The following is a 57,153-nucleotide window of genomic DNA, read 5'->3' as shown; positions in this document are numbered from 1 at the left end:
GCCTTCGCCTTCTATCTGGCGCTCTACGCGTTCCACATGCCGGCGTTCGCCATCATCTCGGGCTACTTCTCCAAGTCGGGCTCCCCCACCCGGACGCAGATGGCCCGCGTCATCACCGACATCATCCTCCCCTACGTCATCTTCGAGGCGCTCTGGACGCTCACGAAGTGGCTCGTGGAGGGGGAGACCACCCCGAACCCGACGCAGCCCAGCTGGACGCTCTGGTTCCTGCTCGCGCTCGGGATCTTCCGTCTCGTCCTCCCGTACCTCGCGCTCCTGCGCTGGCCGCTGCTGTGGACGATCGTGATCTCCATCGGCGCCGGCTATCTGCCGAACGTCGACAGCACGTTCTCACTCTCCCGGACCCTGGGCCTGCTGCCGTTCTTCACCCTGGGCTGGTGGCTCCGGGAGAAGAACGTCGTCGACCGCCTCCGCCTCCTCGACGTCCGCCCGTGGTGGAGCCGCGTCCTCGCGCTCGTCGTCCTCGGCACGGCCGGATGGGCGGCGTGGAACTGGCTGCCGCTGTGGCAGGCGGTCGACCTGCGGCACTGGCTGTTCTACGAGGACTCCTACGTCGACCTCGTCGGCGACCAGTGGTGGGCCGGCGGCATCCGCATCCTGCTCATGCTGCTCGCGGTCGTGCTGTGCGCCGCCTTCTTCGCCCTCATCCCCCGCGGCGCGTACTGGTGGACCACGTTCGGTCAGTACACGATGTACGTCTACCTCCTGCACTCCTTCGTGCTCTACCCGTTCCGCGAGAGCGGCGTGCTGCGCGACCTCGAGCCGACCTGGTTCTGGCTCCCTGCGGTCACCGCACTCTCGGTGGTCCTCGCCCTGCTGCTCGCGACCAAGCCCGTGCGGCGGGTGTTCCGTCCGCTCGTGGAGCCGCGGCCGCGGTGGCTGTTCGCCGATCCCGAGCTCGCGTCGCGGGAAGGTCGCCGCAACGATCCGACCGGCTCCCGGCGTCCGCGATGACAGCCGCCCGCCCCGCGTCCGAGGTCCGGGACCGGCTCGTCGCCATCGCCGACTCCCAGGGGTTCGCCGCGCACGGGCTCCACGTGCGCATCGGCGACGACACCGCGGATCACCGCTGGACGCCCGACGTCCGTGAGGACGTGCACTCGATCGCGAAGGGCGTCTGCGTGCTTGCGGCCGCCCTCGCCGCCGACGACGGACTGATCGGCCTGGACGACACCGTCGCCACCCTCCTGCCGGAGCACGAACTCGGCGAGGGCGTCGCTCACGTCACCCTGCGTCATCTGCTGTCGATGTCGAGCGGCATCGACCTGCCGTGGTCCGAGACGCTGATGACGGACTGGCCGGATCTGGCCCGCGAGTTCCTGCGACGGCCGTCGCGCGGGCGTGTGTTCCAGTACTCCAACGCGAGCACCTATACCGCGATGACCGCCCTCGCGACCCGCGTGGGCGACGTCGGCGACTACCTCTCGACGCGCCTCTTCGCCCCGCTCGGCATCGACGACGTGACGTGGTCCCGCTGCCCGAACGGACGCATCGAGGCGGGTGGCGGCCTGCCGCTCCGCACCGAGGAGGTCGCGCGCCTGGGGCTGCTCATCCGTGATCGCGGCTCCTGGCAGGGACGTCGACTCGTCGCCCCGGAGTGGATCGACGCCATGCACGAGGACGGCGTCGTCGCGGGCGTCAACCCTGGCTATGACCGCTATGCGCTCGCGGGCTGGCAGGGTCCGGGGCGGGCGTGGCGGCTGCACGGAGCCCACGGCCAGCTGCTGCTGTTCTTCGGCGACGCGGTGGTGACGGTGACCGCTCACGATCACGCCGGAGCGGATGCGTTCGCCGCGGACGCCGTCGCCGTCCTCGAAGACGTCGTCGCCGGCTGAGTCTGCTCAGGCGAACAGCTCCGCCCCCACGTACGAACCCGGTCGCGCTCCCGGCGGGATGGCCCAGATGCCCGAGCCCACGTGACGGATGTACTCGTTGAGTCGGTCGGTCGACAGGCGGCGCTGCAGGCTGATGAACTGGGCGGGATCACGCTGGTAGGACAGGAAGAACAGCCCGGCGTCGAGTCGTCCCAGGGCGTTGTTGCCGTCGACGTAGTTGTACCCGCGGCGCAGGATGCGGATGCCGTCGTTCTGCTCCGGATGCGCGAGCCGGACGTGACTGTTCTCATCGATCTCCGTGTCGCGGAAGTCGGGGGCCGTGAACTCGTCGCCTCCGGAGAGCGGTGCCCCGACCCCCTTGTCCCGTCCGATGATCGTGTCCTGCTCGGCCAGGCGCACCCGGTCCCAGGTCTCGATGAGCATGGCGATCTTCCGGGCGACCAGATACGAACCGCCGGCCATCCAGGACGACTCGTCACCCTCGGCGACCCAGACGTGCTCGGCGAGCGCCGCGGTGTCGTCGGCGAGGATGTTGGCCGTGCCGTCCTTGAAGCCGAAGAGGTTCCGGGGCGTGGCCTGACTTGCCGTCGTGCGCGAGGTCTTGCCGAATCCGAGCTGCGACCAGCGCAGGCGGGCCGCCCGAACGCGATGCGGCTGAGGTTGCGGATCGCGTGCACAGCGACCTGGGGGTCGTCGGCGCAGGCCTGGATGCACAGGTCGCCGTGCGACGCCGCCGGATCGAGGTCGTCCCCGAGGAAGGCGGGGAGCCGTTCGAGGCCGGACGGACGCCGAGCGGCGAGACCGTAGCGATCGCCGTCCTCGTTCTCGAACAGCCCCGGACCGAACCCGAACGTGAGGGTCAGGCCCGCGGCGGGGAGCCCCAGCGCCTCCCCCGTGTCATCCGGGGGCGCTTCGGCGGGACCGTTCACCGCGCCGCTCGCACTCACCTCCAGCCCCTGCGTCATCCGTGCCGCGGCGTACGACCAGTCCTGCAACAGGGAGATGAGGTCGTCCCGATCGGTGCGGGGCATCATGTCGAAGCTCGCGAAGTGCAGGTGGTCCTGCACCGGCGTCGTGATGCCGGCCTGGTGCGCGCCGAAGAACTCGTACCGCGACTCGGCGTCCTCGGCGGCACGCGCACGCCCGAGCGCCATGCCTCCGGCCGTCCCGGCCCCCAGCCCGACGGCCAGGCCGGCGACACCACCGCCGACGGCCAGCCCGAGCAGCCCGCGGCGGCTGAGACCGCCGCCGGAGGGCTCCGACGGCAGGGCCGCCGGCGCCTCCCGGGCGACGGATTCCGACTCGTTCACGTCCGTGCTCCTCCGTGTGCCGCCGTCAGTCGAGCACCGTGCCGGTGAGCTGCGAGAGCGGCTCGGCGAGCGCGTTGATGAGGTCGGTGAACTCGCGCTTGTCGGCTTCGGTCAGCTCGCCGTACCCCACGAAGCCCTCGGCGAGCGAGCCGTGCGCGGCGAGGGACTCCTCGAGGGCGGTGTATCCGGTCTCGATCTCGGAGACGAGGGCCTCGCCGTCGTCGCCCTGCGCCGCGGCGAAGTCCTGCACCAGCGAGAAGGCCATCTTGGAGCCCTCGACGTTCGCGGCGAAGTCGAAGAGATCCGTGCCGGACCACCAGTCCTCCTCGCCGGAGATCTTGCCGGTGGCCACCTCGTCGAGCAGCGCGATCGCGCCGTTCGAGATGCCGCCGATCCCCTGGTCGTCCAGCGCGGTGGTGAAGTCGTCCGAGTGCACGTAGTCGTACAGCTCCTGCACGTCGGCCAGGAGCAGGTCGCCGTAATCGGCGCGCTCCGCGGGCGTGGACGGCGCCCAGTCCTGCCATGCCGGGGTCTCTCCGTCGGCGTTCAGCGCGTCCTTCGCCGGCACCCAGAGGTCCTTCTCGATGCGGTGGAAGCCGGTCCAGTCCAGGCCCTCCGCCACCGCATCGACCTCTCGGTAGTCGATCCGCGGGTCGAGGTCTCCGAGCGCCTCGGCGACGGGCTCGATGCGCTCGTAGAACGCCCTCGTCTGCGGGAAGAGCGTGCGGGCGGTCTCGTCGTCGCCGGACTCGTAGGCGGCCACGAGGTCTTCCACGGCCGGCACGAGCTGCCCGACCTGATCCTTCACGAACGCCCCGTAGAGATCGACGGCCTTCTGCTTCTGCTCGGCGTCGGGGCCGTCCACCGCCACGCGGTCTCCGGTCACCGTGAACGACGCCCGGCCGACACCGTCGCCGACCATGCCCGGCTTGCAGAGCGTGAAGTACTCGCCCGGCTGGGCGACCACCGTGAGGGTGCGGGACGCGGCCGGGGCGATGTTCTCGACCTCGCCGACGATCCGCAGTCCGTCCTCGGCCAGCAGGTAGAACTCGGAGACCTGGTCGGTGTCGTTCGTCACATCGAACGTCAGCGTCCCGCTCTTCGCGGTGGACGCGGAGACGGCGCAGTCCGTGGCGGTGGATGAGACGTCGAACGCCGCCGTCGCCTGGGCATCGCTCTTCGCGACGCAGCCGCTGAGGAGGAGGACGGCGGTACCCGCGGCGGCTGCCGCGGCGAGGACCCGGTGCGAGGTGATCATGCTGCTCCTTGCTGTGTGAGGGAGGACGTCGGGGTGGCGGCGGAGGCGCCGCGCGTCGAAGGGCGTGCCGAGCGCAGGCCGCGGAGGTAGAGCCCGCCCACGACGAGGATGTAGAGACCCCAGGCGAGCACCTGCAGCCAGGTCATGGCGGGCATGAAGCCGACCGTGGCCTGCAGGACGGAGGCCAGCGCGCCGCCGGGAGCGATCGCCGCCGACACGTCGAACGCCCAGCCGAACGGGAAGCCGGCCGCGCCCACGGCGACGGCGCCGGTGACCGGGTCGAGCGGAGCGGCGGCGGTGAACGGGCCAGGAAGGGCGCCCGCCTCCTGCAGATCCATCAGCGCGTAGGCGAGGACGCCGGCCGCGACGATCACGAGGAAGCCGCCCGTCCAGGCGAAGAAGCGGCGCAGGTCCAGGCGCAGCGCCCCGCGGGAGATGAGCCAGCCGAGCACGACGGCCACGGAGAGTCCCAGGAGCGCGCCGACGAGGGCCGAGGGGGCGTCGCCGAAGGACTGCACCATCGACCACAGCAGCAGCGTGGTCTCGATCCCCTCGCGGGCGACGGAGACGAAGCCGATCGCGATGAGCGCCCAGAGACCACCCACCGTCAGCGCGCGATCGATGCCGCCCTCCAGAGTCGCCTTCATGGTGCGGCCGGCGCGCTGCATCCAGAAGATCATCCACGTCACCATCGCCACCGCGACGAGGGACAACCCGCCGCCGATCAGCTCCTGCGCCTGGAAGGTCAGTTCGTAGGCCCCGAAGGTCAGGATCGCGCCGATGCCCAGAGCGAGGGCGATCGCGAGACCGACCCCGGCCCACATCTTCGGCAGCGCGTCCCGGCGACCGAGACGGCGGAGGTAGGCGACGAGGATGCCGACGACGAGCGCGGCTTCGAGACCCTCGCGGAGTCCGATGAGGAAGGTGGCGAGCACGGGAGACACTCTCTGACTGACGACTGAGGTAAGGCATCCCTTACCACCGAGACTCTAGCACCGCGACCGGCGCCGCCCCGACACCACCGCCGGAGGTAATGGAGTGCAACAGAGCGTCCTCCGGCCACATCCCCGACATAGCCTCGGTCCATGGCTGAACTCTCGCTCCCCATCCTCGACCTGTCCCAGCTCGACGACGGCCCCGAGGCCGCGGCGCGCTTCCGCGACGACCTCCGCGCGGCCACTCACGACGTCGGCTTCTTCTATCTCACCGGCACCGGGATCTCACCGGAACTCGAGGCGCGGCTGCACCAGGCGGCCCTCGACTTCTTCGCCCTGCCGGAGGAGGACAAGCTCGCGATCGAGAACGTCAACAGCCCGCACTTCCGCGGCTACACCCGGATCGGCGGGGAACGGACGCAGGGCAAGGTCGACTGGCGCGAGCAGATCGACATCGGCCCCGAGCGCGAGCCGGTGGACGGCGGCCCCGCCTTCAACCGCCTCATCGGCCCCAACCTCTGGCCGGCCGCCCAGCCCGAGCTGAAGCAGGTCGTCACCGAGTGGCACGACGCCCTGACGGAGATCGCCCGCAAGCTCCTGCGCGCCTGGGCCCTCACTCTCGGGGCCGAGGAGACCTACTTCGACGAGACGTTCCGCGATCCGTCCACCCTGATCAAGATCGTGCGGTACCCGGGCACGAACGAGCCGGAACCGCAGCAGGGCGTCGGCGCGCACAAGGACTCCGGGGTGCTGACGCTGCTCTGGGTCGAGCCCGGCAAGGGCGGGCTCCAGGTCGAGCGTGACGGCGAGTGGGTGTCGGCTCCCCCGGTTCCCGGCGCCTTCGTCGTCAACATCGGCGAGCTGCTCGAGTACGCCACCGGCGGCTACCTCAAGGCGACGAACCACCGGGTGATCTCGCCGCGGGCGCCCGAGGAGCGCATCTCGATCCCGTTCTTCTTCAACCCCGCCCTCGACCAGCAACTGCCGTTGCTCGAGCTCCCCGCCGACCTCGCCGCCGAGGCCACCGGAGTCACCGAGGACCCGAGCAATCCGATCCACGCGACCTACGGCGAGAACGCCATGAAGTCCCGCCTGCGGGCGCACCCCGACGTGGCGGCCATCCACCACCCAGACCTGGTGCAGGCGACCGCCTGAGCGGATCCACACCGTCCGGACATGACGAAGGCCGCCCCACACCGTGGGGCGGCCTTCTCAAGAATGTTCTGCGCGATTGAACGCTGGGTCCGTGGTGCCTTATCGGCGAAGACCAAGGCGTGCGATCAGCGAGCGGTACCGCTCGATGTCGACGCTCTGGAGGTAGCCGAGCAGACGACGGCGCTGACCCACGAGCAGGAACAGACCACGACGCGAGTGGTGGTCGTGCTTGTGCTCCTTCAGGTGCTCGGTGAGGTCCTTGATGCGCTGCGTCAGCATCGCGGCCTGCACCTCGGGGGATCCGGTGTCACCGGGGTGCGTCGCGTACTCTTCGATGATCGCCTTCTTGACGTCTGCTTCCAGTGCCATAGATTCGATCCCCTCTCTGCTTGTTGCGCGGCGCCCGACGCCTGATGCGTGAGCTCTCTTTATCCGCGGCCGATCGAACGGCAACCTGACGAGTCTACCAGCCCGAACGACCACGGCGGGACACGGGGTCCGGAGCGAAGCGCACCGGTCAACTAGGCTCGGGATGTGCAGAAGAAGATCGCCCTGTGAGCTCCCGACGCGGCCATCTGATCGACCTCACCCCGCTGAAGGCGAGCCCGGCCTTCGCCCGGATGTGGATCGGCTCGACGCTCGCCGGCATCGGCGGTCAGCTCACCATCGTGACCGTGATGCTGCACGTGTTCGAACTGACCGAGAGCACGTTCGCCGTCTCGATGATCGCCGTCGCCGGTCTCCTCCCGATGATCCTCGCCGGTCTGTACGGCGGCATGCTCGCCGACGCGTTCGACCGCCGGCGGGTCGCGCTGATCGCGGCCACCGTGACGTTCGCCTCCACCGCGCTCCTCGCCGCGCTCACGTGGACGGGGACGGAGACGATCTGGTGGCTGTACGCGCTGAGCATCGTGAACTCGGCGGCGAACTCGGTCGGCATGGCCACCCGGACGGCGATCGTCCCCCGACTCATCCCCCGCCGCATGCTCGCCGCCGCGTCCGCGCTCAACGGCGTCGCCTTCGGGCTCACGGTCATGGCCGGCCCCGCGCTGGCCGGACTCCTCGTGGCCCTCACCGGGTACGGCTGGACGTACACGATCGACGTCGTGCTCATGCTGTCGATGTTCCTCGGACTGTGGACCCTCCCCGCCCTGCGCCCCGAAGGCGACACCGTGCGCCCCGGTCTCGCCTCACTCGTCGAGGGCTGGCGCTTCCTCCGCCGGGCGGGCAACATCCGGATGCAGTACGTCATGGACATCATCGCGATGACCTTCGGGCAGCCGCTCGTGCTCTTCCCGGCGCTGGGCACCGTGATCCTCGGCGGCGGGGCGTTCACGACCGGCATCCTCACGGCGGCGGTCGCCGTCGGCACCTTCTCCTCGAGCCTGTTCTCCGGCCGCGTGGTGCAGTACCGGTGGCACGGTCGTGGGATCGCCCGTGCCATCGAGGCCTACGGTGCCGCGATCGCTCTTTTCGGCGTCGTCCTCCTGATCGGCGCCTTCTCCGCGACGCCCGCCGGTGAGGGCCGGCCGCACGTCCTGCTCATCGTCGCCGCCTGCGTGGCGCTCGCGCTCTCCGGCGCCTCGGACAACATCAGCTCGATCTATCGGAACACCATGATGCAGGCCGCGGTACCCGACGCCATGCGCGGACGCCTGCAGGGGCTCTTCGTCGTCGTGGTGACCGGCGGCCCCCGCGTCGGCGCCCTCTACGCCGGGACCCTCGCGACGCTGACGTCGCTGTGGTTCCCCCCGCTGCTCGGCGGCATCCTCGTGATCGTGCTCGTCGCCCTCCTCGCCCGTCGGCACCCGCGGTTCCGCGCCTACGATGCAGAGAACCCCGAGCCCTGACGGGCCCGGGGTTCTCAGCGGTCTGCGCGCGTCAGTCCTGCTGCAGCGCACCCTGGAGGTCGAGCGTGATCGTGACGTCCTTGCCGACGAGCACGCCGCCGGTCTCCAGCGCGGCGTTCCAGGTGAGGCCGAAGTCCTCGCGGTTGATGACCGTCTTGGCCGAGGCGCCGGCCTTGTAGTTGCCCCACGGGTCGCTGCCGAAGCCGCCGAAGTCGAGCTCGAACGTGACGGGCTTGGTGATGCCGCGGATGGTGAGGTCGCCGTCCACGAGGAAGTCGCCGCCCTCGACGCGCGCGCCGGTCGAGACGAAGTCCATGGTCGGGAATTTCTCGGTGTCGAAGAAGTCGGCGGAGCGGAGGTGCTGGTCGCGACCCTCGTCCTTCGTGTCGACGGAGGTCACGTCGACCGATGCCTCGACCTTGGCGTCGAGCGGGTTCTCCGGAGCCACGAGCGTCGCGCTCTTCACACCGAAGGTGCCGCGCACCTTCGAGATCATCATGTGGCGGACGCTGAAGGTCACCTCGCTGTGGGACGGGTCCAGGACCCAGGTGCCGGGGCGGTAACCGGGGATGTCGATGCTGCTCATGATTGCTCCTCAGGAGACGTCGGCCGCGGCGGCGGCGAAGGGATGGCACCGCGATCGTCCGCGGCACCCTTCCGACAACATACATTCACTCGCATGTATTCCCGTGTCGAGCAGAAAGTCCGGAGACATCGAAAGCGCCCCGCACCACAGGGTGCGGGGCGCTTCCGGACGAGGATGTCAGCCGACGGCGACGAGATCGATGATGAAGATCAGCGTCTTGCCGGAGAGGAAGTGCCCTCCCCCGGCCGGGCCATAGGCGAGGTGCGGCGGGATGATCAGCTCGCGGCGGCCGCCGACCTTCATGCCGGGGATGCCGTCCTGCCACCCCTGGATCAGGCCACGGAGCGGGAACTGGATGGTCTCCCCGCGGCCCCACGACGAGTCGAACTCCTCGCCGGACTCGAACTCCACGCCGGCGTAGTGGACGGTCACGGTGTCGCCGGGCTTGGCCTCGGCACCGTCACCCTCGATGATGTCGCGGATGACCAGTTCTGCGGGGGCAGGGCCGGTCGGGGCGTCGAACTCGGGCTTTGTGCGATCAGTCATGGCTCCATCCAACCCGACCGTCGCGCGCGCGGTCAACGCGACCGCACCTGCTCACAGCGAACACCTCGTCGAGCCGCCGTTGCCGCCCTTCGCGGAGACCCTTGACACATCCCCGGGGCCGGGTGCACCCTGGTGGCAGATCAACTCAGCGCCCGGGAGACATGCAGGCATCGCCGCAGCACCGGGCGCTGAGTCTGTCCGGAGCGGTCCCTCAGTAGGCCAGCAGCGCGGCGCGTGCCGCCCTCGTGCGGATCAGCAGGGCACGCTCGTCCTCGACCGCGAGCGGGTCGCGACCGGTGATCGCCCGCTGGCGGACCGCCGCCAGAGCCGTCGCGTCCTTGATGAACTCACGCATCAGCGGCCGGCGGTCGCCGCGCAGCTGCGCCGCCCACGCCAGCCCGACCTTGCGCCCGGCGGGCGTGGCGAGCATCGTGACCTCCTCCGGCGTGAACCAGCCGGCGGCCGCGTACTCGGCCAGGCGCGCCCGCGTGAGCCGCGCCTCCTCTCGCCGCAGCGCGACGATCCCGAGGATGAAGCCGATGAACAGCGGCACCTGCAGGGTGAAGTAGAGCCCGAAGAAGTCGGCGAAGGTGGCCGAGCCGTTCCACAGGCCGTGCAGGAGGATCGCCCCGACCATGCCGAGCAGGCCCGCGCCGGCGGCCGCTCCCGCGGAGGCGTGCCGTCGAGCCACGAGGCCGATCGCGAACCCCGTCAGCGAGGTGAACATCGCGTGAGCGAACGGCGAGAGCACCGCCCGCACGATGAAGGTGACGCCGAGCTGCTCGCCGCCGCCTTCGATCAGGCTGATCGCGAAGTACTGGATGTTCTCGGTGAACGCGAAGCCCGCGCCGACGAGCGCCCCGTAGACGACGCCGTCCACCGGACCGTCGAAGGAGCGCCGCGCGAGCAGGAAGATGAGGAAGACCCCGAGGCCCTTCCAGAACTCCTCGACGATGGGCGCCTGGACCACCGCGGAGAACTCCTCGGAGCGGATGTCGAACAGCATCGTGAGGCCGATGTCGACGAGGAGCGTGAGGCCGACCGCGGCCACGGCACCCCAGGCGATGGCGAACGCCACGAGACGCTTGGGCTCCGGCTCCCACCGGTCGATCATGCGCACCCCGAGGAAGACGATCGTGAGCGGGATCAACGCCAGGACGAGCCCGATCACCGAGGCGGTCGGTCCGAGCGCCCAGCCGAAGTAGCCGATGAGCGCCAGGAGGAGGAACCCGAGGAAGCCGAACAGCCACAGCGAGATCGTCCGGCCCTTCTCGTTCGGCACCGGGAGAGCCGGCAGCGACTCGGCGGGCGACGGCGCGACGGGAGCCGGTGGCGTGTAGGGCGTCGGCTGCGCGAGGGCCGACGCATAGCCCGGCTGCTGTCCGAACGACGGCGGCAGATGCGGCGACTGTGCGTACTGCGCGGCGGAGTACGCACTCGGCTGCGCGGGCGGCGCGGACGGCGGCGTGTACCGGGCGGGCTGCTGGGGGTCGGACGGTCCTCCGAAGGTCATGCTCAAAGCTTATGGGGCACAAGCATCCGCGCCGGGCTCTGGGGGCTTCCTCCACCCGACCGGCCGCACGCACCCGGTAGCGTAGAACCATGCGGTTCGCTCACCTGCGCCGTCCAGACTCCTCCCAGGCGGTTCTCGCCGTGGTGGAGGGCTCGGACGCCATCCTCGTCTCCGATCTCCTGTCCGACGCGCCTGCCACCCTGCAGCAGCTGATCGAGCGAGGAGACGCCGGACTCGACGAGCTCCGCGCCGCCCTGCGCGACAGCACGGCCCCGCGCCACCCGCTGACCGGCTGGGGGTTCGCCTCCGCCGTGATCGCGCCGCCGGCCGTGCTCGCCGTCGGTCTCAACTACGCCGCGCACTCCAGCGAGCTCGGACTCAAGACCGACGCCGCGCCGACCGTGTTCACGCTGTGGCCGAACTCGCTGACCGGTCACGACCAGACCACGTCCTGGCCCCGGAGCCTCAGCGAGGCCGTCGACTACGAGGCCGAGCTGGGCGTGCTCATCGGCACCCCCGCGAAGGACGTGCCGGAGGCGGACGCCCTGACGCACGTGTGGGGCTACACGGTGGTCAACGACATCACCGCACGGAACATCCAGTTCTCCGAGGCGCAGTGGTCCCGCTGCAAGTCGTTCGACGGCTTCACCCCGACCGGCCCGTTCGCGGTGACCGCCGACGAGATCGCCGACCCGCAGGACCTCCACATCTGGACCGTGGTGGACGGACACACCGTGCAGGACGCCAGCACCGATCAGATGGTGCGCTCGGTGGCGAAGCTCATCGCCCACCTCTCCCAGTCGCTCACCCTGCTCCCCGGCACCCTGATCTCCACGGGCAGCCCCGGCGGCGCCGGCTACTCGCGCGACCCGCAGATCTTCCTCCGCGACCGCTCGACCGTCACGGTCGGCATCGACGGGATCGGCGAGCTCACGACGCACTGCCGCATCCTCGACTGACCCGGACGCGACGAAGGGGACGGGAGCTGCGAGCTCCCGTCCCCTTCGCGTATCCGGTCGACGCTCAGATCTGGATGAGGTCGTCGGGGGTGACGATCGGGATGGCCGCCGTGACCGCCTCCAGGCCCGACAGACGGGCGGGAGACAGCTGCTTGGTGACCTCGTCGCGGGACATGAGTCCGGCCTCGACCACCAGGTCGGCGACGTTGCGGTTGGTCAGCAGGGCCGTCTTGGCCAGGGCGGCGGCCGCCGCGTAGCCGATGAAGGGCGTGAGCGCCGTGATGACGCCGACCGACGCGCCGACCATCGCGCCCAGACGGTCGCGGTTGGCGGTGATGCCCTCGACGCAGTTCACGCGCAGCGTCCACATGGCCTGACGCATCCAGGTGATCGACTGGAAGATCGAGTGCGCGATGACGGGCTCGAAGGCGTTGAGCTGGAGCTGACCGCCCTCGACGGCCATGGTCACGGTCATGTCGGCGCCGACGACCGCGAACGCCACCTGGTTCACGACCTCCGGGATCACCGGGTTGACCTTGCCCGGCATGATGCTGGAGCCGGCCTGCCGTGCGGGCAGGTTGATCTCGCCGAGGCCCGCCTGCGGACCCGACGACAGCAGGCGCAGGTCGTTGCAGATCTTCGAGAGCTTGATGGCGTTCCGCTTGAGCGATGAGGAGAACGACATGAAGGCGCCCGTGTCGCTCGTGGACTCGACGAGGTCGGTGGCCGTCTCCAGGTCGAGTCCGGTGATCTCGCGCAGGTGCTTCAGCACGGCGGGCGCGTAGTCGGGGTGGGTCGTGATGCCGGTGCCGATCGCGGTCGCGCCCATGTTGATCTCGAACATGAGGGAGGCGTTCTCGGTGAGGCGGCTGTGGTCCTCGCCCAGGGTCGTGGCGAAGCCGTGGAACTCCTGGCCGAGCGTCATGGGCACGGCGTCCTGGAGCTGGGTGCGGCCGACCTTGAGGATGTCGTGGAACTCCCCCGCCTTGCCGAGGAAGGCCACGCGCAGGGCGTCCAGCTCGTCGAGCAGCGAGCGCAGCGTCAGCGAGAGGCCGATCTTGACCGCGGTCGGGTACACGTCGTTGGTGGACTGGCTGCGGTTCGTGTGGTCGATCGGAGAGAGGAAGGCGTAGTCGCCCTTCTCGCGTCCGGCCATCTCCAGCGCGATGTTGGTGATGACCTCGTTCGCGTTCATGTTCGTCGACGTGCCGGCGCCGCCCTGGATGACGCCGACCGTGAACTGGTCGTGGAACTCGCCGTCGATGACGCGCTGTGCCGCGCGGTCGATGAGGTCGGCCCGCTCGGCGTCGAGGACGCCGATCTCCTTGTTGGCCCTGGCGCTGGCCTGCTTCACCATCGCGAGGGCGATCACCAGTTCGGGATAGACCGAGATGGGGCGCTTCGTGATCGGGAAGTTCGCATCGGCGCGGGCGGTGTGGATCCCCCAGTACGCGTCGGCGGGAATCTCCATGCTCCCCAGCGAATCGGTCTCGGTGCGGGTATGGGCGGGCGCGGCAGAAGCCATGTCACATCCTCGTGGGTCGTGGCGAACGGAAAAGTGGGGGATGCGACCAGTCTACGCCGGTCCCTGCGCGGTTTTCCGGGAGAACGCCTCCAGGCGCTCCTCCGGGGTCAGCGCCGCCATCCGCGCGATCCACTCCTCCGAGAAGTAGTCGTCGGTCGGCGCGTCGACCACGGGGACGACCGTGTGCGTGAGGGTCTCCGGCCGCACGTGCACGAGCTGGAACGCCTGGGCGGCGTCCATGCCGTTCACCTCCGCCGCCGGACGGGCGACGTTCATGGTGTAGCAGGTCGCGGACGCGACGCTCACCGGGACGCCGGCGAACAGACCGTGTGAGGAGTAGTGCAGGTGGCCGGCGAGGATGCCGCGGACGTCGGTGCCGCGGATGACGGCGGCGAGCTCGTCCTGATGACGGAGCTCGAGGATGTCGAACAGCGGCAGGTGGCTGGGCAGCGGCGGATGGTGCATCGCCAGGATCGTCCCGTGCGGCGCGGGCTCCGCGAGGACGTCGGCCAACCACGCGAGCTGCGCCGGGTCGAGGTCGCCGTGGTGCCATCCCGGGACGCTCGTGTCGAGGGCCACGAGCCGCAGCCCGTCGAGATCCCACACCCCGGTGACCGGCTCTTCGGTGGGCTCGCCGTCCAGGAGCGCCTCGCGGAGCGCCGGGCGCTCGTCATGGTTGCCCGCGACCCAGACCACGGGAGCGCCCAGTTCGACGGCGACCGGCTCGATCGCCGCACGCAGCCGGCGGTACGCATCCGGCTCGCCGAGGTCGGCGAGGTCCCCGGTGATCACGATGGCGGCGGGAGCGGGATGCACGGCGCGGATCGCCTCGAGCGTCCGCGCGAACGTGTGCTCGACGTCGTACCGTCCCCCCAGCGCGGCGCCTCCGGCCAGGAAGTGCGGGTCGCTGACATGGATCAGGACATGGGACGCGGGGGCGTATCGGCCGAAGACCGGGGGCGTTCCGTTGGTTGCGGACATGCCCTCAGCCTAGGGGCGGGTGCCGACGCCCGTCCCTGGCGCGCCGGAGGCTCAGTGGCCGACGACGATGAGCAGGATGCCGGCGATGACCGCGGCCCCGCAGAGCACGAAGCAGCCGTAGGCTCCCACGAGGGCGAGGGTCTTCTGCCCCTCGGTGAGCGGGCTCTTCCTCGCCGCCTTCGCCGCCTGCTTGGCGGCCCGCTTGAGCTCCTTCTCGGAGATCACCGTGATGGCGTCGGTGAACTCCGCCGGGCTCACCACGGGCGCCCGGCCGCTGCGTACGAGCAGACGCAGGCCCAGGGCGTAGAAGGTGACGATGGCGGCGGCGCCGATGAGCGCGGCGGCGAACACCTGCAGGAAGGCGATCCAGTCGATCGTGACGTTCATGCCGAGTCCCCGTTCTGCGAGGCGTCGGACGAGGAGACGCTGCCGGTCTTCGCGGCCTTCGCGTCGGCCTTGGCCTTGGCCTTCTTCTTCGCCTTGTCCTTGGCCTCGGCCTTCGCCTTCTCCTTGGCCTCGGCGCGGGCCTTCGCCTCCGCCTTGGCCTGAGCGATGCGCTGCTGGCGACGCGTGGGCGGCGGTGTCTCGGGGACCTCGACCGCGAGGTGGGACTCGGCGACGTCGCTCATGGCGTTGGCGGGCGTGACGGCGTTGCGCCGGGAACGCATGTACAGCCCGAGGATGATCACCACGGCGAGCACGGCATCGATGGCCACACCCCAGGGACCGAGCCAGACGACGAGCAGCGCCGCCAGGGCGCCGACCCCACCGGCCGCGGGCAGGGTCAGCAGCCAGCCGACGCCGATGCGACCGGCCGTCCGCCAGCGGACCGTCGAGCCGCGGCGACCGAGACCCGATCCGATGACCGATCCCGAGGCCACCTGCGTGGTGGAGAGGGCGAAGCCGAGGGCGCTGGAGGCGAGGATCGTCGCCGCCGTCGAGCTCTCGGCCGCGAAGCCCTGAGCCGGCTTGACGTCGGTCAGGCCCTTGCCCAGCGTGCGGATGATGCGCCAGCCGCCGAGATACGTGCCGAGGGCGATCGTGAACGCACAGGCGACGATGACCCAGAGCTCGGGCTCGTGGTGCGCACCGGACTGCCAGCCGATCGTGATCATCGCGAGGGTGATGACGCCCATCGTCTTCTGTGCGTCGTTGGTGCCGTGGGCGAGCGCGACCAGGGACGACGTGAAGATCTGACCCCAGCGGAAGCCGTCGCGCCCGTCGGGCTTGCCGTCATAGCGCCGGGTGATCGAGTAGGCGATCTTCGTCGCCACGAAGGCGATGATGCCGGCGGTGATCGGGGCGATGAGAGCGGGGAGGACGATCTTCGACAGCACGGCGCCGAAGTCGATGCCGCCGAGGCCGGCTCCCACGAGCGTCGCGCCGATCAGACCGCCGAAGAGGGCGTGGGACGAGCTGGACGGCAGGCCGAGCAGCCAGGTCAGCATGTTCCAGGTGATCGCGCCGATGAGTCCGGCGAAGATCAGCGAGAGGAACAGCTCCGCCCCCGCGGCGAGGATCGCATCCTCCTGGATGATGCCGCCGGAGATGGTCTTGGACACCTCGGTCGACAGGAAGGCGCCGACGAGGTTGAGGAGAGCGGCCAGGAGCACCGCGGTCTTGGGCTTGAGCGCCCCGGTCGCGATGGGCGTGGCCATCGCGTTCGCGGTGTCGTGAAACCCGTTCGTGAAATCGAAGAAGAGTGCCAGCGCGATGACGAGCACGACGATGAGGGCTGCGGTTTCCACCGTTCGCTTTCGGTCTTGAGGAAGAGGGAGATGTCGACGGGATCGACGTGACGAACGAAGAGTTCACCGTGGGTTTGACTTCCGTTTACCGGCCCCGGTAAATCCTGCCACCGTCCCCCGCGCCGGTCAACTCGACCTGGGATAGCGTGGGACGGTGACTGACGCCCCGATCGCCGCCCGCCGTTCCACCCTCCGCACGCACCACGGCGACACGGTCGACGACCCGTACGAGTGGCTGCGTGCCAAGGACTCCCCCGAGGTCATCGCGCACCTGGAGGCCGAGAACGCGCACACCGAGGCGGAGACGGCGCATCTGGCGGCGCTCCGCGAGACGCTGTTCCAGGAGATCAAGGGCCGCGTGCAGGAGACGGATCTCTCCGTGCCGACGCGACGCGGAGACTGGTGGTACTACAGCCGCACCGAGGAAGGCGCGCAGTACGGCATCCACTGCCGGGCCGCCGCCGTCGAGGGCGACTGGACGCCGCCGCGTCTCGAGCCGGGGGTGCCCGTCCCCGGAGAGGTGGTGCTGCTGGACGGCAACGCCGAGGCGGAGGGGCACGAGTTCTTCTCCCTCGGCGCGTTCGACACCTCCGACGACGCGACGAAGCTGCTGTGGTCGACGGACTTCGAGGGCGACGAGCTCTACACCGTGCGCGTCCGCGACCTGGAGACGGGCGTCACGCTCGCCGACGAGATCCCGGACACCGGCAGCGCGTTCTTCACCCCCGACGGCACCGGCATCCTCTACACGACGCGCGACGACGCCTGGCGCCCCGACACCCTGTGGCTGCACCGGCTCGGGACCCCGGTGTCGGACGACATCCAGCTCTTCCACGAGCCCGACGAGAAGTTCTGGCTCGGCGCCGGGATCACGCGCAGCCGTCGCTACCTCGTGATCGGCGTGGGCTCCAGCATCACGAGCGAGGAGTACCTCGTCGACCTGACCGGTGACATCACCGCGGAGCCACGTCCGGTATGGCCGCGGCGGGAGGGCGTGGAGTACTCGCTCGAGCACGCGGTCGTGGACGGCGAGGACCGCCTGCTCATCCTGCACAACGACGACGCCCTGGACTTCGAGCTCGTCTCCGTGGCGGCGGACGACCCGCAGGGCGAGCGCCGCGTCGTCGTCGCGCATCAGCCGGGACGACGGCTGCTCGGAGTGGATGCGTTCCGCGACTTCGCCACGGTGGAGTACCGCAGCGAGGGCCTCGAGCGCGTCGGGCTCCTGGACTACTCGACGGACGCCGTGGAGGAGCTGCAGTTCGACGAGCCCCTCTACTCGGCGGGCGTCAGCGGCAACCCGGAGTGGCACTCCCCCTTCCTGCGCCTCGGCTACACGTCGTTCGTCACCCCAGGCACGGTCTACGAACTCGACCTCGCGACGCGCGAACTCGTCCTCCGCAAGCAGGTGACGGTGCTCGGCGACTACGACCCCGCCGACTATGGACAGCGGCGGGAATGGGCCACCGCGGAGGACGGCACGCGCGTGCCGATCTCCCTCGTCTGGAAGCGCTCCTTCGGAGAGCCCGGCGCGACGCCCCGGCCCGTCCACCTCTACGGCTACGGCTCGTACGAGCACTCCATCGACCCGGGCTTCTCCGTCGCCCGACTCTCGGAGCTGGACCGCGGAGTCGTCTTCGCCGTGGCGCATGTGCGTGGCGGCGGCGAGATGGGCCGGCAGTGGTACGAAGAGGGCAAGCTCCTGCACAAGCGGAACACCTTCACGGACTTCGTCGCCTGCGCCCGGCACCTCGTCGACGAGGGCACCACGACCCCGGCCCAGCTCGTCGCGGAGGGCGGCAGCGCGGGCGGTCTGCTGATGGGCGCGGTCGCCAACCTCGCCCCGGAGCTGTTCGCCGGGATCCTCGCGGGGGTGCCGTTCGTCGACGCGTTGACCACGATCCTCGACCCCTCGCTCCCCCTCACGGTGATCGAGTGGGACGAGTGGGGCGACCCGCTGCACGACCCGGAGGTGTACGCGTACATGAAGTCGTACACGCCGTACGAGAACGTGCGCGACGGCGTGGAGTACCCGCGGATCCTCGCGGTGACCTCGCTGAACGACACCCGCGTGCTCTACGTGGAGCCCGCCAAGTGGGTCGCCCGGCTGCGGGAGGCCGGCGCGAAGGACGTGCTGCTCAAGTGCGAGATGGTCGCGGGGCACGGGGGCGTGAGCGGGCGGTACAACTCCTGGCGCGAGCGGGCGTTCGAGCTCGCCTGGCTCCTGGACACCCTCCACCTCGCCTGACGGCAACGGTCACGCCCGGCATCAGGCGCGCGCGGCATCAGGCATTCGCGCGGCATCAGGCGCGAGTGGCTCTCCAGGCCTGATCTCGCGCGGAAGCCTGCACTCCCGTGTCCGACGCGGGCTCAGGCTACCGCGCGGCATCAGCGCTCGCGCGGCATCAGGCGCAAGAGGCTCTTGCTGCCTGATCTCGCGCGGACGCCTGTGGTGACCACACGCGACGACTGATCCTGCACAGGGCCAGGATTTCGCGAACGATCTCCCCATCCCGAGTGCTGCGATGGAGAGTGCTGCGCGAGCGCTCAGGGTGGAGAGGTGAGACGCACGAGGGTCGAGAGCTGGGTTCGAGAGCAGGGAGGCTCCGCGCATTCGTCGCGCGCACGTGAGGCGGGTTTCACCGAGTACCAGATGCGTCGTGCGGTGCAGGAAGGCACGCTCGAGCGTGTGCGCCGGTCGTGGCTCCTCCTCCCCGATGTCGATCCACGGCGCCGGGCGGCTGCTTCGGTCGGCGGGAGAGTCACCTGTGTGAGCGCTGCGGCTCTCGCCGGATGGTGGGACATCGGGGCCACGGACGTGCACGTCGCCCTCCCCCGGACCGCTTCTCGGTTCGACCGCGGCGGCGTCCAGGTGCATTGCGCCCAGGGGCCTGTGCCGGCGCATCCGCGCGCGGCGGTCGATCCCGTCCTGAATGTCCTCTTCCAGGTCGCGCGATGCCGGCCGCCCGTCGAGGCCCGTGCGATCTGGGAGTCCGCCATCCGCCACGGGGCGGTGGAGCTGGATACGCTCCCGCGGGTGCGGTGGCGGTGCCACGCCGCTGACCGCCTCGCTCGAATCGTCCGCGGCCGGTCGGACTCCGGCCCCGAGACGGTCTTCGTCGAACGGATGCGCGCGATCGGCATCGACGTGCGACAGCAGGTGTGGGTGGACGGCCATCCGCTCGACGGTGTCATAGGCGAACGGCTCGCCATTCAGATCGACGGCTTCCGCCACCACAGCGCCGCCGGCGACCGGCGGCGAGACCTCGCGGCGGACGCGAGGCTCGCGCTCCGCGGGTATACCGTCCTGCGCTTCGATTACCACCAGGTCATGGTCGATGACACTCACGTGGAGGACACCGTCCTGTCCGCGCTCGCGCAGGGGCTGCATCGCGCACGCCGTCGCGCGACGGCCCGCGCGGAGCAGACCGACCACAAGCTCAGGCACTCGCGCGAGAACAGGCACGAAAGACAGCAGGACGCCTGAAGCCGCGCGAGAGCCTGACAGGGCGCGAGGCCGAAAGAACAGGCGGCCACGCGGACACAGGAACTCGCGGGAGAACAGGCAAGAAGACAGCAGGACGCCTGAAGCCGCGCGAGAGCCTGACAGGGCGCGAGGCCGAAAGAACAGGCGGCCACGCGGACACAGGCACTCGCGGGAGAACAGGCAGGGAAGACAGCAGGACGCCTGAAGCCGCGCGAGAGCCTGAAGCCGGCGGTCAGCCGAAGAGGGCGGCGGCCTCGTCGTAGCGGTAGCGGGGCACGGTGTTGAGCTCGCCCAGAGCGTCGGCGAACGGGACGCGGACGATGTCCGTCCCCTGCATCGCGACCATCTGCCCCCAGGCGCCGTCCACGATGGCATCCGCGGCGTGCAGGCCGAGCCGGGTCGCGAGGACGCGGTCGAAGGCCGACGGCGAGCCGCCACGCTGGATGTGGCCGAGGATCGTGGCCCGCGTCTCGATGCCCGTGATCCGCTCGATCTCGGGGGCGAGCAGATCGCCGATGCCACCGAGCCGCGGACGGTTGAACGCGTCCAGGCCCTTGTCGCTGTAGGCCTCGTCCATGCCGGCGAGCTTGAAGCCCTCGGAGACGACGACGAGCGGCGCGCGACCGCGATCGTGGGCGCTCGTGACGAGCGCGGTGATCTCGTCCAGCGACATCGGCACCTCGGGGATGCAGATGACGTGCGCACCCGCGGCCATTCCGGCGTGCAGGGCGATCCAGCCGACGTGACGACCCATGACCTCGGCGACCATGCAACGCTGGTGGGAGTCGCCCGTGGTCCGGAGCCGGTCCATGGCGTCCGTGGCGATGTTCACGGCGGTGTCGAAGCCGAACGAGTAGTCCGTGGCCCGGAGGTCGTTGTCGATCGTCTTCGGAACGCCGAGCACCTTGATGCCGTCCTTGGCGAGACGGTCCGCCGCCGCGAGGGTGCCTTCGCCGCCGATCGCGACGATGCCGTCGATCTTGTGCCCGTAGAGGGTCTTCGCGATGTTGTCGGCACCTCCGCGCTCCCCCTCGTAGGGGTTGGTGCGGCTGGTGCCGAGGATCGTGCCGCCCACCTTGGACAGACCCTTCACCTCATGCCGCGTCAGGGGCATGAAGTCGCCCTCGACGACGCCGCGCCATCCGTCGCGGATGCCGACGAACTCCAGGTCGTAGGTCGTGGTGCCCTTGAGCACGATGCCGCGGATGACCGCGTTGAGTCCGGGGCAGTCGCCGCCGCTCGTCAGGATGCCGATCTTCATGCTGCTGCCTTCGGAGGTCGAGGGATGGGGGTGCGGCGACAGTGCCTGCGATCGACACTAGCGCGCCGCCCCCTCGCGTGCCATTCGAGCGCGTCGAAAACCGGGGATCTTGACGGCCGCGAGGAGCGATCACGCCGAACTTCGCGTCCCGGCAGGATGAGGCCCTGGAATCGCCGTTAAGAACCTGTGTTCTTGACGACGTCTCAGCGCCCGCCCAGGGCCTCGCGCAGAAGGTGCGTGAGCGCCGCCAGCTGCACCGACTCGCTCGCCGTCTCCTCCGTCGCCTCGCCGTCCAGAGCGCGGGCCGCGAGGCCCTGCTTCTGGTCGATGAGCTCGGCGATCTTCGTGTCGATCGTGTGCGCGGCGATGATCCGCCAGGCGGTGACCGGCTCGTCCTGGCCGATGCGGTGCACGCGGTCGATGGCCTGCGTCTGCTCGGCAGCGGTCCACGACAGCTCCGCGAGGACGACGTTCGAGGCCGCCTGCAGGTTGAGTCCGACGCCGGCCGCCGTGAGCGAGCACACCGCGATGCCGACCTCGGGGTCGCCGTTGAAATCGTCGATGGCCTGCTGCCGCGCCGTGTTCGTCTGGTCGCCGCGGATGGACACCGCGCGGATGCCCGCGGAGGCGAAGTGCGCCTCCGCCTGATCCATGACGTCGATGTGCTTCGCGAAGAACACGACCTTGCCGACCGACCGCTGCAGCTGTGCGGCGTAGTCGGCCGCGAGGAGGGCCTTCGCCTGACCGATGCGGCGCACCATGGTGAAGACGTTGTCTCCCCCGGTGCCGGCGGCCTTCGACTCCTCGAGCTCGTTCTGCGCCACGAGCCGGACGATGTCGTCGTCGATCTCTCCGGGCGCGAGACCGCGGTCGCCGCGTGCCTCGATGATGCGGCGGTAGCGGGCGGCCAGGCGCTCCCCCAGCTCGCGCTCGGCCTGGCGGATGCTGCGACCGAACTCGTCGTCGAGCTGCACCGGCAGATCGGCGACCAGCTTGTCGGGGAGGTCGGCGGCGACGTCCTTCTTCTTCCGTCGCACGATCCCCATCGAGATCACCGCGTCGCGGGCCTCCGGGTAGAAGGCCTTGTCCGCGGGCGTGAGCCCCGTCGCGTCGAGCTTCTCCATGAGCTCCGGTCCGGGCTTCTCGCCGTTCGTCCAGCCGAGGAAACGCCAGATGGCGTCGAAGTCCTCGACGTCGTTGATGAGCGGAGTGCCGGTGAGGGCGAGCATGAGCGGATCGTGCCCCGGCGTGCGCTCGCGCACCTGCGCCGCGAGCGAGAGCACGTTCTGCGAACGCTGCGACGAGAGGTTCTTGATGAAGTGCGCCTCGTCGACGACCATGCCGCGCAGGCCGATCGACGCGAGCCAGGACATGTGACGGTCGAGGATCTCGTAGTTGACGATGAACACGTCGGCGAAGGCGTCGATGTCGTCGCCGTCGCCCTGGATGACCGTGGCACGACGCTGCGGCGTCCACCGCTCGACCTCGCGCGCCCAGTTCATCTTCACGACGTTGGGCACCACGACGAGCAGCGGATAGGCGCCGGCGACGGAGGCCGCGAGCACCGACTGCGCCGTCTTGCCGAGGCCCGGCTCGTCGGCGAGCAGGAAGCTGCGGTGTCCGGCGCGCACAGCCTCGAGGAAACGGGACTGGTGCACCATGATCTCGCGGCCCTTGGGCGAGATGTGATCGAACTCCGGGGCCGGCGGAAGCTCCATCGACGCCGCCGCACCGCCCGCGCCGGTCTCGAAGGCCTTGTACAGCGGCCCCATGAGCTCCCAGCCGTCGAGGCGGCGGCGGGGCGTGCTGGCCGGACGCGGGGTCAGGTCGGGCGCGAGGAACGGGTTGGCCAGCTGACGGGCCTCCACCGAGGGCGGGGTGACCTGACGCTCGGCGATGGCCGCGGGGACCACCGACACCTGCACGGGCGCGGGGTCAGCGATGATGAGCTCCTCCGGCGGGAGCTCGGCCCCCGACTCGAGCAGCCAGTCGCGCCGCATCCGCTTGGCGACCGGCGAGGTGGCCTGGTCGGCCTCGAGCAGCTGGATGAGGGAGGTGTCCCGCGCGGCCGTCTTCGCGAGGATCGTCGCGACACCGTCGAGCCGCTTGAGCAGCTCGGCGCGGGCCGCGTCGGTGATCTCCGTGTCGGCCTTCACCCTGGCGCGCTCCTCGCGCACCAGGAAAGCGATCACCTGGAACTTCGTGCGATTCGTGGGACCCAGCTTCCCCCGCTGGGACTTCGCCTCGATCTCGCGCACCTTGCGCGCGAGGATCGGGATGAGGGGTGCCTCGTCATCGCGACGGGACGTCTTCTTGCGCCGCGGGGCGGCGGTTGCCGTGGTCGGCATGCTCCTCCTGAGCCTGAAGGGCTCCGGCGCCCTCAGGGAGCCGTGAGCCGTTCTCGTCGTCCGCGTGTGGCGTGAGCCAGGACCGTGCGGACTGTGGATCGGTGTTCCCGCCGGAGCACGCGATACGTGCGGGACCGGTGGGAGCCTGACCCTATTCTATGTCATCCCTGGCACTGGCCGCGGGAGCACGGCGCCGTCGTGTTACGCGGACACGTCCAGGATGGCCGCGGCCTGTGCGACGTCGGCGGCCATCTGCGTCATCAGCTTCTCGATGCCCTCGAACGCGACCATGCCGCGCAGCCGCTGCACGAACTCCACCGTCACGTCGTGACCGTAGAGATCGAGCCCGGTCTCCCCCAGCACGTGCGCCTCGACCTGACGGACGAGCACGTCGTCGAAGGTGGGGTTCGTGCCCACCGAGATCGCCGACGGGTGCCGGATGCCGGTGTCGTGGTCGACGAGCCAGCCGGCGTAGACGCCGTCGGCGGGGACGAACGCGTCGATGATCGTGGAGAGGTTGGCGGTCGGGAACCCGAGCTCGCGTCCGCGCTTCAGCCCGTGGACGACGACGCCGCGCACGTCGGGATACCGCCCGAGGGCGCGGGCCGCCTCGGCGACGTCCCCCGCCATCAGCAGCTCGCGGATCCAGCTCGACGAGACCCGGCGGCTCGACCCCGGAAGGTAGACGTCGTCGACGACCTCGACCGTGAACCCGTACCGGGGGCCGAGCTCCCGCAGCAGCTCGGGGGTGCCGGCGCCCCGGTGTCCGAAGCGGAAGTCGGCGCCGACGAGCACCGTGGACACGTGCAGCGCGCCGACGAGGATGTCGACGACGAAGTCCTCCGCGCTCCGGGCGGCGAGCGTCTCGTCGAACGTCAGCACCAGCGTCGCGTCGAGTCCGAGCTCGCCGAGGAGCTCCAGCTTGCGGTCGACGGTCACGACGTTCTCGGGACACCGGTCGGGACGGATCACGGCGAGGGGGTTGCGGTCGAACGTGACCGCGACGGCACGGCTCCCCGAGGCCGCGGCCGCCACCTCCAGGCGGCGGATGACGGCGCGGTGCCCCTCGTGCACGCCGTCGAACTTGCCGATGGCGACGGCGCTGGGCCCGAAGTCCTCCGGCACCTCGTCCGGATTCCGGAACACGATCACGCGGCGACCTCGACCGGACGCGCGGTCTCGACGGGCCGGTGCGTGCGCAGCCACCAGATCCCGAAGATCGGGAGGACGAGGGGGATGAAGAGGTAGCCGCGCCCGAACAGCGACCATACGGTCTCGTGCTGGAAGAGCTCGGGGAGGACGAGGCTGAGCACGCCGACGACCAGGACACCGGTGAGTTCGAAGACGATCGCCACCCACGCGACGGTGTACCAGCCGCGACGACGCGCGAAGACGAGCGCGAGCGTCGCCAGGACGTACACGATCGCGGCCAGCGCCGAGAGGCTGTAGGCCAACGGGGCCTCGTCGAATCGCCGGACGATCTGCACGAAGCTGCGCCCGGTGGCCGCCAGCGCCATCACGGCGTAGACGATCACCAGGACACGACCGATACCGGTCATCCGAGTGGAGGGGGCGGTGGAGCTCATAGCGCATTCCATCCTAGAGCCGGGCGAGCTGCCCGGCGTCCGCTCCGGGTGCTCCTCAGGCGACCTGCACGGTCCAGATGACCTGCATGCGCCAGAGCATGATCGCGATCGCGAGCGCGGCCACGCCGAGCACGACGGTGCTCCACCGGCTGCGTTCCATCAGCGCCCAGAGCACGGCCCCGATCGGAAGCAGGGCCGCCGAGACGAGGTACACCCAGAACTCCAGCAGATCCCCGGTCGGCGGGTTCCCGGCGAGGGGCGCCACGATGGCGACGACGATCTGCGCGACGAGCAGCACCTCGACGAGAGCGAGCGCGCCGACGGAGAAGTCGCTGGGGCGACGGCCGGCGAACCCGGCGCCGAGGCAGAAGAGCCCGGCGGCGACGGCGACGACGATCTGCACGATCGTGAACCACAGGATCATCGGGAGACCTCCGGCATGTTCATGGCGCTCTTCACATCGGCACCGCGCTTCTCGACGATCCCCACGAGCGTGCCGTCGTCTTCGACGGCCGCCGCGAGCGGTCCGTCCAGGCGCACCGCCTGCCCCGCGAGACGTTTGCCGTGTCGCAGGTCCCGCGCCTCCTCCGCTGTGACGGGGAGGGCGGGGAGCACGCGGCCGGCCGCCTGACCGGGGGTGAGCATCGGAGCCCCGTCGAGGGCGTCGATCGCCACGGCGTCGCGCACGTCGAACGGGCCGACGCGGGTGCGGCGGAGGGCGGTCAGGTGGCCGCCGACGCCGAGCGCGGCGCCCAGGTCGCGGGCCAGCGAGCGGATGTAGGTTCCGGACGAGCAGTCCACGACGACATCGAGATCGATCGCGTGGTCGTCGCGGCGACGCGCGACGACGTCGAACCGGGACACGACGACGTCTCGCGCCGGGAGGACCACCTCCTCCCCCGCACGGACGCGGTCGTAGGCGCGGCGGCCGTCGACCTTGATCGCCGACACCGCACTCGGGACCTGGGAGATCGCGCCCGTCAGCGCGGCCACTCCGGCATCGATCGCCGCCTCCTCGATCGCCGCGAGGGCGCTCTCATCCGCGCGGTGGAGGGTCTCGCCCTCCGCGTCATCCGTGGAGGTGACGGATCCGAGCCGGATGGTCGCCTCGTACGTCTTGTCCGCGCCCACGATGTAGGTGAGGAGGCGGGTCGCGCCCTCGATGCCGATGACGAGCAGTCCGGTGGCCATCGGGTCGAGAGTCCCGGCGTGGCCTACCTTGCGGGTCCCGAAGGCCCGTCTGGTGCGGGCGACCACGTCGTGACTGGTCAGCCCGCCGGGCTTGTCGACGAGGAGGATGCCGGGGGTCGCCATCCCTCCAGCCTACCGAGGCCGGGAGCGGCGACCGCTCGCCTAGGCTGGAGGGATGGCCGCGCCCGCACCGTCTCCTGCGACGATGACGCCCCTGCACGGCTGGTACGCCGAGGAGGCGCGCGATCTGCCGTGGCGCCGGCCGGAGTTCCACGCCGCCTTCGGCGCCTGGGGCGTGCTGGTGAGCGAGTTCATGCTGCAGCAGACGCCCGTGACCCGCGTGATCCCGCACCTCGACGCGTGGCTGACGCGGTGGCCCACACCCCGCGCGATGGCGGCCGCGTCTCCGGCGGACGTCGTGCAGCAATGGGCGAACCTCGGCTATCCGCGGCGCGCCCTGTGGCTGCACCGTGCGGCCGTCGAGGTGGTCGAACGCCACGGCGGCGTCGTGCCGCGTGACGTCGACGCCCTCCTCGCCCTCTCCGGGATCGGCGACTACACCGCCCGTGCCGTGGCCGTGTTCGCGTACGGCGACCGTCATCCCGTCGTCGACACCAACACCCGGCGCGTGCTCGCCAGGGCGGTCGAGGGACGAGCGCAACCGGGGTCCCCGTCCCGCCGCGACCTCGCGCTCATGGCGGCGCTGCTACCCGCGGACCCTGCAGAGGCCGCCGTGCTCAACGCCGCGGCGATGGAGCTCGGCGCGACGATCTGCACGTCCCGTGCGCCCCGATGCGACCGCTGCCCGCTGGCTGACGGGTGTGCGTGGCTCGCGGCCGGCCGACCCGACACCGGGGATGAGCGACGACGACAGGCTGCGTACGAGGGTTCGGACCGCCAGGCCCGCGGCGCCGTGCTCCGGCTCCTGCGCGCCGCCGCCCCCGCCGCGGTCCCGCTCACCGCCGTCCTCCCGGACTGGCCCGACGTGCGTCAGCGGGACCGTGCGATCGACTCCCTCATCGCCGACGGGCTCGCGGAAGCCGACGGGGAGGGCCTCTCCCTGCCACGGTGAGCGCTCAGAGGAGCTGTTCGGTGCGGTGGGCCAGCACGGTCAGTTCGACGCGGCTGCGGACATGCAGCTTCGCGAACGCGCGTCCGAGGTGCACCTCGACCGTGCGGACCGAGACCGACAGCCGCTCCGCGATCGCGCGGTTCGCCGTCCCGCCGACCGCGAGCATCGCCACCTCGAGTTCCCGGGGCGTCAGTCGCTGAGCCCAGGCGCTCCGGCAGGCGGGCAGGGCCGCCGTCCCGTCCGCCGTGGTCCCGGACGCCTCGAGCCGTTCCCGCCGTCGTCGCACCGCGCGCTCCCAGGCCCGCGCTCCGGCGACCTCGAACAGCCGCTCGGCCCGCGCGAGGTGCCCGCGTGCCGAGACCACGTCTCCGTGCAGACCGGATCGGACCCCGAGGAGGGCCTCGACCCGCCCGCGGGCGAACGGAGACCGAAGCCGGCTCGCCGCCACCCGCAGCTCCTCCTGGTCCGAGCGCCATGTGGGGCCGGCGGAACCGACGACCGCCCGCCGCAGCGCCGCGGCGATCTCGCTCTCCAGCGGGCGCACGGTCCCCGGCCGGTATCCCCCCGGCGACCAGAGTACGACCTCGTCGACGCCCGGCACCGCGAACAGCGGCTGCGGGGCTCCGCGGTCCCGCCACAGCCCCATGGCGCCGACGGCCACCTCGAAAGAACCGTCCAGAAAGGCCTCGACGGCGCGATCGACCAGCACGTCCGTCTCGGCGGCGGGAGGGAGGACGTCGGTGAGCGCACGCGCGATCGGGCCCAGGGCGCCGAGCACCGCCAGGTCGAGCCGCCGCGCCAGGACGACACCGAGACCGGCGAACGGGATCGCGACGGGGAGTTCGACCGCCGCGTGCCGGAGCAGTTCCCTGGCCGGACCGATGTCTCCCCGCCAGACGAGGAGCAGCACCTCGGTGACGGCGCGGTAGGCCCGCACCACCGGGCTGCTCTCGAAGCCGGGGAACACCGGATCGCGCTCCGCTCCGGGAAGTCCTCCCGTGCGCAGCATCCGCAGGCCCTCGTCGATGTCGCCCGCGCATGCCGTCTGCAGCGCCGCCGCTACGCCGCCGAGCCCACCGAGCCCCGCGGTCCCGCTCGCCGGCATGACGTCGCCGGCGAGGAGAGCGCACACCCCCACCACGGCATCGCGCAGCGCACGGTCCGTCCCCGCGTGGGAGGCTCCGCGGACCTGGGCGAGCCAGCGCCACTCGGCCCCGCGGTCGCGACGTTCCGCGCACAGGATCGCGACGAGCGCCGCGGATCGCGCCCATGCCGTGGCGTCGGCCGCGGAGCCGGAGGCGAGCCGCCGCGGATCGACGGCGGGAACGAGGCCGCGCCGAAGGGTGCGGGCGGCGAGGTAGGGGCCGAGCGCCCGTGCCCGTCGATGCTCCGCGGCGCCCGGGAAGAGACCGCTCAGCCAGGCCTCGGCATCCGCGGCGTAGCCGCAGGCGAGCGCCGCGCAGCCGGCGAGCACCCTGGCCTCCTCGCCGACGACGCCGGTCGCGTGCGCGGCGGCCTCACCGGCCAGGAGCAGCACGCGCTCGGTGAGCCCCGCGTCGGCCGCGACGCGGGCCCGCGCTGTCAGGACCGCTGCGGCCCGACGATCCCGCGCGGCGCACGATCGCGCGCGATGCCACGCCTCGCCACTCCGGTCGCCGCGTGCGACCGCGGCGTCAGCCAGCCGGGTGTGCACGCGCGCGACCTCCGCCGCCGACGCAGCCGCGTACACCTCCGCGGCCACGCGCGGGTCGGTGAGCCGGATCGAGCCCGCGTGGATCGTCAGATGCGGCGCAGCGGCGCTGGCCCGTATCTCCTCCACGCGGCGTCCGTCGGCCGCGAGGATCGGATCCAGCTCCTCCTCGAGTGCCAGCACCACCGTGAGCAGGAGCAGTCGGTCGGCGCTCGCCAGCCCGCGGATGCCGGCATGGACCGCCGCGGACGGCAGCGGCCACGGCATCCGACTCGATCCGCGGCGCTGCTCCGGTGTGAGGCGGGCCGCGACGGCGAGCACGGCCTCGGCATCGTCAGGCAGCGCGGCGGCCAGCTGCGCCGCCACGTGCGGCGCGCAGCACAGATCCCGCCGTCGAAGCTCATCCAGCAGCGGCTCCACGACGACAGGCGCGACGAAGGGGCCCGCGGGCGTGCTCGTCGCCTGAATGTCGATCCCCCCAGATCCACCGGTTGTCCCGCCGCGGACCTGAGGGTATCAGACGGGATCAGTCCTCGTCGTCGTCGTCCGACCGGTAGGGGTCGGCCTCGCCGGCGTGGGTCGCGGACGAGGCCAGCTTGGCCACCTCCGCGTCGCGCTCCTGCGCCTCGCGCAGCAGAGCGGTGATGTGGTCGGCGTTCTCCGGGAGCGCGTCCGGGATGAACTCGAGCGTGGGGACGAGTCGAGTGCTGAGCTGTCGACCGACCTCGCTGCGCAGCATGCCGGTCGCGGACGTGAGCGCGGCACCGCTGGCGAGGCGCTCCTCTTCCGTGCCGAGCACCGTGTAGAACACGGACGCGTGCTGCAGATCGCCGCTCACGCGGACGTCGGTGATGGTCACGAAGCCGAGACGCGGGTCGCGCAGCCCCTTCTCCAAGCGCTCGGCGAGGATCACGCGGATGCGATCCGCGAGTCGGGCCTGTCGTTCACCAGCCATTGTTCCTTCTCCCACCTCTGTGCATCGCGGTTCCCAGCGAATCGCGGAGGCGGCTGCCTCCTCCCCCGTCACGGGAGGAGGAGGCAGCCGCCGCAGTCGTGCGGATCAGCCGCGCGGCTTCTCCACCATCTCGGTCGTCTCGATCTCGTCGCCGACCTGGATGTCGTTGTACTTGCCGAGGCCGATACCGGCCTCGTAGTCCGTCCGCACCTCGGTGACGTCGTCCTTGAACCGGCGCAGCGACTCGATGGCGAGGCCATCGGCGATGACGACGCCATCGCGGATGACGCGGGCCTTCGCGTTGCGCGTGATCGTCCCGGACCGCACGATGACACCGGCGATGTTGCCGAACTTCGAGGAGCGGAACACCTCGCGGATCTCGGCGACACCCGACTGGACCTCTTCGTACTCCGGCTTGAGCATGCCCTTGAGCGAGCTCTCGATCTCGTCGATCGCGTTGTAGATGACGGAGTAGAAACGGATGTCCACGCCCTCACGCTGAGCACGCTCGCGCGCCTTCGTGTCGGGGCGGACGTTGAAGCCCACGATGATCGCGTTGTCGATCGTCGCCAGGTTCACGTCGGACTCGGTGATCGCACCGACACCGCGGTGGATGATGCGCAGCTGCACCGAGTCGTCCACCTCGATCTTGAGGAGCGACTCCTCCAGAGCCTCGACGGCACCGGAGACGTCACCCTTGATGATGAGGTTGAGCGACTCGACCTTGCCCTCTTCGAGAGCACGGGTGAAGTCCTCGAGCGAGATGCGCTTGCGGGCCTTGGCCAGCTGGGCGTTGCGCTCGACGGCTTCGCGCTTCTCCGCGATCTGACGCGCCATGCGGTCTTCCTCGGTGACGATGAAGACGTCGCCGGCGCGGGGCACGGAGTTCAGACCCTGCACCTGGACCGGACGGGACGGCGCGGCCGCCTCGACGATCTCGCCGTTCTCGTCGATCATCGCGCGGACACGGCCGTAGGCGGTGCCCGCCACGATCGCGTCGCCGACCCGGAGGGTTCCGGACTGAATCAGCACCGTCGCGACCGAACCGCGGCCCTTGTCGAGCTTCGCCTCGATGGCGACACCGCGAGCGGCCTTGTTCGGGTTGGCGGTCAGGTCGAGACCGGCGTCCGCCGTGAGCAGCACCGCGTCCAGGAGCTCCTGGATGCCGGTGTTGGCACGGGCCGAGACGTCGACGAACATGACGTCGCCGCCGTACTCCTCAGCCACCAGACCGTACTCGGTGAGCTGCTGACGCACCTTGGCCGGATTGGCCTCGGGCTTGTCGACCTTGTTCACCGCGACCACGATCGGCACGTTGGCCGCCTGAGCGTGGTTCAGCGCCTCGACCGTCTGCGGCATGATGCCGTCGTCGGCCGCGACCACGAGGATCGCGAGGTCGGTGACCTGCGCACCACGGGCACGCATGGCGGTGAACGCCTCGTGACCGGGGGTGTCGATGAACGTGATCGCCCGCTCGATGCCCTCGTGCTCGGTCCAGACCTGGTAGGCACCGATGTGCTGGGTGATGCCGCCGGCCTCACCCTCGATGACGTTGGTCTGGCGGATCGCGTCGAGGAGGCGCGTCTTACCGTGGTCGACGTGACCCATGACGGTGACGACCGGGGGACGGATCTCGAGGTCGTCCTCGCTCTCCTCCTCCAGCTCCTTCTCGAGGTCGAGACCGAAGCCCTCGAGGAGCTCCTTGTCCTCGTCCTCGGGCGAGACCATCTGGACCTTGTAGCCCAGCTCCTCACCGAGGACCTCGAACGTGGCCTCATCCAGCGACTCGGTGGCCGTGGCCATCTCGCCGAGGTTGAAGAGGATCGTGACGAGGGTGCCCGGCTGCACGGTGTAGCCGGTCAGGGCCTCGATCTTGTCGGCGAAGTCCGCGATGGAGGCACCGCGACGCATGCGGATCGTCTCGCCGTTGCCACGGGTGACGTTGACGCCACCGACGACCGGGGCGCTCCGCATCTCGAACTCTTGCCGCTTCGCCCGCCGCGACTTGCGCTGCTTGCTCTTGCCGCCGCCCTTGCCGAAGGCACCGGCCGTACCGCCGCCGGGACCACGGCCACGACCGCCACCACCGGGACGACCGGCGAAGCCGCCGCCGGGACGGGGACCCGCACCGGGACCGCCACCGCCGCCGGGACGACCGGGGCCGCCCGTACGCTGCTGGAACGGAGCACCGGGACGACCGCCCTGGCCACCACGAGGTGCGCCGGGTCGCGGCGAGCCGGGACGCGGGGCACCCGGGCGCGGAGCACCGGGACGGGGCGCCTGCGGACGCGGGATGTTGCCGGGGGTCGGGCGCTGGCCCATCCCCTGCGCCGAGGCGAAGGGGTTGTTGCCGGGACGGGGACCCGCGGGACGCTGGCCCATGCCCTGTGCGGACGAGAACGGGTTGTTGCCGGGGCGGGGCGCGCCGGGCTTCGGGGCGTTGCGTCACCGGAGGACGGTGCGGCCGGGGCCGGAGCCGACGGCTTCGCGGGCGCCGACGGCGCCGGAGCCTTCTCCGCCGCGGGGGCGGGCGCCGGGCTCGGGGCGGGTGCGGCCGGAGCTGCAGGACCCGGCTTGGGGCCGGGCTTCGGACCGGGGGTGGGCGCCGAGGACTTCGGTGCCGGCTTCGCGGCGGGCTTCGCCGCAGCGGGCTCGGAGGCCGCCTTCAGGGACGGGTCGGCCTCGATCGCGGCGCGCAGCTTGCGCGCCACCGGGGGCTCGACCGTCGAGGACGGGCTCTTCACGAACTCGCCGAGTTCCTTGAGCTTCGCAAGTGCGACCTTGCTGTCGACGCCGAGTTCGGCGGCGATCTCATGTACGCGTGGTTTACCAGCCACAATTCTCCTGTCTGGGTCGGTCTGCCCAGACAGGGCAGACCACTAGTCGCGGACGGGTCTCATTTCGAGCCGTTCACTTTGTTTCCATAGCTGTTCAGCCTTTGTTTCTTGGTGGGTGCTGTTCGAAGATCCGTGTGTCCAGCTGAGTGGTCACACGCAGTGCTCTTCCGAAAGCTCGACGCCGCAGAGCGGCTTCCATGCACTCGGGTGTCGGATGCACCCACGCGCCACGCCCCGGCAGGACAGCACGCTCATCGGGGATGAGGGTGTCGTTCTGGGCAACCACCCTGAGCAGAGTGGAGCGGGGAGCACGCATGCGGCAACCGACGCACGTTCGTACGGGTTCCATCTTACACCTGCGTTCCGTCCGTCCTCGCCGCCACCGGGCGTGGCGTCGAGGACGGACAGGGATCAGTCGAGGACGCTGTCCGGCTGGATGTCGATCTTGGCGCCGGTGAGCTTGGCGGCCAGACGCGCGTTCTGCCCCTCCTTGCCGATGGCGAGCGACAGCTGGTAGTCCGGCACGAGGGCGCGGACGGCCTTGGTGCTCGCGTCGAGGACGAACGAGCTCGTGACCTTCGCCGGCGACAGCGCGTGCGCCACGAACGTGGGCAGGTCGGCGTCGTAGTCGACGATGTCGATCTTCTCCCCCGCCAGCTCCTCTGTGACGGCCCGCACCCGGCGCCCCATCTCGCCGATGCACGCGCCCTTGGCGTTGATGGCCGGGTCGTTCGCCTTCACCGCGATCTTGGTGCGGTGCCCGGCCTCGCGGGCCAGCGCGACGATCTCGACCAGGCCGGCCGCGATCTCGGGCACCTCGAGCGCGAACAGCTTGCGGACCAGGCCCGGGTGCGTGCGCGAGACGGTGATCTGCGGACCCTTGAGCCCCTTGGCGACGCTGGTGACGTACACGCGCAGCCGGGACCCGTGCGTGTACTCCTCGCCGGGCACCTGCTCCTCGGGCGGGAGGATGGCCTCGACGGAGCCGAGGTCGACGTGGATCATGCGCGGGTTCGGCCCCTGCTGGATCACGCCGGCGACGATGTCGCCCTCTTTGCCCTTGAACTCGCCGAGGACGGCGTCGTCCGCGATGTCCCGGAGGCGCTGGCTGATGACCTGCTTGGCGGCGAATGCGGCGATGCGCCCGAAGTCGTCCGGCGTCGCCTCCTCCTCGCCGATGATCGCACCCTCGTCGTCGCGGACGACCTGGAGGACGGCGACGTGGCCGGTCTTGCGGTCGAGGTGCACGCGGACGCCCTCCGGCGTCGCGCCGTCGGGCGAGACGTGCTTGGAGTACGCGGTCAGGATCGCCTGCTCGATGATCGAGACGAGCTCGTCGAACGGGATCGCCTTCTCCTTCTCGATCCCTCGCAGCAGACTCAGTTCGATGTCCATGACGGCCTCCCTATTCAGCTCTCGTCGCGCCCGAATGCACGCGCGACATCCGTACAACGATACCGTGTGCCGCGCGCCCGGGCCATCCGGCCTTCGCCGGCACAGGCCGTCGCGCGACAGCAGGCGCCCTTGCCGGAACCGGCCTGCCTCCGCGCGGCGGCCTGTTCCGTCGTGGAGTCCGGCGCCTGGTCAGGCCTTCGGCGCGGACGGGAGGGTGTTGAGCGCGCCGATCAGACGGAAGAGGTTACCCACCTGACGCTGATCCAGGTGCAGGGCGAGGCGCGGGAGGTCGAGGCGGTCGTCGTCGGCGACCTCCGGGGACCGGGGGGCCGTGCGCTCGATCCGCCCGGTCGACAGGAGTGCGGCGAAGGCGGTGTTGAGCTCCTCGATCTCGGCGTCCGTCGGCTCGGCCTTGAGCCGCAGCACGAGCGTGTCCCCGACCCACCGCAGCGAGTCGTAGTTGCGCCAGAACCCGGTGATCTCGGCGCGGGCCTCCTCGACCGAGTCGGTGATGACGACGCGATCGAAGTCCCCCGGGGAGATCACCCCCATCGGGGCGAGGTGCTCGTCGACGAAGCGCCGCATGCCCTGCCAGAACGATCCGCCCTTCTCGTCGAGCAGCACGATCGGCGTCGGCTCGGCCTTCCCGGTCTGCTGCAGGGTGAGCAGCTCGAACATCTCGTCGAGCGTGCCGAAGCCCCCAGGCAGGCAGATGAATCCGCTCGACTCCTTGATGAGCATGAGCTTGCGCGTGAAGAAGTATTTCATCGCGACGACCTGATCGCTTCCCGCGACGAGACTGTTCGCCTTCTCCTCGAAGGGGAGCCGGATGGAGACGCCGAGCGACAGCGCCGGCCCCGCCCCCTCGGCGGCGGCCTGCATGATCCCGGGGCCCGCGCCCGTGACGACCATCCAGCCGTCGTTCGCGAGCGCTGCCGCGACATCGCGCGCCTGCAGGTACAGCGGGTCGTCGTGGAGGGTGCGCGCGGAGCCGAACACCGTCACCTTCGGCACGCCGCGGAACGGGGCGAAGAGGCGGAACGCGTCGCGCATCTCGGCCAGGGCGGCGGAGGCGATCTTGAGGTCGAGGCGGTCGGTGTCGTCCTCACCGAGGAGCAGCGCCGTGCGGAGCATCCGCATCACGAGCCGGCGGTCCGAGGACACCCCCGCTTCGTCCAGCACATGGTTGATCTCGTCGCTCAGAGCGGCCGGCAGCGGTTCCTCGGTCATGCCCCCAGCGTCCCACGCGGCCTCCCGCCGACGGGACGCAACGCCGAGGATCCGCACCCCCGCGCTCCGCAGCATGGGCGGGACACGGTGTCAACGCCCGTGCCCTCGGTCGGCGGTGGCGCCACGATGGCGACATGACAGAGATCACCGGAACCGAGGCCCTCGCCCGCATCAAGGAGCTCGTGGAGGACATCGACTTCACCATGCTCACCACCACCGACCCGGATGGGAACCTCGTCAGCCGGCCGATGTCGACCAGGCAGATGGACGACGCCGGCGCCATCTGGTTCTTCACGGCGGAAGACACGGAGAAGGTCGAGGAGTCGCGCCGTCACCATGATGTCGGGCTGGCCTACTGCGACGCGAAGGGCATGCGCTACGTGTCCGTCGCCGGCACCGCCGAGGTCGTCCACGACCGCCCGAAGATGGAGGAGCTCTACTCCCCCTCCCTCGACATCTGGTTCGAGGACGGGCTGGACACCCCCGGCATCGCCCTGCTCGCGGTCACCCCGGTCGTCGCCGAATTCTGGGAACCGGCGAAGGGCAAGGTGGCGATGGCCGCCGGGGCGCTCAAGGCGTTGGTGACCCGAGACACCCCGGACGACGACATCATGGACCACGGCCGCGTCACCTGCTGAGCGACCGGCGGCGCCGGGTCAGCGCGTGGCGGAGAGCCGCTCCACGGCCTCGGCGACCGAGACCGCCTCGCGCTCGCCCGTGCGGCGGTCCCAGAACTCCACCTGGCCGTCGGCGGCGCCCCGGCCGACGATCACGATCTTCGGGACGCCGACGAGCTCTGCATCACCGAACTTGACTCCGGGCGACACCTTCGGACGGTCGTCGTAGAGCACGTCGAGGCCTGCGGCCTCGAGCTGCGCGGAGAGGTCCTCCGCGACGTCGAAGGCGACCTGGTCGCGCCCGGCGGCGACGACCTGCACGTCGAACGGGGCGACCGAGGCCGGCCAGATGAGGCCCTTGTCGTCGTTGTTGAGCTCGGCGATGATCGCCAGGATCCGCGTGACGCCGATGCCGTACGACCCCATGGTGACCGTGACGAGCTTGCCGTTCTCGTTGAGGACCTTGAGGCCGAGCGCCTCCGCGTACTTCCGTCCGAGCTGGAAGACATGACCGATCTCCATGCCGCGGGCGAGCTCTACCGGACCGGAGCCGTCGGGCGCCGGGTCGCCGGCGCGCACGTTCGCGATCTCCACGATGCCGTCCGCCTCGAAGTCGCGTCCGGCGACGACGGAGTGCGCGTGCTTCTGGTCGATGTTCGCGCCGGTGATCCAGCTCGTGCCCTCGCTCACGCGGGGGTCGACGAGGTAGCGGATGCCGGTCGCGGACTCCTCGCCCAGCACGGCGCCCGTGGGCGACCACGGACCGATGTAGCCCTTCACCAGGAGGGGGTTGTTCTCGAAGTCCTCGGCGGTGGCGGTCTCCACCTCGGCCGGCGCGAAGGCCACCTCGGCGCGCTTCTCGTCCACCTCGCGGTCGCCGGGGATGCCGACGATCACGAGCTCACGGGTGCCGTCGAGGTGCTTCAGGGCGAGGACCACGTTCTTGAGCGTGTCGGCGGCGGTGTACTCGCCGTCGAGCTCGCGGTTGCAGTGCGCCACGAGCGTCTCGATGGTCGGCGTGTCCGGAGAGTCGAAGACCACGGGGGCGCCGTCGGCATCGAACGGGACCGGCGCGGGTACCGGGGTGCTGAAGGCCTCGACGTTGGCCGCGTAGCCGCCGGCACTGCGGACGAACGTGTCCTCGCCCACGGGGGTCGGGTGCAGGAACTCCTCGCTCCGCGAACCGCCCATGGCCCCGGCGTCGGCCTGCACGATGGCGTACTCGAGGCCCAGCCGCTGGAAGATGCGCTCGTACGCGTCCCGCTGCGCCTGGTAGCTCGCGTCCAGCCCCTCGTCGGAGGCGTCGAAGGAGTAGGCGTCCTTCATCGTGAACTCGCGGCCGCGGAGGAGCCCGGCGCGCGGCCGGGCCTCGTCGCGGTACTTGTCCTGGATCTGGAAGATCGTCAGCGGCAGGTCCCTGTACGACGAGTACAGATCCTTCACGAGCAGCGTGAACGCCTCCTCGTGCGTCGGCGCCAGCAGGTAGTCCCCGCCCTTGCGGTCCTGGAGGCGGAACAGCAGATCGCCGTACTCGTCCCAGCGACCGGTGGCCTCGTACGCCTCGCGCGGCATCAGCGCGGGGAAGTGCACCTCCTGCGCACCCGCGGCGGCCATCTCCTCGCGGATGACGGTCTCGATCTTCGCCTTGACGCGCAGGCCGAGCGGCAGCCACGCGAAGATGCCTGCCGCCTGCGGTCGGATGTACCCGGCGCGGATCAGCAGCTTGTGACTGGCGACCTCGGCACCGGCAGGATCTTCGCGGAGCGTACGGAGGAAGAAGTTCGAAAGACGAGTGACCACGGCTCAAGTGTAGTGAGCCGCGGTCACCCGCCTCGTCGCTCAGTTGAGGGCCGGGAGTCCCTGCGGCACGACACCGCCGCCGTAGAGGCTCTCCGCGAGCTCCTGCAGAGCCGTGAGCGCCACGCGCTGCGGCAGCGGACCGTAGGAGATGCGGGCCACGCCGAGCTTCTCGTACTCGGAGGCGGCGAGCGCGCCGGGGATGCCGATCACGCTGACCTTGCGCTCACCGATCCCCTCGACGAGCTGACGCGTGACGTTCGCGTCCAGGATGCCGGGGACGAAGACCGCGGTGGCGCCCGCATCGAGGAAGGCGCGACCGCGCTGGATGGCATCCGCGATGCTCTGCTCCACGGGGCGCGACCCGGCACGCACGAACGCGTCGGTCCGGGCGTTGAGGGCGAACGGCACGCCCTCCGCCTCCGCGGCCTTCACGATGGCCTCGACGACGGCGACCGATTCATCCAGCGGCTTGAGGCGGTCCTCGACGTTCGCGCCGACGACGCCGGCCGCGATCGCGAGGCGGGTGGTCTCCCCCGCGTCGCCGTACCCGTCGTCCAGGTCGGCGGTGACGGGAACGGACACGGCCGCCGCGATCCGTCCGACCATGTCGATCATGACGTCGCGCGGGGTGTCCCCGTCGTCGTAGCCGAACGACGCGGCGATGCCGTGACCGGCTGTGGCGATCGCCTTTGTCTCCGGCAGCGCGGCGACGGCGCGTGCGGAGACGACATCCCACACGTTCACCACGCGGAGGATCTCCGGGGCGTCATAGAGTCCGACGAGGGTCTGGGCCTTGGCAGCAGTGGTCATGTCCCCACGCTAGCGGCCGATGCGGGCACGCGGGCCGGCTGCGGCGGATCGTCCCGGTGCTCGACCTAGGCTGGCGGCATGCCCCAGCGCCGCTCGCATGTCGCCCCCTCCGCCGCCCAGACCGAGCTCGCCGCGGCGCTCTCGGCGCTGCGGGAGGCCCTGGACACGCCGACCGCGTTTCCCGCCGACGTACTCGCCGAGGCGGAAGCGGCCTCGGCGACGACCCCGGAGCTCGACCTCACGGAGATCCCGTTCGCGACCCTCGACCCGGCGGCGCCCGTGACCTCGACCAGGCCTTCCACCTCGAACGCGACGGCGACGGCTATCGGGTGCGGTACGCCATCGCGGACGTGCCGGGTTTCGTCACCCCCGGTGGTGCCGTGGACGCGGAGGCCCGCCGACGGGGACAGACCCTGTACGCCGCGGACGGCACGATCCCGCTGCATCCGCCGGTGCTGAGCGAGGACCGCGTCTCCCTGCTCCCCGATGTCGACCGTCCCGCTCTCGTGTGGACGTTCGCGCTGGATGCCGCGGGCACCGTGACCGACTTCCGGCTGGAGCGCGCCCTCATCCGGTCCCGTGCGCAGCTCGACTACGCGGGCACCCAGGAGGCGCTGGACCGGGGCGACGGCGGCCACGCGGCCCTGCTGCCGGAGATCGGTGCCCTCCGCCTCGAGCAGGAGCGTCGGCGCGGTGGAGCCAGCCTCAACGTCCCGGACGAGGAGGTCGTGCGCACCGAGGACGGCTCCTATGCGATCGAGCGCCGCAGCCCCCTGCCCGTGGAGGAGTGGAACGCGCAGCTGTCGCTCATGACCGGGATGGCGGCCGCGACGCTCATGATCGACGCAGGCGTGGGCATCCTCCGCACGATGCCGGAGCCGGACGAGGCGGCGTTCGCGGCCTTCCGTCACCAGACGGAGGCGCTCGGGCGCCCGTGGACCGACGGCACGTACGGCGAGTACCTCCGCGGCCTCGACCGCTCCGACCCGATGACCCTCCCGGTGCTGGAAGCCGCCGCCTCGCTGTTCCGCGGTGCGGGGTACCTCGTGTTCGACGGGGAGCCGCCCGCCGACGCCGTGCAGGCCGCGATCGGCGCCCCGTACGCACATGCGACCGCTCCCCTCCGCCGGCTCGTCGACCGCTGGGTCCTCACCATCTGCCTCGCCGTGTCGACGGGACAGCCGGTGCCGGAGTGGGTGCGCTCCTCCCTCGGCGACCTCCCCGCGCTCATGCAGGACTCGGGCCGACGGGCGTCGCAGCTGGACGCGGACACCGTGAACCGCGTCGAGGCCGCGCTGCTCACGCCTCTGGTCGGGCAGACGGTCGAGGCGACGGTCATCGAGCTCCGGGGTGAGCGGGCCGCCGTCCAGATCGCGGAGCCCGCGGTCACGACGACCGCGGCGGTGGGTCTCGCGAGGCCCGGGGACGTGGTGCGGCTGCGCGTCGTGCGCGTGGACATCGCGACGGGCGAGATCGAGCTCGCCGTCTGACTCCGCCGGGTCAGGCGAGGACGCCGGATCAGGCGCTTACCGGCACCAGCGCCTGTGCTGCCGCGTTCGCCTGATCCTCCACCAGCGTCAGCCCGAGACGAGACGGCCGTCGGCGCCTCTCGGGACGATGTCCGTGCTGGTCGGCATACTCGCTCCATGCCTTCCATGCCGGTCGAATCCGTGACGCGTCCCCCGCTCGACCTCTTCGCGCTGGCCTCCTCGTTCGTGGAAGTCCCGGTGTCTTCCTGGCGCTCCGCCCCTTGGTGGTTTTTCCGCCTGTGCCTGGCGGTCTTCCTCTCCCTCGGCGCAGCCGCCGCGTTCACCGTTGTGCCGGCTGCGACCGCGAACGACATGTCCCTTCGCATGGGTATCGGGATCGGATGCTCGATGGCGACCGTCATCCTGCTGGTCACGCTTCTGACCGCGAACGGCTACAGTCGCGTGACCCGGTTCGCCCGGAAGGCGCGGCACCGGATCGGTGCCGCAGTACTGGGGCTGTCCGTCGCGTTCTCGCTGCTGCTGGCGATCGGCGCGGGTGCGGCGGCGCTGACACCGACGATCGGCCGGGACCCCCAGGTGCTGCTCCTGCTCGCCACGATCGCCGTGCTCGGCGCCTTCTGGGGGTGGATGGCACTGATGCTGACTCCCCCTGTCCTCTCCACCGCACCGACCGCAGACCTGCATCGCGCAGGACGGGCCTACACGGCGATGACCGCAGCGGCCGTGATCCTCGTGGTGTACACGTGTTGGTTCCTGAGCCCCCAGCTCGAGGTCGCGGGTTCCTTCTCCGTGGCCCTCGTCGCGGTCGCTGCCTGCCTCGCCTGGCGCAACCGCGCCCTCGCCGCGATGGAAGCGCAGCGGCAGAGGATCCTGGCGATCCTCGACGACGGCATCGCCGTCCGCACGAGCGAGACACATCCAGGCCCCCTCGCTTCCAGCCTTCTCCCGCTGCAGAGTGCGGTGAGCGTGAGCCCGTTCGCCCCGAACTCCCTCCTGAGCACTCCGATGGCGGCCGCGTGGGAAGTGCAGATGATCCTCGCGTTCCTGGTCTGGGACTCCGGCGACGGCCCCTTTCCCCCGGACCTCGAGAAGCGGCGTGAACAGCTCGAGGTCTGGCAGCACCTCGGCTCCGAAGAGCGAGAGCTCGCCATCCGGGGCTTCTTCCGCGCACTGCGCCGGCGAATCGTCGCCTGAGCCGCGGGTTACCCTGTCGAGATGGATCAGGTCGAGCGCGTCGGGCGCTTCATCGCCGCGCGGTATCCGCGCGCACGCATCGCGATCGTCGCCGGGAGCACGGCCCGCGGCCAGCGCACGCGTTCGAGCGACATCGACCTCCTGCTCATCGACGATGATCTCTTCACCGATCGCGCCCAGCAGAGCGAGGCCCTCACCTGCGATTTCGAGGGCGAGATCTTCGAGGTCTTCGCCTACACGGCGGAAGGGTTCGAGACATGGGCGAACCGCGGCCTTGCGCAGCACCGACCCGTCATCGTGCACATGCTCGTGGAGGGCGTGCCGGTGCTCTCCGGGCCCGGGCTCGACGACCTGCGGGCCCGGTGGGGTGCGGTGCTCGCCGCCGGGCCCACGGTGGAGGACAGTGAGTCACGATTCCGGCGGTACGTGATCACCGATCTGCTCGACGACCTCCAGGACGCCACGGACCCGCTCGAGCAGCACGTCGTGGCCGGCCTGCTGTTCGAGCGCATCGCCGAGCTGATGCTGCTGACCGACGGGCAGTGGATCGGCTCCGGGAAGTGGCTCCCCCGACGTCTGCGTGCGTGGAGCCCCGAGCGCTCGCAGCAGCTCAGCGCTCCGCTGCTCGCCGGAGACATCCCGGGGTTCGCGGCGCGGGTCAGTGAGGAACTGGAACTCGCCGGTGGTCGGGTGCAGGCAGGGTTCGTGCGCTGACCTCATCGCGGGAACAGGCAGACACGCGACAGCAGGCGACACCGGCCGCTGGCGCCTGTCCTCGCGCGAATGCCTGAGGCGGGCGAGGGCTCAGGAGGCGGGAGTCGCGGTCGTCGTCATCACGAGGAGCTGCGGGTCGGACAGATCCAGAGTCACCGCGATGGCGGCGAACTCGGCGAGGGAACGGACGTGGGTGCCGCCGCAGAGGATCACGGCCTCGCCCTCGGGGAGGTCGCAGTGCCAGCGTCGCCGGTCGACGATGGTCGGTCCGTCCACCTCGATGCGGCTCGCGGCAGCGGAGGCGACCCATGCGGCGAGCTGTGCGTTGATGCGCTGCTCGCGGTCGGCCAGCGTGGCCGCGAACGTCTCGGTGTCGAATCCCGCGCGGCGCAGGCTCTTGCCGAGGCGGTACTCGTCGACGGCGCCGTCCTCGTGGATGCGGCTGGACTGGTTCGCCCGTCCCTCGAAGTCCGGGTTTCCCAGCGCATCCTCCCCCGGGTCCTTGCGCCAGAGGTCGGCGACCGCGAGATCCAGGGCGAGGGAGGCGAGGTGGCACGCGGTGTGACCGCGGCTGAGGCCGGCACGGTGCGCCTCGTCGACCGAGAGCGCCACGCGCGTCCCCTCCGCGAGCCAGGCGGGCGCGGCACCATCGAGCCGGTGGCCCACCAGCCACGTCCACCCCTCGGTCCCGCGCTTGACGGGGATCGCGCTGCCCACCGCGAACGCGCCGTCATCCGAGACCGCCGCCATGAGCGCCTCGGTCACGGCGACGGCTCCGTCCTCGCCGGAGATGTCGCCGGTATCGCCGGGCTGATCGGGCCAGGTGTGATCGACGGGGTGGAACGGCGTGGCGTCGACGACGACCACGGTTCCGTCGGCGTCGTCGGCCACGCGGGTCACGACCGCGTCTCCGCGGAGGCTGCCGTCCGGGAAGGTGACGATCGTGGGCGTGGTCATGGGGCTCCTCGGAGAGACGACGGAAGGGTGGTGCCGGTCAGGCACGGGGTGTCAGTGGGACGGCGGGATCGTGAAGCTGGCGAGCCGGTCGCCGTCGACGACGAAGATCCCATCGGACTCGCCGTTGAAGACGCGACTGCTCCACGCGAACCGGATGCGCGTCGTGTCGCCGTCCGTGGCGGCCGAGAGCACGGTCATCCGCGCCCCGGCGCCGATCGCATCGCTGTCCGCCCAGCCGCGCACGCCGTCGGCACCGGCTTTCACGGTGCCCCAGTCGCTCACGAAGCCGTCCGCGGTGAACGCGGCGACGAAGGCGTCGGTGTCCCCGGCGTTGATCGCGTCGATCATGGCCTGGACCGGCGCGGGCAGGAGGATGTCGGACACGGCACTCCTCGGATCAGGCGGTGACGACCTGGGCGGTGCCGAGCGGAGCGTCCGGTCCCATCTCGGCGGCGATGCGGTTCGCCTCCTCGATGAGGGTGGCGACGATGTCGGCTTCCGGGACGGTCTTGATGACCTCGCCCTTGACGAAGATCTGGCCCTTGCCGTTGCCGGAGGCGACACCGAGGTCGGCCTCGCGTGCCTCACCCGGGCCGTTCACGACGCAGCCCATGACGGCGACGCGCAGCGGCACCGTCATCTCCTTGAGCCCCTCGGTGACGTCTTCCGCGAGCGTGTAGACGTCGACCTGAGCCCGACCGCAGGACGGGCACGAGACGATCTCGAGCTTGCGCTCCCGGAGGTTGAGGGACTGCAGGATCTGGTGACCGACCTTGACCTCCTCGGCCGGCGGCGCGGACAGCGAGACGCGGATGGTGTCGCCGATGCCCTCCCCCAGCAGGATGCCGAAGGCGGTCGCGCTCTTGATCGTGCCCTGGAAGGCCGGTCCCGCTTCGGTCACGCCGAGGTGCAGCGGCCAGTCGCCCCGCTCGGCGAGCTGACGGTAGGCCTTGACCATGACGACCGGGTCGTTGTGCTTGACCGAGATCTTGAAGTCGTGGAAGTCGTGCTCCTCGAACAGCGACGCCTCCCAGACCGCACTCTCGACGAGGGCCTCCGGCGTGGCCTTGCCGTACTTCTCGAGCAGGCGACGGTCGAGCGAGCCCGCGTTCACGCCGATGCGGAGCGAGACGCCCGCGTCCTTGGCGGCCTTCGCGATCTCGCCGACCTGGTCGTCGAACTTGCGGATGTTGCCCGGGTTCACGCGCACGGCCGCACAGCCGGCGTCGATCGCCTGGAAGACGTACTTCGGCTGGAAGTGGATGTCGGCGATGACCGGGATCTGGCTCTTCTTCGCGATGATGTGCAGCACGTCGGCGTCGTCCTGCGAGGGCACGGCGACGCGGACGATCTCGCAGCCGGAGGCGGTGAGCTCCGCGATCTGCTGCAGCGTCCCGTTGATGTCGGTGGTCTTCGTCGTCGTCATCGACTGCACGCTGACGGGCGCATCGCCGCCGACGAGGACCTTGCCCACCCTGATCTGACGGGACTTGCGACGCGGGGCGAGGACTTCGGGGACCTTCGGCATCCCAAGATTCACTGCTGGCACGATCCCAGCCTACGCCGCCCGGATGCGGAAGGGCTGGATGCGGCGGGTGTGGTAGTTTCGCCCCATGATCGCGCACATCACCTGGTGGCCCGCCTCCTAGGCGGTGTGTTCGCGTTCCCTCGAATCCAGACCGCCTCCGGGGCGGTCTTTTCGTTGCGCCGAGCCGGAGCCCTCGCACAGGAGACATCGATGACCCTCTCTCGCCTCGACGAGCTCAGCGCCGACCCCACCGCGTCCTTCGTGCTGATCGCCCGGGACGGCGCGGACACCGTCGAGCTGCTCACCGGAGATGTGACCGACGTCGACCTGCTCGCCGACATCCCCCTGACGGTCGAGGGAGAGCCGCGGGAGGTGTTCGCGCTCGTCCCGTATCGGCAGGTCCGCGAACGCGGCTTCGTGGCCCAGGACGACGGCGCCCCGTTGCGCTGCCTCGTCGTCGCGGAGCACCTCGACCTGCCAACTGCTGCTGTGCTCGACGCGCTTCCGACCGCCCCGATCGCGCTCCGCGATGAGGGCTTCGACATCGCGGACGAGGAGTACGCGCGGATCGTCGAGACCGTGATCGCGGACGAGATCGGCCGCGGCGAGGGTGCGAACTTCGTCATCCGCCGCGATTTCACCGCGACCGTCGACGCCGACGGGCGCCAGGCGGCGCTCACCTGGTTCCGGGCTCTGCTCGCCCACGAGCGCGGCGCCTACTGGACGTTCGCGGTCGTCACCCCCGGGCACATCGCGGTCGGGGCGAGCCCCGAGGCGCACGTCGTGGCCCGCGGCGGCGTCGTCACCATGAACCCCATCTCGGGCACCTTCCGGCATCCGGCCGGCGGCGCGACGAAGGAGACGCTCACCGACTTCCTGGCGTCGACCAAGGAGACCGAGGAGCTGTTCATGGTCGTGGACGAGGAGCTCAAGATGATGAGCGCCGTCTGCGCCGACGGCGGACGCATCACCGGCCCGCATCTCAAGGAGATGTCGCGGCTGACGCACACCGAGTACATGCTGCGCGGACGGAGCGGGCTGGACCCGCGGGACATCCTCCGCGAGACGATGTTCGCCCCGACCGTCACCGGCTCCCCCATGCAGAACGCCTGCGCCGTGATCCGGCGGCACGAGCGCAAGCCCCGGGGCTACTACTCGGGCGTCGCGGCGCTCTTCACGCCCAACGCCGATGGCGGGCACGACCTCGACGCGCCCATCCTCATCCGCACCGTGTACCTGCGCGACGGCGAGCTGAGCGTGCCCGTCGGCGCGACCCTCGTCCGCCACTCGGACCCGCACGGCGAGGTGTCCGAGACCCACGGCAAGGCCGCCGGCGTGCTCGGCGCGATCGGCGCGATCGATCGGGACCGCGTCGCCGAGGCCCGCAGCGACGCCGACGCCCCCGGTGAGCCGCGGCGTCTCGCGGACGACCCGGACGTCGCCGCGCTCCTCTCCTCGCGCAACGCCCGCCTCGCCGAGTTCTGGCTGAACCCGCAGGGCGAGGACTTCACCGGTCCGTTCTCCGGCCGCTCCGCCCTCGTCGTCGACGCCGAGGACCGCTTCACGACGATGCTCGCGCATCAGCTGCGGCACCTCGGGCTCGACGTGACCATCGCGTCCTGGGACGAGGTGGACGACGGGGCGGTCGAGACGGCCGATCTCGTCGTCGCCGGCCCCGGCCCCGGCGACCCCCGAGACGACGCGAGCCCGCGCATCGCCCGGATGCGCGAGGTCGTGGCGGCCCGCCTGCAGGCGCATTCGCCGCTGCTCGCGGTCTGCCTGAGCCACCAGATCCTGGCGGACCGGATGGGGATCGCGCTGACGCCCCTCGACGCTCCGCACCAGGGGCTGCAGAAGGCCGTGCCGGTGTTCGGCGAGGACGCCTCGATCGGGTTCTACAACACCTTCACGGCACGGGTCGACCCCGGAGCGACCACGGTGGGCGCGGCCGAGGTCTCCGCGGATCCGGTGACCGGAGACGTCTACGCGCTCCGCGGCGACGGCTTCGCATCGGTGCAGGGCCACCTCGAATCGATCCTGTCCCGCGACGGCATCCGCACGCTGGAGCGCCTGGCGGCGCACGCCCTGCGCTGAGCGCGTTCCGGCCGCTCAGCCCAGGAGCTTGACCGGGTTGAACAGGTCGGCCACGAGCAGGAGCGCGCCCATCGCGATCAGCAGCGTCGCGACGACGACGGTCAGCGGCACGAGCTTGGTGGCGTCGACCGGGGCCGGGGGCGGCCGCCGGAACAGCTTCGCCCACGCCCGCTTGATCCCCTCCCACAGCGCGACGACGATGTGCCCGCCATCGAGCGGCAGCAGCGGGATCAGGTTGAAGACGAAGAGCGCGACGTTGAGCGAGCCGAGAAGGCCGAGCAGCACGGCGAAGCGGTTGAGCACCGGAGCGTCCGTCGCGGCCACCTCGCCCGCGAGACGCCCGACGCCGACGACGCTCAGCGGCCCGTTCGGATCGCGTTCCCCTCCCGTCACGAGCGAGACCCCGACGTCCCACAGGCGCACCGGGAGCGTGACGATCAGCGAGCCGACCCGGGCGACGGTGTCCGCCGCCAGCTGGGGTCCGGCGGTCAGCGGCTGCTGCACGTAGCCCATCTGCGCGATCATCCCCGCGTAGCCGACCTCCTTCACGACGGGATCGCCGTCGTCGTCGAGCACCGGCTGCCCGCTCGCGTCCGTGATGGTGCGCTCCGCGGCGATGGGGGTGAGGGTCAGCGTCCGCTCGGTGCCGTCCCGGCGCACAACGAGGGCGAGGGGCTCGCCCGGTGAGGCCTGGACGATGGCGGTGGCCTCCGCGAAGGTCGACACCGGCTTCCCGTCGATCGACACGAGGACGTCGCCCGGCTGCACGTCGGCCGCAGCGGCCGGGGACTCCGGATCGTCGGCCCCGCACTCGGTCGCCGTCGACGACGCGGGGACCACGCACTCGTTCACCGCCGCGACCGTCGTGGTGCCCTGCTGCACGCCGATCCCGCTGACGAGAACGGTGAAGATCACCACGGCCAGCACGAGATTCATGAGCGGTCCGCCGAGCATCACGATCACGCGCTTCCACACCGGAAGCTTGTAGAAGACCCGGTCCTCGGCGCCCTCCGCGATGGTGTCGTCGTTGGCAGAACGCGCGTCCTGGATGAGCGTGCGGAACGCCCCGGACGCGGGCCCGCTGTCCTTCGACGACGGATACATCCCCGACATGGAGATGAAGCCGCCCAGGGGCAGAAGCTTGAAACCGTACTCCGTCTCGCCGATCCGCTTCGACCACAGGCGCGGCCCGAAGCCGATCATGTACTGGCCGACACGCACGCCGAAGAGCTTCGCGGGGACGAGGTGGCCGACCTCGTGCAGACCGATCGAGAGGCCGAGGCCGATCAGCATGAACACGATGCCGCCCAGATAGAGCAGGAATTCCACGAGCCCACGCTACTGCCCGCCGCCTAGGAATCCGCCCGGCTCGCGCAGCGTCGCTAGGCTGGCACGATGACGTCCCGGCAGCTGCGCTTCCTCCGCGCCGCCGCCGTGTCCGCGATCGCCACGCTCCTCGCGGCCGTCTCCCACACGCTCGCCGGCGGGGCCGCCCCGCACCCGTTGCTCATCGCCGCCGTCGCGACGCTCTTCGTGCCGCTCTCCGCCGCCGTGGTCGGCCGTCGGTCCTCGCGCGCCCGAGTCGCGGTGGCCGTGATCCTGGCGCAGGGCGCGTTCCACCTGCTCTTCCAGCTCCTGGGGGCGCCCACCGCCGAGGAGGCGCCGGGACTCGGCGTCCACTCCCACCACCTCGACCTGAGCGCGCTGGGACCCCTGTCGCCCGCTCCGGGGCCCGGCACTCTGATGCTGGCAGCGCACCTCGTCGCCGCCCTGCTGACGACGGTGCTGCTGTGGCATGGCGAGAGCGTGCTGCGCACGATCGCCCGCTGGTTCCGAGCCGCCCTCCGACGCACGGCGACGCCCGCCTCCACGCCTCCCGCTCCCCCGCGTCCGCTGCGCTCCGCCCTCCTCCCTCCGCTCGACGTCGCGACGACCGCCGTGGTCTCGCGACGCGGTCCTCCGATGCTCCTCGGCGGCTGAGCCGTCCCCTCGATCCGGCCGTCGCCGTTCGACGGCCCATCCTTCCGGGTTGCGCTGTTCCGGCGCGCCCGCACACGAGCATCTGGAGACCCCATGTCGAACACCACCATCCGTCCCCGTCGTCCGCGCCGCACCCTCCTCGGAGCCACCGGCGTCGTCGGCGGACTCGCCCTCGCCCTCGCCGTCCCCGCGATGGCCGGGGCGCACGTCAGCGTCAGCCCGGACGAGCTCGCCGCGGGCGACCACGGCGTGCTGACCTTCTCGTTCTCGCACGGCTGCGGCACCTCGCCCACCACCGCCCTGCGCATCACCATGCCGGACGGTCTCGCCTCGGTAGCCCCCACGCTCGACGGCGACTGGACCATCCAGGTCGAGCGCGGCGACGACGGTCTCGTGAGCGCCGTCACGTACACCGCCCTCACGCCGGTGCCGACCGACCTGCGCGGCGCCGTGAGCATGTCGGTGGGCCTGGATGAGGACACGCCCGAAACGCTCGCCTTCCCGGTGGTCCAGCAGTGCGTGGACGGCGCGACCGAGTGGACGCAGCTCGCCGAGAAGGGTGAGGACCCGCACGACCTCGACTCCCCCGCGCCTGTCGTGACGGTCACGGACGGCACCGCGGACGGTCACGGCAACGGCTTCCTGCGCATCCCGGCGTTCGACGACATGCAGGTGCAGCTCGTCCCCGGTGCGACGCCGGTCGTCGTGGACGAGGACGCGGCCGTCTCCTTCGCCGTGCAGGACTACGCCGACCTCCCGTCGTCCGATGCGATCGAGATCGGCACCGGGTCGTTCACCGCCCAGCGGGCTGCCGCAGAATGCACCGCCGACGGCCCGCGCGAAGCGGAGTACCGGGCCGGCCGCGAGGCGCCGTGGTCGGACACCTGCCTGATCCCGGTGCGCCTGGAGGGGCAGAAGCGGTGGTCGTACCTCGACGTGCCCATCAGCGTCCGCCCGTCCGAGCCGCAGCTGCTGCTCTCCTCCATCTCGCACACGATCGCCCCCGGAGCGACGGAGAGCGTCGACCTCTACGCCAACATGGCCGCGTGGGAAGGGGGCCGGGAGGGCAACGCCTCCTCCCTCGAGTACCGCATCGTCTACTCCGGTTCGGCGTTCCTCGTCACGCAGAGCGGCGGGAAGCTGACGATCGAGGCGCGCGCCGATGCGCGACCGGGCAACACCGAGAACGTCAGCGTCACCGTGCCGCAGTACGGACAGCCGTCGGCGTCCGTCCGCCTCGTCGTCGGCGCGGCCCCGCCGGACGCCCCGCGGGGAGCGACCTTCACCAAGCAGTGCGTCGTCACGAGCGCCAACTGCTCGATCGACGTGGTCGACGTCGCCGGTGAGTACGATCCCTTCGCCGGGAAGCCGGGATCCGGGCTGCGCCTGATGTCGCTCGGGGCCGGCGCGCGCTGCGACGTGGCCTCGGTCTCGACAGCAGGCGCCAAGACCATCACGGCGAGCTGGCCCGGCGGCGGGCAGGCGCCCGGCGGACAGTGCGTGATCCCGTTCGTCGTGTCGGATGCGCAGGGCCGCACCGGCACCGGCACGCTCACCCTCGACCTCCAGGGGTTCCCGCAGGCCCCCGCGAGCGTCACGACGGTCGGCTTCACCCGCACGACCGTCGCGCTGGAAGTGCCGCTCGGCGAGGCGGGACGCGCGCATCCCGCGGTCTCCGGTGTGACGATCCTCCAGGACGGCGCCCCGGCGAATGCGTCCTGCAGCCCGGCCGGCGCCGTCTACCGCTGCACGGTCAACGGGCTGACGAACGGCACCCCGCACACGTTCACCGCCGCGGCCGTCAACGCCGTCGGCACCTCGGCCGCGACGTCGCCGCACACGAGCTGGGCCTACGCCGCTCCTGTCGTCTCGAACGCGACGGCCACGCCGGAGTACCGACCGGGGGTCTCCGACCGGGGACGTGGGGCGGTCCGGGTGTCGATCGACGCCGCCGACGACGCCGTCTCGTTCCGGATCGAGGAGACGGGTGAGGTCATCAACCGCACGGGGGCGACCACCACGGCCGAGATCGCGCTGTCCCCGGGGGCGCAGACGCTGACGATCGTCCCGATCAGCCAGTTCCAGCCGCCGACCGGCGGCGGCAACGAGGGCGGCGGGTTCCGCACCTCGGTGACGGTCGCCGGCTCGGTGTACTTCGACCCGGCGGCGACCCAGGCGACGGTCGTCTCGAACACGGCGGTGAACGTCTCCGGCATCGCCGCGCAGGCCAACGGCAGCGCCAAGGGAGTCCAGGTCGTGTACGTGGCGTGGCGGTCGGGCAACGTCAGCTGCACCGCACGCGGCGACGGCACGCTCGCGGTGTCCGGCGGCGAGGTGCAGTCCGAGTCCCCGTCCCTCCAGGGGCTGCGGCCGTACCAGCTGTACTCCGTCAAGGCCTGCGCCTCGAACGGCTACGGGGTGGCGGAGTCGTCCACCGCGACGGTCTTCACGTTCACGTTCGTCGACGGCCCCGGCGGCGACACGACCTACACGGTCGCGAAGGACCCCCGGCGCGACGGGAACCGCTACGAGTACGGGCTGGCCTCGGCCCCGCGCATCGAGGTGGAGAACGGGTTCGTGCCGAAGTACTACATGTACGGATCGTGGCGCGATGACTTCGCGCTCACCCCGGACTCGTCACCGGGCCAGGTCCTCGCCCGCGCCTGCCATGCCAGCCAGAGCAACTCCTGCTCCGGCGAGGTCACCATCACCGCGACGACCGCACCGACCGTGGTCAACGCCGTGTTCCAACCCTGCATGCCCGTCGTCGAGGGCGACGTCGTGACGGTGTCCGCCGCCGCACGCGGCTCGTACATCCTCGAGGCGACGCCCCTGGTCGACACTCCCGGCACCTTCGACGTGACCATCACGTGGACCGGAGCCTTCGCCACCCTCACCCCCATCACGCATCGCGTCACGGGCCTGTGCCCCTGACCGCCGAGCACACCGACACGAATACTCTTTCCCTATGCCAGCCACCGCAGCAGCCCCCGTCACCATCGCTCCCGAGCAGGCCTCCTGGTTCGCCGAGACGTTCTCGATCCTGACCGGCAACATCGAGCAGGCGATCCTCGGCAAGCGCCACGTGGTCGAACTCGTGCTCGCCACCGCCGTCAGCGGCGGCCACGTCCTCCTGGAGGACTATCCGGGAACCGGCAAGACAGCGCTCGCCCGCGCCGTCGCCCAGACGGTCAACGGGACCAGCAGCCGCATCCAGTTCACGCCCGACCTCCTTCCGGGGGATGTGACCGGCATCACGGTCTACGACCAGAAGGAGGGCACGTTCGAGTTCCACGCGGGGCCCGTCTTCGCGAACATCGTGCTCGCCGACGAGATCAACCGGGCGAGCCCGAAGACCCAGTCCGCGCTGCTGGAGGTCATGGAGGAGGGCACGGTCACGGTCGACGGCGTCACCCGGTCCGTCGGCTCCCCGTTCCTCGTGATGGCGACGCAGAACCCCATCGAGCAGGGCGGCACCTACCGGCTGCCGGAGGCGCAGCTCGACCGCTTCATGATCAAGACCTCGATCGGCTACCCCGACGAGGCGGCGACGATGCGCATCCTGCAGGGCGCCGGTCGGGCGAAGACGGTGCTCGACGGCATCGTCGACACCGACACGATCCTGACGATGGCGGAGATGTCGCGCGGGGTCTACGTGAACCCGCTGGTGTCGGACTACATCATGCGCATCGTCGACGCCACGCGGCGCGCGTCCGAGGTCCGTCTCGGGGCCAGTGTGCGCGGGGCCCTGGCGCTGTCGCGCCTGGTGATGACCTGGGCGGCCAAGAACGGGCGCACGTTCGTGACGCCCGACGACGTGCGCGAACTCGCCGTCGTCGCCCTCGCGCACCGTCTGGTGCTCGAACCGGAAGCCGAGTTCGACGGGGTGACGGCCGTGGCCGTGGTCGGACAGATCCTCCTCGACGTCGAACCTCCGCGCGAGAACGGCACTGCGTGACCTTCAGCACCGAATCCCGCCTGACGCGGACGACCGCCGGCACGAGCACGTCGACGCGGACGTCCACCGTCACGCGTTACGACCGCACGCGCCGCGGTCCCGTGCGCGGCGCGGTCTTCGGCGCGCGTCGGGTGGCCCGCTCCGTGGGGCGCGCGACGAGGGCCACGGTCGGCTGGGTCCGTGAGACGGTCACCACGGCGGGCATGCTCGTCGCCGCGGCCGTGGTGCTCGGCGTGCTCGCCGGGCTGCTGTTCGGCTGGGTAGAGGCCTGGGCGGTCGCCACGATCGCGCTCGTGCTGCTGGTGGCCTGCGTGCCGTTCATCCTCGGCGCCCATGACTACCGGATCGATCTCGTGCTCGACCGCGACCGCGTCGTCGCCGGTGCCGAGATCGGTGCGACGCTCGACGTCCGCAACAACGGCGAGCGCCTCTCGCTCCCCGGCGTCGTGGACGTGCCGGTGGGGGAGGGCCTCGTCGAGGCGCACGTGCCGCTGCTCCGACCGGGCGCGCACCACCGTGAGGAGCTGACGATCGCCGCGCACCGCCGCGGCGTCATCGATGTCGGCCCCATGACGATCACCCGCGGCGACCGATCGGGATCCTCCGCCGAGAACTGCGCTGGCCGGACGTGCAGCGCATCCATGTGCACCCGGTGACCGTGCGGCTCCCCAGCACCAGCGCTGGCCTGATCCGCGACCTCGAGGGCACGCCGAGCACCACCCTGGTGGACGCCGACCTCTCCTTCCACGCCGTGCGGGAGTACGTCGTCGGCGACTCGCCGCGCCACATCCACTGGAAGTCGACGGCGAAGACGGGCACCCTCATGGTGCGGCAGTACGAGGAGTCCCGGCACGCGCGCATCGCCGTCATCCTCGACCTCGACCCCGAGTCCTACGCGAGCGACGACGAGTTCGAGAACACGGTCAGCGCCGCCGCGTCCCTGGCGCTGCAGGGCGTGCGGGACGGCAGGGACGTGCTCTTCTCGGTGAGCAACGAGATCCCGGAACACGGCCGCGCGGAGGTGCTGTCGATCCGCACTCTGCCCACGGTCACTCCCAAGGCGCTCCTCGACGCGACCTCCACGATCGATCAGGCGGCACGGGTGATGCGGCTCGAAGCCGTCGCCGCCCTCACGGCGCAGTCGTACCCCGACCTGTCGATCGGGTTCCTGCTGACCGGCTCCCTCCTGCCTCTCGAGCGTCTGCGTCACGCGGCGGTGAAGCTCCCGGCGGCCGTGGAGGCCGTGGCGGTGCGCAGTGAGCTCGGTGCGCAGCCGACGATGCGGACGGCCAGGGAGCTCGCGGTGATGACCCTCGGGGCGCTCGGCGACCTCCCGCAGATGCTCGCCCGCGGAGCCCTGCGATGAACGCGGCCGGCCCGAAGCGCGGGCGGCCGCGTCGCGGAAGCCTCCCCTCGGCCCTGACCCTCTGGTCGCTGGGATACGTGCTCGTCGGCGTGCTCCTCGCCACAGCGGCCGCCTGGCCGGTCTACGAGTCGTCCCGGGCCCTCGCCGTGGGGATCGTCGGCGGCCTCCTCGGCATGGCCGTCGCCGTCGTCGCGCGCATCCTGCGCTGGGGAACGCTGCTCGCCGCGCTTGCCGCAGTCGGCGTGTACCTGCTGGTCTCGGTGCCACTGGCCATCCCGTCCGCGCTCACCTCTCTTCCCGCATTCCTCGGCGGCGTGCGGGACGCGGTGCTCGGGGTCGTGCTCGGGTGGAAGCAGATGCTCACCCTGAACCCGCCGCTGGGCGAGTACCAGGCGGTCCTCATCCCCTTCCTCGTCGTGATGCTGTCCGGCTCGTTCGTCGCCACCCTCCTCGTCTGGAGCGGGGGCAGGCGGGCGGTGGCCGCCGTCCCCGTGGTCGTGGCGATGAGCGTCTTCGGCATCGCCTTCGGCGTGAGCGGCACGTCCTCCCCGGTCTCGGTGGCCGGAGTCGAGCTCCCCGCGCCCCGGGAATGGCTGATCGGCGTCGCCGTCTTCGTGGTGTCCCTCGTCTGGCTCGTCGGACGCACGCGGCTGCAGCGCGCCGCCGCCCTGCGCAGCGTGGCGGCGGCGAACATCTCCCGCCGTGCGACCCCCGCCTGGCTCACCGTGCGCCGGCACCTCCTCTCCGCGGGGTTGGCCGTTATCGCCCTGGCCGCGGGCTTCGCGATCGCTCCCGCGGCGGCCGGCTGGTCGGACCGCTCCGTCCTCCGCGACGAGATCGAGCCCATGGTGGTGGTGCAGGAGCAGCCGAGCCCGCTCAGCTCGTATCGATCCTGGTTCGCCGGCGGCATGCTGGACACGCCGGTCGTGCAGCTGGAGGGCGATCCCGGTGCCGTGGATCGCCTCCGTCTGGTCACCCTCGACGCCTACGACGGCGAGGACTTCCACATCGACGCCGACGACCGCTTCAGCCGCCTGCCCCGTTCGGCCCTCCCCGGCCCCGGCCGGGTGACGATGGAGATCACGATCGGCGAGGGCTACCGGGGGATCTGGGTTCCGTCGCCGGCCGGCCTCGCCGAGGCTCCCGCCTTCTCCGGGGAGCGGGCGGACGCGCTCGCCGACGGCTTCCACGTGAACGCCGACGGCGACACCGCGATCACCGTCGCCGACGCGCCGGGCGGCGGGGAGGGGTTGGTGCCCGGGGATCGCTACGCCGTGCTCATCGATGCGCCGGGCAAGCCCGGTGACCTCACAGCGCTCCAGGGCGGACGCTCGACCCTCGACACCGATCGGTACCCGGCGCTCGTCGAATGGGCCGAGATGCAGGAGCAGCCGCGGACCGGCGCCGGCTACCTCGAGGTGATCGATCGCCTGCGGTCCCGCGGCTATCTCAGCCACGCGCTGCTGGAGGACGAAGCGGCCGCCGGTTGGATCGCCGCTCTGCAGCAGTCCGAGGGGTATGCCTTCGCGCCCAGCTATGCCGGGCACTCCGCCGCCCGCATCGAAGAGCTCTTCACGGCGCTGACCGAGCAGGAGCGGCGGGCGGGCGCCGACGCGAAGCCGGAGATGCTCGTGTCGGCGGTCGGCGACGACGAGCAGTTCTCCGTGGCCGCGGCTCTCCTCGCGCAGCACTGGGGGCTGGAGTCCCGGGTGGTGATGGGCGCGCGCCTCGCCGGCGCGGACGAGGTCCCGGGGATCCCCGCCTGCGGCGACGTGTGCACCGGCGCGAACATGAGCGCGTGGGTCGAGGTTCGCACCTCAGGGGGAGAGTGGATCCCCGTCGACACCACGCCCCAGTACTCCATGCTGCCGAGCACCCTCACCGAGGGCGAGCAGCTGCCGGAGCATCCCACGGTCCCCGAGCAGCCGCGGTCCGAGGCGTTGGACCCGCCGCAGGCGCAGAGCGACGCGAACAACGACGCGCCGCCGCTCGCGGAGCCGGCGTCGGAGGTCCTCGCCGTCCTGCTGCCGATCCTCCGGGGTGTCGGCCTCGGCCTCCTCGCCCTGCTGCTGCTCGCCCTGCCCTTCCTCGTGCTCCTCGTCGCGAAGAGCAGGCGCGCACACGCGCGCCGCACGGCCCCGGATCCCGAAGTCCGTCTGGCCGGCGCCTGGGAGGAGCTCGCCGACGTCTACGCCGATCACGACGTGCCCATGGCCGGGCAGGGCACCCGGACGCAGCGCGCGCAGTCGAGCGGTCGCGCGGCCGCGCAACGGCTCGCCGCCCTCGTGGACCGTGCCGTGTTCGCCGAGCACCCGCCGACTCCCGAGGACGCGACGGCCGCGTGGGCCCTCGTGGACGCGGAGCGGGCGGAGCTCGCCAAGACGGGGACACGGTGGCAGCGCCTGCGTGCCCGCATCCGGCCGACCTCGTTCGTGGCCAGGACGCGGTCGCTGCGCCTCCCCGGCTTCGGTGCACGACCCATGCTCGGTACGCTCGGATGGACCGGTTCACTGGATGACCGGAAGAAGGGGGACTCATGACCGCGCCCGCGGACTCCGGTCTGGCCACGATGCTCGTCATCATCGTCGGACTCGGCCTGCTCGTCGGCCTGGCCGTCTACGTCTGGTACGCCCTCGCGCTCTCGCGCCTGTTCCCCCGGATCGACGGGGAGGGGTGGAAGGGCTGGGTGCCCGTCCTGAACGAGGCCGAGATCCTCGCACGCGGGGGAGTGCCCGCCTGGTCGGTGGTGTTCTACTTCATCCCGATCGTCCAGCTCTACGGGATCTACCTCAAGGTCGTCGCGACCCACCGGATCAACCGGCGCTTCGGACGGGGCGCCGGCATGACGGTGCTCGCCATCCTGCTGCCGCCGGTCTGGGCGACTGTCCTCGCCTGGGGCCCGCCCCCTATCCCGAGGGCGACCGTCTCGCGGCGCTCCAGCCCGGGCCGCGCCGCAGCGCTCCGCCCGCGACGGCTCCTGCGCGTGATGCCTCGGGGTACACGATCCCCTCCCTCGCCCCGGCCGGGACCGGATCGCCGGAGACGCCGTCCCTGATCTTCCCCGACTACGCCGCGCCGCCCGCGGTGGTTCCGGCCCCCAGCGCGCCGACGCCGAGCCGGCGGCCCCGCGGTCGTTCGCTCCGCCTGCCGCGTCCCCGGCATCCCCGCCGGCACCGTCCGTGGCATCCTCGCCGTCGGCTCCGCCGTCCCCGACCTTCGCACCCCCGGCACCGTCTGCTCCCTCTCCCCGGGTCGAGTCCGCGCTCGCGAACCCCGACATCGACTACGCGATCATCGACGACTGGGCCGACAACGACTTCGACGGCACCACCGACGCGCCGAACATCAAGCCCCTCGTCTTCGACACCGCC

Annotated in this window: 46 protein-coding genes and 4 pseudogenes (1 of these 50 only partly in view); 21 read left to right on the top strand and 29 right to left on the bottom strand. The window is 71.1% G+C overall.

Features of this window, described 5'->3' with window-relative positions; genetic code table 11:
- Both AC2W7E_RS00250 and AC2W7E_RS00245 read left to right on the top strand, forming a co-directional pair.
- On the top strand, positions 1-975 hold the 3' portion of the coding sequence (locus AC2W7E_RS00250; protein WP_025103204.1) for an acyltransferase family protein. It extends 156 nt beyond the left edge of the window; the window shows 975 of its 1,131 coding nt (coding positions 157-1,131); its start codon lies beyond the left edge, outside the window; it ends in the stop codon at positions 973-975.
- Positions 972-1,856, top strand: coding sequence for a serine hydrolase domain-containing protein (locus AC2W7E_RS00245; RefSeq protein ID WP_485988324.1), 885 nt, complete (start codon positions 972-974; stop codon positions 1,854-1,856). The genes AC2W7E_RS00250 and AC2W7E_RS00245 overlap by 4 nt, the downstream gene beginning before the upstream one ends.
- A gap of 6 nt (positions 1,857-1,862) precedes the next feature.
- Here AC2W7E_RS00245 and efeB read toward each other — a convergent pair.
- The 3 genes and pseudogenes from efeB to efeU all read right to left on the bottom strand — a co-directional run bounded on the left by efeB (position 1,863) and on the right by efeU (position 5,359).
- Positions 1,863-3,124: pseudogene (gene efeB / locus AC2W7E_RS00240) on the bottom strand (iron uptake transporter deferrochelatase/peroxidase subunit).
- A 67-nt stretch (positions 3,125-3,191) separates the two neighbouring features.
- The gene (efeO, locus tag AC2W7E_RS00235) at positions 3,192-4,424 is read right to left on the bottom strand and encodes an iron uptake system protein EfeO (protein ID WP_062634928.1); all 1,233 of its coding nucleotides are present in this window, start codon (positions 4,422-4,424) and stop codon (positions 3,192-3,194) included.
- Positions 4,421-5,359 carry an iron uptake transporter permease EfeU gene (efeU, locus tag AC2W7E_RS00230; protein ID WP_025103200.1) on the bottom strand — a complete coding sequence of 313 codons (939 nt, stop codon included), beginning with the start codon at positions 5,357-5,359 and terminating at the stop codon, positions 4,421-4,423. The genes efeO and efeU overlap by 4 nt, the downstream gene beginning before the upstream one ends.
- Before the next feature lie 150 nt (positions 5,360-5,509).
- Between efeU and AC2W7E_RS00225 the strand changes: the two genes are divergently transcribed.
- Positions 5,510-6,514 (top strand): isopenicillin N synthase family dioxygenase, encoded by a 1,005-nt coding sequence (locus tag AC2W7E_RS00225; protein ID WP_062634929.1) that lies wholly within the window; start codon positions 5,510-5,512, stop codon positions 6,512-6,514.
- A 99-nt stretch (positions 6,515-6,613) separates the two neighbouring features.
- Here AC2W7E_RS00225 and rpsO read toward each other — a convergent pair whose 3' ends face one another.
- A complete protein-coding gene (gene rpsO / locus AC2W7E_RS00220) occupies positions 6,614-6,883 on the bottom strand; it encodes a 30S ribosomal protein S15 (RefSeq protein ID WP_017203073.1) in 270 nt (89 codons plus the stop codon).
- 185 nt (positions 6,884-7,068) lie between these two features.
- Here rpsO and AC2W7E_RS00215 point away from each other — a divergent pair, with 185 nt between their 5' ends.
- Complete coding sequence (locus AC2W7E_RS00215; protein ID WP_485988323.1) at positions 7,069-8,364, top strand: MFS transporter; 1,296 nt, start codon at positions 7,069-7,071, stop codon at positions 8,362-8,364.
- Between the two features lie 31 nt (positions 8,365-8,395).
- Here the strand turns inward: AC2W7E_RS00215 and AC2W7E_RS00210 are convergent, their stop codons facing one another.
- From AC2W7E_RS00210 to AC2W7E_RS00200, 3 genes are all read right to left on the bottom strand, one after another.
- A complete protein-coding gene (locus AC2W7E_RS00210) occupies positions 8,396-8,950 on the bottom strand; it encodes a YceI family protein (protein ID WP_303709858.1) in 555 nt (184 codons plus the stop codon).
- Between the two features lie 177 nt (positions 8,951-9,127).
- Entirely contained in the window at positions 9,128-9,496 is a 369-nt protein-coding gene (locus AC2W7E_RS00205; protein WP_025103196.1) for an FKBP-type peptidyl-prolyl cis-trans isomerase, read from the bottom strand.
- Positions 9,497-9,707: 211 nt separating this feature from the next.
- A complete protein-coding gene (locus AC2W7E_RS00200) occupies positions 9,708-11,009 on the bottom strand; it encodes a PrsW family intramembrane metalloprotease (RefSeq protein ID WP_315107196.1) in 1,302 nt (433 codons plus the stop codon).
- Between the two features lie 89 nt (positions 11,010-11,098).
- Here AC2W7E_RS00200 and AC2W7E_RS00195 point away from each other — a divergent pair, with 89 nt between their 5' ends.
- Positions 11,099-11,968, top strand: coding sequence for a fumarylacetoacetate hydrolase family protein (locus tag AC2W7E_RS00195; RefSeq protein ID WP_025103194.1), 870 nt, complete (start codon positions 11,099-11,101; stop codon positions 11,966-11,968).
- A 64-nt stretch (positions 11,969-12,032) separates the two neighbouring features.
- Here the strand turns inward: AC2W7E_RS00195 and AC2W7E_RS00190 are convergent, their stop codons facing one another.
- Genes AC2W7E_RS00190 through AC2W7E_RS00175 form a run of 4 tightly spaced genes read right to left on the bottom strand, consistent with a single transcriptional unit; the run spans position 12,033 to position 16,222 of the window.
- Positions 12,033-13,493 carry an aspartate ammonia-lyase gene (locus AC2W7E_RS00190; protein WP_025103193.1) on the bottom strand — a complete coding sequence of 487 codons (1,461 nt, stop codon included), beginning with the start codon at positions 13,491-13,493 and terminating at the stop codon, positions 12,033-12,035.
- 51 nt (positions 13,494-13,544) lie between these two features.
- Positions 13,545-14,474, bottom strand: coding sequence for a phosphodiesterase (locus tag AC2W7E_RS00185; protein ID WP_315107201.1), 930 nt, complete (start codon positions 14,472-14,474; stop codon positions 13,545-13,547).
- Positions 14,475-14,525: 51 nt separating this feature from the next.
- The gene (locus AC2W7E_RS00180; protein WP_025103191.1) at positions 14,526-14,861 is read right to left on the bottom strand and encodes a hypothetical protein; all 336 of its coding nucleotides are present in this window, start codon (positions 14,859-14,861) and stop codon (positions 14,526-14,528) included.
- Complete coding sequence (locus AC2W7E_RS00175) at positions 14,858-16,222, bottom strand: inorganic phosphate transporter (protein ID WP_315107204.1); 1,365 nt, start codon at positions 16,220-16,222, stop codon at positions 14,858-14,860. The genes AC2W7E_RS00180 and AC2W7E_RS00175 overlap by 4 nt, the downstream gene beginning before the upstream one ends.
- Positions 16,223-16,376: 154 nt before the next feature.
- Between AC2W7E_RS00175 and AC2W7E_RS00170 the strand changes: the two genes are divergently transcribed.
- Positions 16,377-18,470 carry a S9 family peptidase gene (locus AC2W7E_RS00170; protein ID WP_315107206.1) on the top strand — a complete coding sequence of 698 codons (2,094 nt, stop codon included), beginning with the start codon at positions 16,377-16,379 and terminating at the stop codon, positions 18,468-18,470.
- 522 nt (positions 18,471-18,992) lie between these two features.
- Positions 18,993-19,709: an endonuclease domain-containing protein gene (locus tag AC2W7E_RS00165; RefSeq protein WP_485988322.1), complete on the top strand. Its 717-nt coding sequence runs from the start codon at positions 18,993-18,995 to the stop codon at positions 19,707-19,709.
- A 232-nt stretch (positions 19,710-19,941) separates the two neighbouring features.
- On the opposite strand, the gene AC2W7E_RS00160 is transcribed toward AC2W7E_RS00165, so the two are convergent.
- The 6 genes from AC2W7E_RS00160 to truB all read right to left on the bottom strand — a co-directional run bounded on the left by AC2W7E_RS00160 (position 19,942) and on the right by truB (position 26,218).
- Entirely contained in the window at positions 19,942-20,970 is a 1,029-nt protein-coding gene (locus tag AC2W7E_RS00160) for a 6-phosphofructokinase (protein WP_025103187.1), read from the bottom strand.
- Between the two features lie 203 nt (positions 20,971-21,173).
- Complete coding sequence (locus AC2W7E_RS00155) at positions 21,174-23,318, bottom strand: DEAD/DEAH box helicase (protein ID WP_062766558.1); 2,145 nt, start codon at positions 23,316-23,318, stop codon at positions 21,174-21,176.
- A 201-nt stretch (positions 23,319-23,519) separates the two neighbouring features.
- Positions 23,520-24,470, bottom strand: a complete 951-nt coding sequence (locus AC2W7E_RS00150; RefSeq protein WP_485988321.1) for a bifunctional riboflavin kinase/FAD synthetase — start codon at positions 24,468-24,470, stop codon at positions 23,520-23,522.
- Positions 24,467-24,904, bottom strand: a complete 438-nt coding sequence (locus tag AC2W7E_RS00145; protein ID WP_485988320.1) for a hypothetical protein — start codon at positions 24,902-24,904, stop codon at positions 24,467-24,469. Before AC2W7E_RS00145 ends, AC2W7E_RS00150 begins: the two co-directional genes overlap by 4 nt.
- Before the next feature lie 55 nt (positions 24,905-24,959).
- Positions 24,960-25,328 (bottom strand): hypothetical protein, encoded by a 369-nt coding sequence (locus tag AC2W7E_RS00140; RefSeq protein WP_126893052.1) that lies wholly within the window; start codon positions 25,326-25,328, stop codon positions 24,960-24,962.
- Positions 25,325-26,218, bottom strand: a complete 894-nt coding sequence (truB, locus tag AC2W7E_RS00135) for a tRNA pseudouridine(55) synthase TruB (protein ID WP_485988319.1) — start codon at positions 26,216-26,218, stop codon at positions 25,325-25,327. The genes AC2W7E_RS00140 and truB overlap by 4 nt, the downstream gene beginning before the upstream one ends.
- Positions 26,219-26,270: 52 nt before the next feature.
- Between truB and AC2W7E_RS00130 the strand changes: the two genes are divergently transcribed.
- Entirely contained in the window at positions 26,271-27,167 is an 897-nt protein-coding gene (locus tag AC2W7E_RS00130; protein ID WP_396654568.1) for an HhH-GPD family protein, read from the top strand.
- Between the two features lie 4 nt (positions 27,168-27,171).
- Here AC2W7E_RS00130 and AC2W7E_RS00125 read toward each other — a convergent pair whose 3' ends face one another.
- The 6 genes and pseudogenes from AC2W7E_RS00125 to AC2W7E_RS00100 form a co-directional block, all read right to left on the bottom strand.
- Entirely contained in the window at positions 27,172-29,277 is a 2,106-nt protein-coding gene (locus AC2W7E_RS00125) for a helix-turn-helix transcriptional regulator (RefSeq protein ID WP_485988318.1), read from the bottom strand.
- A 106-nt stretch (positions 29,278-29,383) separates the two neighbouring features.
- Positions 29,384-29,812 (bottom strand): 30S ribosome-binding factor RbfA, encoded by a 429-nt coding sequence (gene rbfA / locus AC2W7E_RS00120; protein ID WP_025103179.1) that lies wholly within the window; start codon positions 29,810-29,812, stop codon positions 29,384-29,386.
- A gap of 105 nt (positions 29,813-29,917) precedes the next feature.
- A pseudogene (infB, locus tag AC2W7E_RS00115) lies at positions 29,918-32,649 on the bottom strand (translation initiation factor IF-2).
- 94 nt (positions 32,650-32,743) lie between these two features.
- Complete coding sequence (locus AC2W7E_RS00110; protein WP_378870568.1) at positions 32,744-32,965, bottom strand: YlxR family protein; 222 nt, start codon at positions 32,963-32,965, stop codon at positions 32,744-32,746.
- Positions 32,966-33,060: 95 nt separating this feature from the next.
- Positions 33,061-34,044, bottom strand: a complete 984-nt coding sequence (gene nusA, locus AC2W7E_RS00105) for a transcription termination factor NusA (protein ID WP_025103177.1) — start codon at positions 34,042-34,044, stop codon at positions 33,061-33,063.
- Between the two features lie 189 nt (positions 34,045-34,233).
- Positions 34,234-35,274 carry an LOG family protein gene (locus AC2W7E_RS00100; RefSeq protein WP_085607287.1) on the bottom strand — a complete coding sequence of 347 codons (1,041 nt, stop codon included), beginning with the start codon at positions 35,272-35,274 and terminating at the stop codon, positions 34,234-34,236.
- Between the two features lie 134 nt (positions 35,275-35,408).
- Here AC2W7E_RS00100 and AC2W7E_RS00095 point away from each other — a divergent pair, with 134 nt between their 5' ends.
- Entirely contained in the window at positions 35,409-35,912 is a 504-nt protein-coding gene (locus AC2W7E_RS00095; protein WP_485988317.1) for a pyridoxamine 5'-phosphate oxidase family protein, read from the top strand.
- A gap of 18 nt (positions 35,913-35,930) precedes the next feature.
- Here AC2W7E_RS00095 and AC2W7E_RS00090 read toward each other — a convergent pair whose 3' ends face one another.
- Complete coding sequence (locus AC2W7E_RS00090) at positions 35,931-37,691, bottom strand: proline--tRNA ligase (protein WP_485988316.1); 1,761 nt, start codon at positions 37,689-37,691, stop codon at positions 35,931-35,933.
- Between the two features lie 39 nt (positions 37,692-37,730).
- The gene (locus tag AC2W7E_RS00085) at positions 37,731-38,501 is read right to left on the bottom strand and encodes an isocitrate lyase/PEP mutase family protein (protein WP_102208370.1); all 771 of its coding nucleotides are present in this window, start codon (positions 38,499-38,501) and stop codon (positions 37,731-37,733) included.
- Positions 38,502-38,579: 78 nt separating this feature from the next.
- Between AC2W7E_RS00085 and AC2W7E_RS00080 the strand changes: the two are divergent.
- The 3 genes and pseudogenes from AC2W7E_RS00080 to AC2W7E_RS00070 all read left to right on the top strand — a co-directional run bounded on the left by AC2W7E_RS00080 (position 38,580) and on the right by AC2W7E_RS00070 (position 41,899).
- Positions 38,580-39,991, top strand: a pseudogene (locus tag AC2W7E_RS00080) (RNB domain-containing ribonuclease).
- A gap of 156 nt (positions 39,992-40,147) precedes the next feature.
- The gene (locus tag AC2W7E_RS00075; RefSeq protein ID WP_485988315.1) at positions 40,148-41,185 is read left to right on the top strand and encodes a hypothetical protein; all 1,038 of its coding nucleotides are present in this window, start codon (positions 40,148-40,150) and stop codon (positions 41,183-41,185) included.
- A gap of 21 nt (positions 41,186-41,206) precedes the next feature.
- Positions 41,207-41,899 (top strand): hypothetical protein, encoded by a 693-nt coding sequence (locus AC2W7E_RS00070; RefSeq protein WP_315109892.1) that lies wholly within the window; start codon positions 41,207-41,209, stop codon positions 41,897-41,899.
- Between the two features lie 90 nt (positions 41,900-41,989).
- Here AC2W7E_RS00070 and AC2W7E_RS00065 read toward each other — a convergent pair whose 3' ends face one another.
- From AC2W7E_RS00065 to ispG, 3 genes are read right to left on the bottom strand one after another with little or no spacing between them, the layout of a single operon-like run.
- Positions 41,990-42,856 carry an alanyl-tRNA editing protein gene (locus AC2W7E_RS00065; RefSeq protein ID WP_485988314.1) on the bottom strand — a complete coding sequence of 289 codons (867 nt, stop codon included), beginning with the start codon at positions 42,854-42,856 and terminating at the stop codon, positions 41,990-41,992.
- 51 nt (positions 42,857-42,907) lie between these two features.
- Complete coding sequence (locus tag AC2W7E_RS00060; RefSeq protein WP_085607277.1) at positions 42,908-43,240, bottom strand: nuclear transport factor 2 family protein; 333 nt, start codon at positions 43,238-43,240, stop codon at positions 42,908-42,910.
- Positions 43,241-43,253: 13 nt separating this feature from the next.
- Positions 43,254-44,384, bottom strand: a complete 1,131-nt coding sequence (gene ispG, locus AC2W7E_RS00055) for a flavodoxin-dependent (E)-4-hydroxy-3-methylbut-2-enyl-diphosphate synthase (RefSeq protein ID WP_149086093.1) — start codon at positions 44,382-44,384, stop codon at positions 43,254-43,256.
- 210 nt (positions 44,385-44,594) lie between these two features.
- Here ispG and AC2W7E_RS00050 point away from each other — a divergent pair, with 210 nt between their 5' ends.
- Positions 44,595-46,478, top strand: a complete 1,884-nt coding sequence (locus tag AC2W7E_RS00050; RefSeq protein ID WP_126894543.1) for a chorismate-binding protein — start codon at positions 44,595-44,597, stop codon at positions 46,476-46,478.
- A 15-nt stretch (positions 46,479-46,493) separates the two neighbouring features.
- Here the strand turns inward: AC2W7E_RS00050 and AC2W7E_RS00045 are convergent, their stop codons facing one another.
- Positions 46,494-47,807, bottom strand: coding sequence for a M50 family metallopeptidase (locus tag AC2W7E_RS00045; protein ID WP_485988313.1), 1,314 nt, complete (start codon positions 47,805-47,807; stop codon positions 46,494-46,496).
- A gap of 66 nt (positions 47,808-47,873) precedes the next feature.
- On the opposite strand from AC2W7E_RS00045, the gene AC2W7E_RS00040 reads away from it, so the two are divergent.
- The 8 genes and pseudogenes from AC2W7E_RS00040 to AC2W7E_RS00005 form a co-directional block, all read left to right on the top strand.
- Positions 47,874-48,458, top strand: coding sequence for a hypothetical protein (locus AC2W7E_RS00040; RefSeq protein WP_374461356.1), 585 nt, complete (start codon positions 47,874-47,876; stop codon positions 48,456-48,458).
- A gap of 93 nt (positions 48,459-48,551) precedes the next feature.
- Positions 48,552-51,392, top strand: a complete 2,841-nt coding sequence (locus AC2W7E_RS00035) for a YcnI family copper-binding membrane protein (RefSeq protein ID WP_485988312.1) — start codon at positions 48,552-48,554, stop codon at positions 51,390-51,392.
- A gap of 34 nt (positions 51,393-51,426) precedes the next feature.
- A complete protein-coding gene (locus AC2W7E_RS00030; RefSeq protein WP_126894296.1) occupies positions 51,427-52,416 on the top strand; it encodes an AAA family ATPase in 990 nt (329 codons plus the stop codon).
- Entirely contained in the window at positions 52,413-53,072 is a 660-nt protein-coding gene (locus tag AC2W7E_RS00025) for a hypothetical protein (RefSeq protein ID WP_485988311.1), read from the top strand. Before AC2W7E_RS00030 ends, AC2W7E_RS00025 begins: the two co-directional genes overlap by 4 nt.
- A complete protein-coding gene (locus AC2W7E_RS00020) occupies positions 53,045-53,782 on the top strand; it encodes a DUF58 domain-containing protein (RefSeq protein ID WP_485988310.1) in 738 nt (245 codons plus the stop codon). The genes AC2W7E_RS00025 and AC2W7E_RS00020 overlap by 28 nt, the downstream gene beginning before the upstream one ends.
- Positions 53,779-56,322, top strand: coding sequence for a transglutaminase-like domain-containing protein (locus tag AC2W7E_RS00015; RefSeq protein ID WP_378869405.1), 2,544 nt, complete (start codon positions 53,779-53,781; stop codon positions 56,320-56,322). The genes AC2W7E_RS00020 and AC2W7E_RS00015 overlap by 4 nt, the downstream gene beginning before the upstream one ends.
- The gene (locus tag AC2W7E_RS00010; protein ID WP_485988309.1) at positions 56,319-56,837 is read left to right on the top strand and encodes a DUF5684 domain-containing protein; all 519 of its coding nucleotides are present in this window, start codon (positions 56,319-56,321) and stop codon (positions 56,835-56,837) included. The genes AC2W7E_RS00015 and AC2W7E_RS00010 overlap by 4 nt, the downstream gene beginning before the upstream one ends.
- 124 nt (positions 56,838-56,961) lie before the next feature.
- A pseudogene (locus tag AC2W7E_RS00005) lies at positions 56,962-57,153 on the top strand (hypothetical protein); the annotation flags it as partial.

The organism is Microbacterium sp. CFSPD4_SD4 (genome assembly GCF_057364585.1).
The sequence above is the reverse complement of the archived record's forward strand: the minus strand, read 5'-3'. Positions and strand labels throughout refer to the sequence as shown.

What these genes read in the sequence shown, in the direction of transcription:
- AC2W7E_RS00145 (WP_485988320.1), bottom strand. Translation starts at nt 24,904, where the DNA reads ATGAGCTCCACCGCCCCCTCCACTCGGATGACCGGTATCGGTCGTGTC.
- AC2W7E_RS00085 (WP_102208370.1), bottom strand. Translation starts at nt 38,501, where the DNA reads ATGACCACTGCTGCCAAGGCCCAGACCCTCGTCGGACTCTATGACGCC.
- AC2W7E_RS00050 (WP_126894543.1), top strand. Translation starts at nt 44,595, where the DNA reads ATGACCCTCTCTCGCCTCGACGAGCTCAGCGCCGACCCCACCGCGTCC.
- AC2W7E_RS00195 (WP_025103194.1), top strand. Translation starts at nt 11,099, where the DNA reads ATGCGGTTCGCTCACCTGCGCCGTCCAGACTCCTCCCAGGCGGTTCTC.
- efeO (WP_062634928.1), bottom strand. Translation starts at nt 4,424, where the DNA reads ATGATCACCTCGCACCGGGTCCTCGCCGCGGCAGCCGCCGCGGGTACC.
- AC2W7E_RS00035 (WP_485988312.1), top strand. Translation starts at nt 48,552, where the DNA reads ATGTCGAACACCACCATCCGTCCCCGTCGTCCGCGCCGCACCCTCCTC.
- AC2W7E_RS00070 (WP_315109892.1), top strand. Translation starts at nt 41,207, where the DNA reads ATGGATCAGGTCGAGCGCGTCGGGCGCTTCATCGCCGCGCGGTATCCG.
- AC2W7E_RS00180 (WP_025103191.1), bottom strand. Translation starts at nt 14,861, where the DNA reads ATGAACGTCACGATCGACTGGATCGCCTTCCTGCAGGTGTTCGCCGCC.
- AC2W7E_RS00130 (WP_396654568.1), top strand. Translation starts at nt 26,271, where the DNA reads ATGGCCGCGCCCGCACCGTCTCCTGCGACGATGACGCCCCTGCACGGC.
- AC2W7E_RS00210 (WP_303709858.1), bottom strand. Translation starts at nt 8,950, where the DNA reads ATGAGCAGCATCGACATCCCCGGTTACCGCCCCGGCACCTGGGTCCTG.
- AC2W7E_RS00095 (WP_485988317.1), top strand. Translation starts at nt 35,409, where the DNA reads ATGACAGAGATCACCGGAACCGAGGCCCTCGCCCGCATCAAGGAGCTC.
- AC2W7E_RS00065 (WP_485988314.1), bottom strand. Translation starts at nt 42,856, where the DNA reads ATGACCACGCCCACGATCGTCACCTTCCCGGACGGCAGCCTCCGCGGA.
- AC2W7E_RS00155 (WP_062766558.1), bottom strand. Translation starts at nt 23,318, where the DNA reads ATGCCGACCACGGCAACCGCCGCCCCGCGGCGCAAGAAGACGTCCCGT.
- AC2W7E_RS00200 (WP_315107196.1), bottom strand. Translation starts at nt 11,009, where the DNA reads ATGACCTTCGGAGGACCGTCCGACCCCCAGCAGCCCGCCCGGTACACG.
- AC2W7E_RS00075 (WP_485988315.1), top strand. Translation starts at nt 40,148, where the DNA reads ATGCCTTCCATGCCGGTCGAATCCGTGACGCGTCCCCCGCTCGACCTC.
- AC2W7E_RS00030 (WP_126894296.1), top strand. Translation starts at nt 51,427, where the DNA reads ATGCCAGCCACCGCAGCAGCCCCCGTCACCATCGCTCCCGAGCAGGCC.
- nusA (WP_025103177.1), bottom strand. Translation starts at nt 34,044, where the DNA reads ATGGACATCGAACTGAGTCTGCTGCGAGGGATCGAGAAGGAGAAGGCG.
- truB (WP_485988319.1), bottom strand. Translation starts at nt 26,218, where the DNA reads ATGGCGACCCCCGGCATCCTCCTCGTCGACAAGCCCGGCGGGCTGACC.
- rbfA (WP_025103179.1), bottom strand. Translation starts at nt 29,812, where the DNA reads ATGGCTGGTGAACGACAGGCCCGACTCGCGGATCGCATCCGCGTGATC.
- AC2W7E_RS00190 (WP_025103193.1), bottom strand. Translation starts at nt 13,493, where the DNA reads ATGGCTTCTGCCGCGCCCGCCCATACCCGCACCGAGACCGATTCGCTG.
- AC2W7E_RS00100 (WP_085607287.1), bottom strand. Translation starts at nt 35,274, where the DNA reads ATGACCGAGGAACCGCTGCCGGCCGCTCTGAGCGACGAGATCAACCAT.
- AC2W7E_RS00140 (WP_126893052.1), bottom strand. Translation starts at nt 25,328, where the DNA reads ATGATCCTGTGGTTCACGATCGTGCAGATCGTCGTCGCCGTCGCCGCC.
- AC2W7E_RS00205 (WP_025103196.1), bottom strand. Translation starts at nt 9,496, where the DNA reads ATGACTGATCGCACAAAGCCCGAGTTCGACGCCCCGACCGGCCCTGCC.
- AC2W7E_RS00010 (WP_485988309.1), top strand. Translation starts at nt 56,319, where the DNA reads ATGACCGCGCCCGCGGACTCCGGTCTGGCCACGATGCTCGTCATCATC.
- AC2W7E_RS00160 (WP_025103187.1), bottom strand. Translation starts at nt 20,970, where the DNA reads ATGAAGATCGGCATCCTGACGAGCGGCGGCGACTGCCCCGGACTCAAC.
- AC2W7E_RS00015 (WP_378869405.1), top strand. Translation starts at nt 53,779, where the DNA reads ATGAACGCGGCCGGCCCGAAGCGCGGGCGGCCGCGTCGCGGAAGCCTC.
- AC2W7E_RS00245 (WP_485988324.1), top strand. Translation starts at nt 972, where the DNA reads ATGACAGCCGCCCGCCCCGCGTCCGAGGTCCGGGACCGGCTCGTCGCC.
- AC2W7E_RS00040 (WP_374461356.1), top strand. Translation starts at nt 47,874, where the DNA reads ATGACGTCCCGGCAGCTGCGCTTCCTCCGCGCCGCCGCCGTGTCCGCG.
- AC2W7E_RS00185 (WP_315107201.1), bottom strand. Translation starts at nt 14,474, where the DNA reads ATGTCCGCAACCAACGGAACGCCCCCGGTCTTCGGCCGATACGCCCCC.
- ispG (WP_149086093.1), bottom strand. Translation starts at nt 44,384, where the DNA reads ATGCCGAAGGTCCCCGAAGTCCTCGCCCCGCGTCGCAAGTCCCGTCAG.
- rpsO (WP_017203073.1), bottom strand. Translation starts at nt 6,883, where the DNA reads ATGGCACTGGAAGCAGACGTCAAGAAGGCGATCATCGAAGAGTACGCG.
- AC2W7E_RS00225 (WP_062634929.1), top strand. Translation starts at nt 5,510, where the DNA reads ATGGCTGAACTCTCGCTCCCCATCCTCGACCTGTCCCAGCTCGACGAC.
- AC2W7E_RS00110 (WP_378870568.1), bottom strand. Translation starts at nt 32,965, where the DNA reads ATGCGTGCTCCCCGCTCCACTCTGCTCAGGGTGGTTGCCCAGAACGAC.